Origin of the sequence: Agrobacterium sp. SOY23 (assembly GCF_027212525.1) — a bacterium.
GTDB classification, from domain to species: Bacteria; Pseudomonadota; Alphaproteobacteria; order Rhizobiales; family Rhizobiaceae; genus Agrobacterium; species Agrobacterium tumefaciens_I.
Genome location: NZ_JAPWDT010000003.1, coordinates 1 through 57,538, shown reverse-complemented (window position 1 = coordinate 57,538; position 57,538 = coordinate 1). Strand labels below are relative to the sequence as shown.

The 57,538-nt window shown below is 60.0% G+C and carries 52 protein-coding genes and 1 riboswitch (1 of these 53 cut by a window edge); of the genes, 26 read left to right on the top strand and 26 right to left on the bottom strand.

What is annotated here, in order from left to right:
• Positions 1-462 carry the 5' portion of an HNH endonuclease gene (locus O3S81_RS09160; RefSeq protein ID WP_003585610.1) on the bottom strand. Its footprint begins 96 nt before the window's first position, so only the first 462 of its 558 coding nucleotides appear in the window; the start codon lies at positions 460-462; its stop codon lies off the left edge, out of view.
• A 346-nt stretch (positions 463-808) separates the two neighbouring features.
• On the opposite strand from O3S81_RS09160, the gene O3S81_RS09155 reads away from it, so the two are divergent.
• From O3S81_RS09155 to O3S81_RS09145, 3 genes are all read left to right on the top strand, one after another.
• Entirely contained in the window at positions 809-1,111 is a 303-nt protein-coding gene (locus O3S81_RS09155; protein ID WP_269342540.1) for a hypothetical protein, read from the top strand.
• Between the two features lie 147 nt (positions 1,112-1,258).
• Positions 1,259-1,864, top strand: coding sequence for a transglutaminase-like cysteine peptidase (locus tag O3S81_RS09150; RefSeq protein ID WP_269342538.1), 606 nt, complete (start codon positions 1,259-1,261; stop codon positions 1,862-1,864).
• Between the two features lie 264 nt (positions 1,865-2,128).
• Positions 2,129-2,920, top strand: coding sequence for a metallophosphoesterase family protein (locus tag O3S81_RS09145; protein ID WP_269342537.1), 792 nt, complete (start codon positions 2,129-2,131; stop codon positions 2,918-2,920).
• 74 nt (positions 2,921-2,994) lie between these two features.
• On the opposite strand, the gene O3S81_RS09140 is transcribed toward O3S81_RS09145, so the two are convergent.
• From O3S81_RS09140 to O3S81_RS09130, 3 genes are all read right to left on the bottom strand, one after another.
• A complete protein-coding gene (locus O3S81_RS09140; protein ID WP_269342535.1) occupies positions 2,995-3,942 on the bottom strand; it encodes a polysaccharide pyruvyl transferase family protein in 948 nt (315 codons plus the stop codon).
• A gap of 36 nt (positions 3,943-3,978) precedes the next feature.
• Complete coding sequence (locus O3S81_RS09135) at positions 3,979-5,451, bottom strand: lipopolysaccharide biosynthesis protein (RefSeq protein WP_269342534.1); 1,473 nt, start codon at positions 5,449-5,451, stop codon at positions 3,979-3,981.
• A 73-nt stretch (positions 5,452-5,524) separates the two neighbouring features.
• Positions 5,525-6,748, bottom strand: coding sequence for a glycosyltransferase family 4 protein (locus tag O3S81_RS09130; protein ID WP_269342532.1), 1,224 nt, complete (start codon positions 6,746-6,748; stop codon positions 5,525-5,527).
• Between the two features lie 489 nt (positions 6,749-7,237).
• Here O3S81_RS09130 and O3S81_RS09125 point away from each other — a divergent pair, with 489 nt between their 5' ends.
• The 6 genes from O3S81_RS09125 (at position 7,238) to O3S81_RS09100 (ending at position 15,536) form a co-directional block, all read left to right on the top strand.
• Positions 7,238-8,563 (top strand): hypothetical protein, encoded by a 1,326-nt coding sequence (locus O3S81_RS09125; protein WP_269342531.1) that lies wholly within the window; start codon positions 7,238-7,240, stop codon positions 8,561-8,563.
• Between the two features lie 170 nt (positions 8,564-8,733).
• Positions 8,734-9,591, top strand: coding sequence for a hypothetical protein (locus O3S81_RS09120; protein WP_269342530.1), 858 nt, complete (start codon positions 8,734-8,736; stop codon positions 9,589-9,591).
• A 103-nt stretch (positions 9,592-9,694) separates the two neighbouring features.
• A complete protein-coding gene (locus O3S81_RS09115; RefSeq protein ID WP_269342529.1) occupies positions 9,695-11,980 on the top strand; it encodes a polysaccharide biosynthesis tyrosine autokinase in 2,286 nt (761 codons plus the stop codon).
• Positions 11,973-12,650, top strand: coding sequence for a hypothetical protein (locus O3S81_RS09110; protein ID WP_269342528.1), 678 nt, complete (start codon positions 11,973-11,975; stop codon positions 12,648-12,650). Before O3S81_RS09115 ends, O3S81_RS09110 begins: the two co-directional genes overlap by 8 nt.
• 76 nt (positions 12,651-12,726) lie before the next feature.
• A complete protein-coding gene (locus O3S81_RS09105; RefSeq protein WP_269342526.1) occupies positions 12,727-14,289 on the top strand; it encodes an O-antigen ligase family protein in 1,563 nt (520 codons plus the stop codon).
• Between the two features lie 50 nt (positions 14,290-14,339).
• The gene (locus tag O3S81_RS09100; protein WP_269342523.1) at positions 14,340-15,536 is read left to right on the top strand and encodes a glycosyltransferase family 4 protein; all 1,197 of its coding nucleotides are present in this window, start codon (positions 14,340-14,342) and stop codon (positions 15,534-15,536) included.
• 90 nt (positions 15,537-15,626) lie between these two features.
• Here the strand turns inward: O3S81_RS09100 and O3S81_RS09095 are convergent, their stop codons facing one another.
• Entirely contained in the window at positions 15,627-16,742 is a 1,116-nt protein-coding gene (locus O3S81_RS09095) for a glycosyltransferase family 4 protein (RefSeq protein WP_269342521.1), read from the bottom strand.
• A gap of 55 nt (positions 16,743-16,797) precedes the next feature.
• A complete protein-coding gene (locus O3S81_RS09090) occupies positions 16,798-17,946 on the bottom strand; it encodes a glycosyltransferase family 4 protein (protein ID WP_269342519.1) in 1,149 nt (382 codons plus the stop codon).
• Positions 17,947-18,367: 421 nt separating this feature from the next.
• Between O3S81_RS09090 and O3S81_RS09085 the strand changes: the two genes are divergently transcribed.
• Entirely contained in the window at positions 18,368-19,705 is a 1,338-nt protein-coding gene (locus O3S81_RS09085; protein WP_269342518.1) for an SGNH/GDSL hydrolase family protein, read from the top strand.
• A 72-nt stretch (positions 19,706-19,777) separates the two neighbouring features.
• On the opposite strand, the gene greA is transcribed toward O3S81_RS09085, so the two are convergent.
• Positions 19,778-20,260, bottom strand: a complete 483-nt coding sequence (greA, locus tag O3S81_RS09080; RefSeq protein ID WP_269342517.1) for a transcription elongation factor GreA — start codon at positions 20,258-20,260, stop codon at positions 19,778-19,780.
• A 277-nt stretch (positions 20,261-20,537) separates the two neighbouring features.
• On the opposite strand from greA, the gene O3S81_RS09075 reads away from it, so the two are divergent.
• A complete protein-coding gene (locus O3S81_RS09075; RefSeq protein ID WP_269342515.1) occupies positions 20,538-21,935 on the top strand; it encodes a family 16 glycosylhydrolase in 1,398 nt (465 codons plus the stop codon).
• 75 nt (positions 21,936-22,010) lie between these two features.
• On the opposite strand, the gene O3S81_RS09070 is transcribed toward O3S81_RS09075, so the two are convergent.
• The 3 genes from O3S81_RS09070 to O3S81_RS09060 form a co-directional block, all read right to left on the bottom strand.
• Complete coding sequence (locus O3S81_RS09070) at positions 22,011-22,925, bottom strand: TIM barrel protein (RefSeq protein ID WP_269342514.1); 915 nt, start codon at positions 22,923-22,925, stop codon at positions 22,011-22,013.
• 409 nt (positions 22,926-23,334) lie between these two features.
• Positions 23,335-23,676 carry a hypothetical protein gene (locus tag O3S81_RS09065; protein WP_269342512.1) on the bottom strand — a complete coding sequence of 114 codons (342 nt, stop codon included), beginning with the start codon at positions 23,674-23,676 and terminating at the stop codon, positions 23,335-23,337.
• A 150-nt stretch (positions 23,677-23,826) separates the two neighbouring features.
• A complete protein-coding gene (locus tag O3S81_RS09060) occupies positions 23,827-24,318 on the bottom strand; it encodes a hypothetical protein (protein WP_269342510.1) in 492 nt (163 codons plus the stop codon).
• 173 nt (positions 24,319-24,491) lie between these two features.
• Here O3S81_RS09060 and O3S81_RS09055 point away from each other — a divergent pair, with 173 nt between their 5' ends.
• The 7 genes from O3S81_RS09055 (at position 24,492) to O3S81_RS09025 (ending at position 30,860) form a co-directional block, all read left to right on the top strand.
• Positions 24,492-26,444 carry a BTAD domain-containing putative transcriptional regulator gene (locus tag O3S81_RS09055; RefSeq protein ID WP_269342508.1) on the top strand — a complete coding sequence of 651 codons (1,953 nt, stop codon included), beginning with the start codon at positions 24,492-24,494 and terminating at the stop codon, positions 26,442-26,444.
• Positions 26,445-26,452: 8 nt separating this feature from the next.
• Positions 26,453-26,881: a hypothetical protein gene (locus tag O3S81_RS09050; protein WP_269342506.1), complete on the top strand. Its 429-nt coding sequence runs from the start codon at positions 26,453-26,455 to the stop codon at positions 26,879-26,881.
• 37 nt (positions 26,882-26,918) lie between these two features.
• Positions 26,919-28,118 (top strand): YcaO-like family protein, encoded by a 1,200-nt coding sequence (locus O3S81_RS09045; RefSeq protein ID WP_269342505.1) that lies wholly within the window; start codon positions 26,919-26,921, stop codon positions 28,116-28,118.
• The gene (locus O3S81_RS09040; protein WP_269342503.1) at positions 28,115-28,819 is read left to right on the top strand and encodes a TfuA-like protein; all 705 of its coding nucleotides are present in this window, start codon (positions 28,115-28,117) and stop codon (positions 28,817-28,819) included. Before O3S81_RS09045 ends, O3S81_RS09040 begins: the two co-directional genes overlap by 4 nt.
• A complete protein-coding gene (locus tag O3S81_RS09035; protein ID WP_269343492.1) occupies positions 28,816-29,973 on the top strand; it encodes a hypothetical protein in 1,158 nt (385 codons plus the stop codon). The genes O3S81_RS09040 and O3S81_RS09035 overlap by 4 nt, the downstream gene beginning before the upstream one ends.
• A 127-nt stretch (positions 29,974-30,100) precedes the next feature.
• The gene (locus tag O3S81_RS09030; RefSeq protein WP_269342501.1) at positions 30,101-30,538 is read left to right on the top strand and encodes a helix-turn-helix domain-containing protein; all 438 of its coding nucleotides are present in this window, start codon (positions 30,101-30,103) and stop codon (positions 30,536-30,538) included.
• Between the two features lie 94 nt (positions 30,539-30,632).
• A complete protein-coding gene (locus tag O3S81_RS09025) occupies positions 30,633-30,860 on the top strand; it encodes a hypothetical protein (RefSeq protein ID WP_269342500.1) in 228 nt (75 codons plus the stop codon).
• A 154-nt stretch (positions 30,861-31,014) separates the two neighbouring features.
• Here O3S81_RS09025 and metE read toward each other — a convergent pair whose 3' ends face one another.
• The 4 genes from metE to xylF all read right to left on the bottom strand — a co-directional run bounded on the left by metE (position 31,015) and on the right by xylF (position 37,077).
• Positions 31,015-33,363 carry a 5-methyltetrahydropteroyltriglutamate--homocysteine S-methyltransferase gene (gene metE / locus O3S81_RS09020; RefSeq protein ID WP_269342499.1) on the bottom strand — a complete coding sequence of 783 codons (2,349 nt, stop codon included), beginning with the start codon at positions 33,361-33,363 and terminating at the stop codon, positions 31,015-31,017.
• Positions 33,364-33,460: 97 nt separating this feature from the next.
• Positions 33,461-33,673: riboswitch (cobalamin riboswitch) on the bottom strand.
• A gap of 70 nt (positions 33,674-33,743) precedes the next feature.
• Positions 33,744-34,526 carry an ATP-binding cassette domain-containing protein gene (locus tag O3S81_RS09015; protein WP_269342498.1) on the bottom strand — a complete coding sequence of 261 codons (783 nt, stop codon included), beginning with the start codon at positions 34,524-34,526 and terminating at the stop codon, positions 33,744-33,746.
• Between the two features lie 18 nt (positions 34,527-34,544).
• On the bottom strand, positions 34,545-35,858 hold the full coding sequence (locus O3S81_RS09010; protein WP_269342497.1) for a sugar ABC transporter permease: 1,314 nt from the start codon (positions 35,856-35,858) through the stop codon (positions 34,545-34,547).
• A gap of 178 nt (positions 35,859-36,036) precedes the next feature.
• On the bottom strand, positions 36,037-37,077 hold the full coding sequence (gene xylF, locus O3S81_RS09005; protein ID WP_269342495.1) for a D-xylose ABC transporter substrate-binding protein: 1,041 nt from the start codon (positions 37,075-37,077) through the stop codon (positions 36,037-36,039).
• Between the two features lie 241 nt (positions 37,078-37,318).
• On the opposite strand from xylF, the gene O3S81_RS09000 reads away from it, so the two are divergent.
• Positions 37,319-38,551: an ROK family transcriptional regulator gene (locus tag O3S81_RS09000; RefSeq protein WP_269342493.1), complete on the top strand. Its 1,233-nt coding sequence runs from the start codon at positions 37,319-37,321 to the stop codon at positions 38,549-38,551.
• 48 nt (positions 38,552-38,599) lie between these two features.
• Here O3S81_RS09000 and O3S81_RS08995 read toward each other — a convergent pair whose 3' ends face one another.
• On the bottom strand, positions 38,600-39,496 hold the full coding sequence (locus O3S81_RS08995) for an acyl-CoA desaturase (RefSeq protein WP_269342491.1): 897 nt from the start codon (positions 39,494-39,496) through the stop codon (positions 38,600-38,602).
• Between the two features lie 230 nt (positions 39,497-39,726).
• On the opposite strand from O3S81_RS08995, the gene O3S81_RS08990 reads away from it, so the two are divergent.
• Complete coding sequence (locus O3S81_RS08990) at positions 39,727-40,047, top strand: metalloregulator ArsR/SmtB family transcription factor (protein ID WP_269343490.1); 321 nt, start codon at positions 39,727-39,729, stop codon at positions 40,045-40,047.
• A gap of 155 nt (positions 40,048-40,202) precedes the next feature.
• Here O3S81_RS08990 and O3S81_RS08985 read toward each other — a convergent pair whose 3' ends face one another.
• The 9 genes from O3S81_RS08985 to O3S81_RS08945 form a co-directional block, all read right to left on the bottom strand.
• Entirely contained in the window at positions 40,203-41,747 is a 1,545-nt protein-coding gene (locus tag O3S81_RS08985; protein WP_269342490.1) for a glycerol-3-phosphate dehydrogenase, read from the bottom strand.
• Positions 41,748-41,919: 172 nt separating this feature from the next.
• Complete coding sequence (mce, locus tag O3S81_RS08980) at positions 41,920-42,336, bottom strand: methylmalonyl-CoA epimerase (RefSeq protein WP_269342488.1); 417 nt, start codon at positions 42,334-42,336, stop codon at positions 41,920-41,922.
• Between the two features lie 13 nt (positions 42,337-42,349).
• Positions 42,350-44,491 carry a methylmalonyl-CoA mutase gene (gene scpA / locus O3S81_RS08975; protein WP_269342486.1) on the bottom strand — a complete coding sequence of 714 codons (2,142 nt, stop codon included), beginning with the start codon at positions 44,489-44,491 and terminating at the stop codon, positions 42,350-42,352.
• A 124-nt stretch (positions 44,492-44,615) separates the two neighbouring features.
• A complete protein-coding gene (locus O3S81_RS08970; RefSeq protein ID WP_269342485.1) occupies positions 44,616-46,619 on the bottom strand; it encodes an acetyl-CoA carboxylase biotin carboxylase subunit in 2,004 nt (667 codons plus the stop codon).
• A gap of 4 nt (positions 46,620-46,623) precedes the next feature.
• Complete coding sequence (locus O3S81_RS08965) at positions 46,624-47,025, bottom strand: hypothetical protein (protein WP_269342484.1); 402 nt, start codon at positions 47,023-47,025, stop codon at positions 46,624-46,626.
• Positions 47,026-47,060: 35 nt separating this feature from the next.
• On the bottom strand, positions 47,061-47,621 hold the full coding sequence (locus O3S81_RS08960; protein ID WP_269342483.1) for an RNA 2'-phosphotransferase: 561 nt from the start codon (positions 47,619-47,621) through the stop codon (positions 47,061-47,063).
• Positions 47,622-47,656: 35 nt separating this feature from the next.
• On the bottom strand, positions 47,657-48,034 hold the full coding sequence (locus tag O3S81_RS08955; RefSeq protein ID WP_269342481.1) for a hypothetical protein: 378 nt from the start codon (positions 48,032-48,034) through the stop codon (positions 47,657-47,659).
• Positions 48,035-48,138: 104 nt separating this feature from the next.
• Entirely contained in the window at positions 48,139-49,035 is an 897-nt protein-coding gene (yghU, locus tag O3S81_RS08950; protein WP_269342479.1) for a glutathione-dependent disulfide-bond oxidoreductase, read from the bottom strand.
• A 102-nt stretch (positions 49,036-49,137) separates the two neighbouring features.
• Positions 49,138-50,670 carry an acyl-CoA carboxylase subunit beta gene (locus O3S81_RS08945; RefSeq protein ID WP_269342477.1) on the bottom strand — a complete coding sequence of 511 codons (1,533 nt, stop codon included), beginning with the start codon at positions 50,668-50,670 and terminating at the stop codon, positions 49,138-49,140.
• A gap of 118 nt (positions 50,671-50,788) precedes the next feature.
• Here O3S81_RS08945 and O3S81_RS08940 point away from each other — a divergent pair, with 118 nt between their 5' ends.
• A complete protein-coding gene (locus O3S81_RS08940) occupies positions 50,789-52,207 on the top strand; it encodes a helix-turn-helix domain-containing protein (protein ID WP_269342475.1) in 1,419 nt (472 codons plus the stop codon).
• A gap of 16 nt (positions 52,208-52,223) precedes the next feature.
• Here the strand turns inward: O3S81_RS08940 and O3S81_RS08935 are convergent, their stop codons facing one another.
• Positions 52,224-52,880, bottom strand: a complete 657-nt coding sequence (locus O3S81_RS08935) for a DNA-3-methyladenine glycosylase family protein (protein ID WP_269342473.1) — start codon at positions 52,878-52,880, stop codon at positions 52,224-52,226.
• Positions 52,881-52,919: 39 nt separating this feature from the next.
• Between O3S81_RS08935 and gluQRS the strand changes: the two genes are divergently transcribed.
• Positions 52,920-53,819: a tRNA glutamyl-Q(34) synthetase GluQRS gene (gluQRS, locus tag O3S81_RS08930; RefSeq protein WP_269342471.1), complete on the top strand. Its 900-nt coding sequence runs from the start codon at positions 52,920-52,922 to the stop codon at positions 53,817-53,819.
• Here the strand turns inward: gluQRS and O3S81_RS08925 are convergent.
• Positions 53,787-54,704 carry a YihY/virulence factor BrkB family protein gene (locus O3S81_RS08925; RefSeq protein WP_269342469.1) on the bottom strand — a complete coding sequence of 306 codons (918 nt, stop codon included), beginning with the start codon at positions 54,702-54,704 and terminating at the stop codon, positions 53,787-53,789. The genes gluQRS and O3S81_RS08925 overlap by 33 nt on opposite strands.
• A 180-nt stretch (positions 54,705-54,884) precedes the next feature.
• Here O3S81_RS08925 and O3S81_RS08920 point away from each other — a divergent pair, with 180 nt between their 5' ends.
• From O3S81_RS08920 to O3S81_RS08905, 4 genes are read left to right on the top strand one after another with little or no spacing between them, the layout of a single operon-like run.
• Complete coding sequence (locus O3S81_RS08920) at positions 54,885-55,718, top strand: SDR family oxidoreductase (protein ID WP_269342468.1); 834 nt, start codon at positions 54,885-54,887, stop codon at positions 55,716-55,718.
• Positions 55,719-55,735: 17 nt separating this feature from the next.
• Positions 55,736-55,933 (top strand): twin transmembrane helix small protein, encoded by a 198-nt coding sequence (locus O3S81_RS08915; protein ID WP_003497428.1) that lies wholly within the window; start codon positions 55,736-55,738, stop codon positions 55,931-55,933.
• Between the two features lies 1 nt (position 55,934).
• Positions 55,935-56,513 (top strand): cob(I)yrinic acid a,c-diamide adenosyltransferase, encoded by a 579-nt coding sequence (locus tag O3S81_RS08910; protein WP_269342459.1) that lies wholly within the window; start codon positions 55,935-55,937, stop codon positions 56,511-56,513.
• 32 nt (positions 56,514-56,545) lie between these two features.
• Positions 56,546-57,319, top strand: a complete 774-nt coding sequence (locus O3S81_RS08905) for a rhomboid family intramembrane serine protease (RefSeq protein WP_269342457.1) — start codon at positions 56,546-56,548, stop codon at positions 57,317-57,319.
• The last annotated feature ends 219 nt before the right edge of the window (positions 57,320-57,538 follow it).

The following is a 57,538-nucleotide window of genomic DNA, read 5'->3' as shown; positions in this document are numbered from 1 at the left end:
AACCGTCGGCTGGAAGGGCTTCTGGGCCGGGAACATGCCCGCCTGTTTGGGAAGCTTGCTGCCTTTTTTGAGGTTGCAGGGAGAGCACGCCGCGACGACGTTGTGCCAGGTGGTTTCACCGCCATGCGCGCGGGGAATCACGTGGTCGAAGGTCAATTCGTCCCGCGTGCCGCAATACTGGCATTCGAACTTGTCCCGAAGGAAAACGTTGAAGCGCGTGAAAGCGGGGTTGCGGGTTGGCTGCACGTAAGTCTTGAGGCTGACGACACTCGGCAGCCGCATGGAAAAGCTGGGGGACGACACCGCGTGATCATATTCTGCAATGATGTTCACACGGTCTAGAAAGACAGCCTTGATCGCGTCCTGCCAGGACCATAACGACAAGGGGTAATAACTCAGTGGCCTGTAGTCTGCGTTCAGAACGAGCGCCGGCAGGGCCTGTGGTGAAACTGCAATCGTCAAGGGCTTCTCCTGAGCGATTCGGCATCTGCACTTGTATATTAGGTCCGTTGTTACAGGATTGTGAAGCCTATAAATGCAGCGACGAAGAGCTTAATTTTTGAGCCGCAGAAAGGTCATTTTTGCATTGCTGGCGATCGTGCCGCCCGGCCGCACCCGGTAGCCACACGACATCTTCGGCCGAAGCAGCAGGCAGGTGATTCGCCCGCCGGCCGGCACAAATCCTTCTCACGCCGGACGCAATATCGGTGATATGATGATCCCGACCAGCGATTGGAAATGAATGCGCGCCGGCCGTGGCAAATATGCGGCGGAGGCATCCATCGTTGCATCAATGGAGGAAACGGCCATGATCTTGCGCAGACGGCAAGCGACGAGGTTGCGGCACAGCCTGGCGGCCGGGGCCTTCACCCTCATGATCGGCCTTGCCACGAGCGCCCATGCCCAGCAATACCAGAATTTCGAAGTGACGCCGGATCGCCGGGGCGGCGCGCAGGGAACGATCGGCGGGCATAATTTCGAAATCTACCGAAATTACGACCGGCCACCGGCAGGCCGCAGCGCCTCGCCCGATACGCGGCGGGAGCTCAGACGGGCCGTTCCGCAACAGAGCTGCATTGTCGACGCCGAGGGCCGCACCCGCTGCAAGTGAGGGCCGCTGCCGGTTTCCTGCCTGTTCCCGTCACGCGGCAGCAAAATTAGATTTCATTAAAATGCAATCTATCGACTTAAACGGCCCGCAACAAAGGGCCGCTATGGTGCCAGGCACAAGGAAAAGCAACTGTGCAGGGGCAAGGACATGGCGAATAAGGCAATCCGTCTGGCAAGGGTTTTTGCCATCGCTGCCAGCGTGACGGCAGGCATGGCAACAACGGCATCGGCGGTCCAGCTTGGCGGCCTGACCCACAAGCCTGCCACACCGCGGCCCGGCCAGTTCATGACGACGACCCGCTCCACCATCGCACCCATCGCCTTTGCGAAATTTTGCGAGGATGCCGCCGACCAGTGCATCCGCATCGGCGATCGCGACACGGTGGAACTGACCAAAGAGAACCGCGCGGAACTCCAGCGCATCAATTACGAGATCAATACGTCGATCAGCTATGCCGGTGAACGGGACGGTGAAGACGACTGGAAGCTGAACCCGGCAAGCGGCGACTGCGAGGATTTCGCGGTGACCAAGAGACAGCGCCTCCTGCGCGCCGGCTGGCCTTCCGGCGCCCTGCGCATCGCCACCGCCCGCACCACGGAAGGTATAGGTCACGCCGTTCTGATCGTCAGCACCAGCCAGGGCGATATGGTGCTGGATAACCGCACCAATGTCGTCAAACCGTGGAAAGCGGTCGATCTGAAATGGATCAAGATCCAGTCGCACGAAAACCCGCGTGTCTGGCTGAAACTCTAGGGCATTTGTCTTCCGAAGCCGCTGCGCGGTTTCGGGCGGCGGGCACGGATCACGGGTTAAAAACCACCTGTCTTTCGAACACCGGAGAGGGTATTTTATCCCCCGAAAACCTTTGCATCCTGCCTTCCTGAGCCGCTTTTGGTTGCTTCATTCGGCAGGGCTTCGGTGGATGGTCGCGCATTGCCTCAGCTGCGCTTCGGCGGGTGATGCGGCGGCGGCCTTCAACGCTCTTGACCTTGTGCGGGAGAGACAGTATCGCCAATTATGCCCAAGGTGCTCAACTGGATTCGCGGTCGTAAACAACCACCCCCCCGCGACGACCGGAGGCGGCGCAGATTGGACCTTGGCGACAAACCGGCCTCATTCCCGATCTACGCCATTGGTGACGTGCATGGCACTCTCGACCTGTTGTTGCAGGCGGAGCGGAAAATCCTTGCGGACCTGGCTCCCGACCCCTCTCCTGCACTGGTCGTTCTCCTTGGTGACTACGTTGATCGCGGCCGCGATTCCTGCGGGGTTCTGGAACATTTGCTGCAGGCGCCGCCGGCACCGCTGCGCCGTATCGCGCTTTGCGGCAACCATGAGCAACTCTTCAACGATTTTCTTGAAAACCCGCAGGACAACATGCATTGGCTGGATTTTGGCGGCCGCCAGACGCTTTTGTCCTACGGCGTCGATATCGATTATTTCCTGCACAGGGGACGCCTGAGACTGCAGCCATTCAAGGACGCCCTGCTGGGCGCTATTCCGCAAGCCCACCGCCAGCTTTTATCCAGCCTGCCCATCAGCGCCCGTATAGGGCCTTATATCTTCGTGCATGCCGGTTTGAGGCCAGGCGTGCCGCTGGAAGCGCAGACCGATGAGGACATGTTGTGGATCAGGGAGCCATTCCTCTCGCAAGGCGCAGGCCTGGATCTCCTCGTCGTCCATGGCCACACGCCGGTCGCCGAACCCGAAACCGGCCCGCAGCGGATCGGCATCGACACCGGCGCCTTTACAACGGGCAGGCTCACCGTCCTCAAACTTTCGGATGCGGGCTTGCAGCTGCTGAGCTGAGGTGAGCAATCGGCTCATTATCCCGAAAGACGGCCGTCATGCGTGTGCGAGAGGCCGTAACGAATTGCGGGTTCTCACGCGCTCTTGAATTGCCGTTTCCAGGTTTCGATTGCGTCCACCGGCAACTTTATCGGTGGCACGTCGCTCCCGGAAATCCAGTTCGACATTCTGTCGAAATCCTTGCGATCCATTGTCGGCAAACCGGTATCCTTGGAAATTTCCGTGGCCCGGTTATCGACTTTGACGATCAGGGCGCGGCGAAATTTCTGCATCGCGCGAATGCCGCCATGCAGGCGCGTGCCCACAAAATCCACATCCTCATTATCAAGAAAGTGATTATAGGCCGCGAGAGTCGGATCGATGAACTTCAACCCGGAAATATTCATCGAAGCGAGATAGGCCGTATCCTCGCGTTGCTGCGGCCAGAAATAGACGGTGTCGTAACGATCCTTCAGAATTTCGATCATCTTTTTGTCCTCCTCCTGCCGATTGAGGTAGAAGGTCAGCGTGGTGACGACGGAAGAAGCCTTGCCTGTGGGAATGGATTTGCAATGGTCCGGGCCAAGACCCCACATGGTCGGGCATGAGGTGTTCAGAACCTGTTTCCCCATGGATCGGAGTTTTTCGGCGGTGTAGTTGTCACGCACCGCATGTATGAATTTATCCGACAGGATTTTCTTCAAAATCCAGCGCGAATAGGCATTTGGCTGTTTCATGTAGTTCATCCAGCCGCAGCCAAGAAGAACGGTGTCGCGGAAGGCGAATGCATCCCATGGCAGCAGCTTCCACAACACGCGGGCTTCCATGTTCGACGCGAGAATATTCGTGCCGGCCACGAAGGCGGCTTCGCTCTGGCGCAGCAGCGACTTCGAGACATTCGTCATATATTCATGGGTCGCCACATGATAGGGATAGGCTTGCGGAACGACCTCAAGCAACACGCCCTTGACGGCATCAAGAATGATCTGATCGCCAAGATTGTCCGAGGCTACGGTTGTATCGAGAATGGTAATCGTCTTCATTAGAACCTCGTCCTGAAATTAAGCCGTTCTGCAATTTCATTTTCGTGAAAGAAGCGCTCTGGCCTCCCTGAGCACACCCCTTATGTCCCGGGGCATGGTGACAAAAAGCAGAGCCGGATAGATCACCGCCCCTGCCGAAACCAGCAGGCACAGCGTTACCGGCTTGGAGAAACGTTCGCCCATTATCCAGGAGAGGCCGCTCACCAGAACAGCCATGGCGACGGCCGCGATGAGCGGCGGCATGCAGGTGCGAAACGTACCGCCTATCGATATGCCTGCACTGTTCCTGACACTGACCAAGGCGACCGGCCACGTCAGATAGGCCCTTACCACATGGGCCAGAGTAACCGGCAGCAAGCCGAAAGGTGCGGCGGCAAGACCAAGACCGCAACCGATCACGACCTGCAGAAACGACAGAAAGAGGGTTTTGCCACCCTGCCTGATGGCGGTCAGAAGCGGCCAGACGAATGAATTGGCGACAAACGGCAGAGCCGTCAGACATAATAATTGCGTGACCGGCGCGGCGGCTGCCCAGTTTTCGCCGAAGGCGACGGGAACAAGAACCGGCGCCGTGGCTGCAAGGCCCAGGAAACACGGGAAAGCGATGACACCCGACAGCCGGATGAAACCGAAATAGGCATTTTCGAGCGATTTGTTCTCGGCATTGATGCGGGCATAACTCGTCAACGCCACCGATGTCAGGGGAATGACAGCCAGCTGACTGACGAGGTCGATGCACCGCCATGACAACCGGATGTAGCCCACGGCCGCAGTCGAGAGAAAAGTCGCGGCGATCAGCTCCTGCAGGCGGACATTGAGACCCATCAGAAAATTTGCGGCGAAGATGCGCGACCCGAAACTCCACTGATCGGCCACATAGGCGCGCACGAAACGCAGGCGTGGCACCCATCCGCTGGCAATCCAGTTCATAACCGTCGTCACGAGACTGGCGATCAACCGTTGAACGACCATTGCCCATACGCCCCAACCATTCAGGGCAAGGGCGATTGCGATCACACCGGCAAGAAAATTGGACAGGAGCGCGCGTATGGCTAGCTTGCGAAAGGCGAACTCGCGCTGCAGCCTGGCCTCATGGATGGTGCCGGCGCCCATGATGAAGAGAACGGTGGAAAGCGCCATCAAGACCGGGCTGAGTTCGGCAATCCCGAACAGGCCCGCAAGGAAAGGCGCCGCCAGCGAAAGCAGGGCACACAACACCGCTCCCCACAGGAGTGAAAACCAGAAGGCGGTGTCGGCATAGTCTTCGTCCAGCTTGGGCCGCTGCAACACTGCCTCCGGCAAGCCGCCGCGGGCAATGACGAGGATAATATCCACGAAAACCGTCGCTATGGCGACAAGCCCAAACTCGTCCGGCGCCAAGAGGCGCGCCAGAATAAGAAAGACAATGAAGGACAAAAACACATTGCCATAGCTGCCAACCGCACTCCACAAGGCGCTTGTGATCGAGCGCTTTTCCAGACGGGGAGAGCTGTCGTCCAACCTCACCATTTGCAAAGCCCCGGCCCACTGGATCGCGCCTCGCCAGAGGCTGCGGGATCAGGGTTTGGCCACAGCAGGCTCATCATGCAGCCGCAGCCTTGCTTTTCGCCAGCACGTCCTCATAGAGTTTCACATAATTTTCACCGACCCGGCGCGAGGTGGATTCCTCGACGATGTTTCCGAAATCTGCCTCCGTCGGCAGTTCCTCGCGCGAAAGCGTCAGCACCCGGCGGATGCGCGCGGCAAGGTCGGTGGCGTTGCCCGGCTCGAACAGCCAGTCATGGTTTGTCTCGCCGATCAGCTCCGGAATGCCGCCCGAGGCCGCGCCAATGACCGGCACGCCCATGGCATAAGCCTCGTAGATCGTGCGCGGCGAAGGCTCGGCCCAGAAGGAGGGAACGATGAGCACGTCGATCTCCTCGAAAAACTCCTTCGGTTTTGCCCAGCCGATAAATTCGATCGGCAGATCGCCCGCCTGTGCCGTGAACCGTTCGATGGAATCATCCATCGCCTGGCCGGCCACCAGACAGCGCCAGTTGCCGTGACCGATTTGCCTGAAGGCATCGACCATGTTGCCGACGCCCTTTTCGGTATTGATACGGCCGATGTAACCGAAGGTCAGCGGCCGGCCCGTGCGGTCGATCTTGCGGCGTGCGACAGGATCGCCTTCCGGAACCGTGCAGGAATAGAAGATGACGCGGCGCAGACTTTCCGGAATATGATGGAAAAGCCCGTGATTGACATGCGTCTTGAGGATTTCCGTGCCGACGCTTGCCACCGCGCCAATATAACGCTGCGTGAATTTCTTTGTGAAGTTCACCACCTGACAGCCGAGATGGATGTGTTCGCAGGGCTTGCCGCCCTTGAACATGGCGGCGTTGCCGCACAGAAGATCATATTCACAGATCGTGTGGACAATCGGAATGCCGCGCTTATGCGCCGCCCGCCACACCAGCGTCGTCACATCCAGCAGCGAATGGGTGTTGAGGACATCCGGCCGGAAATCGTCGAGAACGGCCTCGAACTGCTTTTCGACATCGAAATTCCACTGCTGCTTGAGCTTCTGCACACGCCGCTGCTGCGGCGTATATTGCGGCCAGTCCTCAAGCCAGAAATCGTTGTTGTGGAACATGCGGTAAACGGTGACGCCGTTGCGCACCGTTTTCGGTTCGGCCTGCCGCTCTATGCAGGCGGCGCCGACCGTATGTCCCATGGAGACGAGTTCCTCGGCAAGATGTTCGACCGAGCGTTCGCATCCCCCGACAATATGCGGCGGATAAAGGCTGCTGAGATGGAGAATACGCATGCGGATACGCTCTGTTTTCCTTCATCGAAAATTTATGGCATCCGCCCCGGCCCCGCCTGAAATTCCCAAATATTACGGGAGCGACAGGGCATCAGAAAATACAAAACCGGGACAGATTTAACGTTAGAAAATATGAATACAAAAAATCCGCTCTCAAAAAGCACGGGATTTACCGGCATTTCAAGTGATTTTTTCGCGACGCGACAAAAACCATCCCGTGTTGCGAAAAGAACTGGTCTCGGTTATCCTGATATCCGCAGGCAAATCGTCCGGGACCAACATTTGAAACTCCGCTGCCTCCCGGAATTATATTAATGATTTATAACATTATTTCGTTTCGAACTTGTGAATTTGGATGACGGTCTCATTGCCGGAAGTTTTCAGGACAATCTGATCTCGACGTTCAAGAGGCATCTTCGCCGTTTTACACGGTGATGTCCGCATGATGGCGGGCATCCATCATTTTTGCCATGTTGCCGGGAGGCGCAGATGAATGGAAACCAGCCGATCGCGATGGGCCGACTGACACGCCGCGGCCTGCTTTCAGTGCCCTTCGCACTGGCGGTCGCTTCAGGCGCACGCCCCGTCACCGCACAGGCCCAGACCGTTGTTTCCGCCGATACGGAAACCTTTCTGGACAGTATTGGCGTCTGCAGTCACTTCGCCCGCACGAAAGGCGTCTATCCAGAATATTTCGACCGCATCCTGCCGGAAATGGAGGCACTCGGTATTCGCCATCTGCGCGATGAAGGCATCATCACCGCGAAGGACAACCGCGACAGCGCCGTCTTCCAGCGTCTGCGCCGGATTGTTGCGGCCGGCATGCGCCTCACCATCATCTGTTATGACGATCTCAACCCCTATTTCGCGACACCGCTCGATAAGATCGCGGATTTTTACGACTGGTGCGATGGCGGTATCGATCTTTTCGAGGGCAGCAATGAGCCGGTGCTGATCAAGGACCCGCAAAACGCGCCACGCATCTCTGCGCAGCATCAGTTTGCGCTGCACCAGACGATCCGCTCCCAGCCGCGCCTGAACGCTGTCGGCATAGTCGCACCTAGCTATATTCAGGGGAACGTACCGCTGGCGCAGAGCCTCGGAGAGGTGTGCGACTACGGCAATATTCATGCCTATGTGGGAATGGAGAACCCAGAAACGACCGGGCCGGAAGAACTGTCAAAATTTGTCGCCGCATCGGCGCATGTAGTGACGGGCCGACCCGTTCTCGCCACCGAAATCGGCTATCATACCGCGCTGAAGACCAAGACCTTTCATCTGCCTGTCACGGAAGGCATCAAGGCGCGTTATATGCCGCGCACGCTGTTATGGTCTTTCATCACCGGCATCCGCAGGACCTATATTTATGAAATGGTGTCGAGTTTCGCCCTGGACGAAACGAACCCGGAATCGTCCTTTGGCCTGCTGCGTCACGATCTGAGCCGCACACCCGCTTATGATGCCGTTCGTGGCCTTCTTTCGCTCTGCACGGCAAGGCAGGAGACGGCGCCGGCGGAACGCAGGCTCGATTTCCTCGAAAACGCTTCCGACTGCGTTTCCCTGCGGCTGACAAGGCCCGATGGCGCGCTGCTGGTGCCCGTGTGGCTGGCGATCCGAGCCTGGCGATGGCCGGCGCAGATCGAAAACCCGCCGGCCGAACGGCCCATGGCCTTTACCGTGGCCGGCTCCCATAGCGAGGTCATCGCGCACCGCTTCCTCGATGACGGTTCGGTGAGCCGACAGAGGCTTTCGCAGGAAGGGGGGCAATACCAGCTTTCCGCCAGCGATCAGCTCACGGTTCTGGAAGTTTTTTGAAGGGCGGTGTCCCGGCGTTAAGGATAGGAGGAAGTCCCTGCCCGAAGCCTATTTTAGCACTTGATCCTACGCTTGGTCTGTGCGATTTAAGAGCAGATTTTTAGATGTTGAGTAACCATACTCGATATTTTCGTACTTAAATTTGTATTTTAATAATTTGGAGAGATGTGATGTCTCGGCTTCGTAACGGCTCAATGCTTGCTGGCGCGATGTTGGTTGCCAGCATCGGTTTTATTTCCACGGTCGCCAACGCACAGGACGCAACAACCGCGGCTGCGAGTGCAGTAACCGGTGCGCCCGTTAAGGCCGCTGATGAAAGCACCGCCGCGTTTCTGGCCCGTGTCAATGGCGTAAGCCCGGACACGGTTTCGATGACCGCCGCGGAACTGTTCAAACAGTCTCCCACACAGGGCACGATCAGGGATTTGATCTCCATCGCTTCCAGCACGGATGCGGCAGCTGCCGACGTGACCGGCAAAGTGACGAGCGGGTTTCCGATCATCGCCGTTTCCACCAGCGCGGCACAGTTCTCCGAACAGCTTTCGGCACTTATCCTGAGCGATTCGAGTGAATTGCCCGCCATCGTCGCGCTGGCTCAGAAAGTCGGCAACAAGGACTTTTCGGAAGTCGTCGGTGAAGGCCTCGCCCTCACCCACGCCGCCGCGATGCGGAGCGGCAATACGATACTTGCAGCCGCCATCCAGTTGCAGACAAAGGCTACCAGCGTACCTTCCGATCTTCTCATAGCCTTTAGCGAGAATATAGCGGGAACGGCGGCTGCGCCTGCGGCAGCTGCTGCCGCAGCAGCGCCCGCATCGCCGATCGGTGGCGCCGGCTCCACCCCCGCCAGCGCCAACAGCATTGGCGGCTCGGGAACCGATGCCGGCAGCACCGGTACCGCACAGGCTGGCGGCGGAAGCGCCCCGGTCGGCGGCGGCGGTATTGGCGGAACGGCCGGCAGCACAGGCACATCGTCCGCGCTTTCAACCGGCAGCACCAGCACCCCTACCAGTACAAGTCCCGTTTGAGTTTGGCTTTGCGGCCTTTCCCAGGGAAAGGCTGCCGCCGGTTCTGTGACATAACCGCGATTCGGCAGGCGCCACGCCCGCCGAAAAACAGCGAGGCTGACAGTTGTTGCAAAGGCACGATCCCCTGACGACGGCCGACTACGATAAAAGCGGCTTTTCGAGCGACTTTATCGACATCGACGCCGTTCTTGCGATAACCCGCCGGCAGTGGCGCGTCGTATTCGCCGCAATCGCGGTTGCCGGGGCCATCGGTCTCGCCTTCGCCGCAACGACCGTTCCGATCTATTCAGCCACGGCAACCCTGCTGATCGACCGCAACAACAGCCAGGTCGTCGAGCAGCTTTCCACGATCGGCGGTGTTGTCGAGGACGAGGTTTCCATTCTCAGCCAGGTCGAGGTCCTGCAATCGGAAACCATCGGGCTTGCCGTCGTCAACAGTCTCAATCTTACGGAAAATCAGGAATTCAATGCCACAAGGGCATCGTTTCTGAGTTCAGTGCTGGGCACCGTCCGCTCGCTCGTGAACGTATCGCAATGGTTCTCGTCAAAGAAAAAAGCGACTGTTGTCGATGATGAAACGCTGAAGAGGGAGCTGTCGGATCGGCTGCTCGGCGACCTCAGCGTCAAGCGCATCGGCCGGACCTATGCGCTGGAACTCACCTACAATTCGACATCACCGGTTCTCGCTGCCCAGATCGTCAACGCCGTGGCTTCAGCCTATCTGGTGGACAAGCTGAATTCCAAATATGAAGCGACGAGGCGCGCCAGCGACTGGTTGTCCGACCGTATTTCGGAACTGCGCCAGCGGGCACTCGACACCGATCTGGCCGTGCAGAAATTTCGCGCCGAACATAATCTGATTTCGACCGGCAATAATGGCCTGCTTTCCGATCAGCAACTGGCCGAATCCAACAGCGCGCTGATTTTGGCACAATCGGAAACGGCCAAGGCGCGGGCGCGGGTGCAGCGCATCGAGCACATTCTCGCCACCGGAGATGACGATGCCGTCGTTACCGATATTCTCGACAGTTCCGTCGCAAACGAGCTGCGTAAAAAATACCTCGAAGCCTCGAAGATCGAGTCGGAGATAGCAAGCCGGCTTGGTCGCAACCACGTTCAGGCGGTGCGTCTGCGCAACGAAATGCAGGAATACCGGCGGCTGATGTTCCAGGAAATCAATCGCGTCGCGCAAAGTTACAAAAGCGATCTGGAGGTTTCGGAGGCAAAGGAAAAATCGCTGGCGGAAAGCGTCGTCAGAGCCACGGATATCAGCAACTCGGCCGGCGAGACACAGGTTCAGCTGCGTGAATTGCAGCGTGAGGCTGAAACCTACAAGAACATGTACCAGACTTTCCTGCAGCGCCATCAGGAGGCGATGCAGCAACAATCCTTCCCCGTGACGGAAGCGCGCGTGATTTCCAAGGCGATGCCGCCCAAGGTTCCGAGCAAGCCGAACAAGGCTTTGATTCTGGCGATGTTCATGATCATGGGTGGCGCAGCCGGCGGCGGCATCGCCGCGTTCCGCGAGTTCCGTGACCGCTTTTTCCGGACGGGAGAACAGGTCCGCGACGTTCTCGGACTGGAATTCCTCGGCAATACCCCGCTCATCCCGAACAAGCAGGCCCTGGATTCCCCGCCGACGGGACAGGAAAACGCTGCCGGCATCACGCGCCCTTCCGGCGTCGCGCGTTATGCGGTCGACCACCCGCTCTCCTCCTTCTCCGAAACGCTGCGCAGCACCAGACTGGCCATCGATCTTGGCATTCCCGCCAAAAGCGGGGCACGGATCGTGGGCGTCGTGTCGACCCTGCCCAGCGAAGGTAAATCCACCATCTCCATCAACCTCGCGCAGCTCCTTGCGGAGCAGGGCGCGCGGGTGCTGTTGCTGGATGCCGATATTCGCAACCCCGGCGCCACGCGCGCCATGGCGCGTCATGCCGGCGAGGGCCTGCTCGAAGTCCTGCTGGAGGGCCGCAGCCTGCGGGAGGTGCTGCTTCGCGACGAAAAGACCGGGCTTGCATTCCTGCCCACAGTGATCAAGCAGCGCGTGCCCCATTCCTCCGAACTGCTGACTTCGATGCAAATGCACAAGCTGCTGGCCGAAGCGAGCAACGCTTTCGACTACATCATCGTCGACCTGCCACCACTTGGGCCGGTGGTCGATGCGCGGGCGATGGCCGGGCGGATAGACGGTTTCATCTTCGTCACGGAATGGGGCAAAACGGCCCGCAGGGCGGTGCGAAACACCGTGGAGAATGAGGTCCATGTCCGCAAGAAGTGCCTTGGCGTCATCCTCAACAAGGTGGATACCGAAAAGCTGAAGCTTTACCGGGCCTATGGTTCCAGCGAATATTATCATTCACGTTACACGCGATATTACCATGACTAGGCGTGACGGCGTGATGCGCCTGCGGACAATCCTCGCGGTCGTGCCGGTCCTCGTCATTTCCATCTTCGTCCTGTCCGTCGCGGCACAGGCATTTTCGCAAAGCCGGCGGTTTTCCGATGTTGTCGCCATGGCGAGGATCGCTGACGATGGCAACGGCCTTGCGCCGGATCTGCTTGCGAAAACGGTCGAGGATCTTCGCCCCGTCGTTACCGAAAAAATCTGTCGTTCGGATATCGTCAAAGCCGGGCTGAGGCTTGTTCTGGCCGATCTCGATGCAAATGGCAGTGATTTGGCATCCGTTTCCGGCCTGGAGCGTCTCGGTTTTGCCGAAACCTATATTCGCCACGCGCTGTTTTGTTTTCCCGCCAATGGCGATGTATGGCTGCGTCTTGCCATGGTTCGTTCGCTGCGCAACGCCTCACCCATGGAAATCGCGGTATTGATGAATTTTTCCCAGCTCTACGGGCCGGCCGATGCCAATCTGATCCGTGGGCGTTTCGTGATGTGGCGGCAATTTCCAAAGGAAACCTTGCCACAGGCCGAGACAGCCCGTGAGGCGGATACAGCCGTGGTCTGCGGCAGGCAAGGAGAAATCCTGCGCTGGACGCTTGCCGATATCTGCCCAAAACCGCCGCTGTCAGGCGCGAAACGCGCGACGCCGCTGTCATGATCCAACATGGCGAAAGGGCCATGCCATACCCCCGTTCGCACATAACCACCACAAATAGCACCGATAAAGCCAAAAAATGTCGCTTACCGAAGCCCGATCAGAACCGCTCTCTTCACCGCAGCCTCGGCCGGTGGCATTTCTGAGCTATCTCCGGCAGGTCGCAATAATCGTGCTCTGGGCCATTTTTCTGCTCGCACTTCTCAATCGAGGTGCGACGGAAATCGAAAGCCGCATCGTTGTCACGGCCGCCATCTATCTGCTGCTGGTGCCGGCGATCCTTCTGTTCGGCCCGCCCAGGGCGGGTGCCGGCAAGGTGCTTGTCGCTGCCTGCTTTTTATTGGCGGCACTCATCGTGCAGATGTTGCTGCAGGCCTCGTCCATGCCGGCAATTGCAGCCCCCAACCCGGCCTGGTCCGTCGCCACCATGTTCACGCAGATTGCGCCGGTCGCCACGATCTCACTGACGCCCGCAGATGACCGGCTCGGGCTGATGAGCGCCGCCCTGCCCTTCGGCGCTTTTATGGCCGGTCTCGTGATTTTCGATACCGATGAGCTGGCGGCGAAAACATTGCGATGGTTCGCAATCGCCGGCGGCTGGCTCGCGCTGTTTTCGATCCTGCAATTTGTGCTTTTTCCCGAAGCACTCGGCGTGGTTCAAAAGCGCGCCTATCTCGGCAGCCTGACCGGCCTTTTCGTCAACCGCAATACTGCCGCGACATTTTTCGGCCTCATCCTTCTTACGCTCCTTGTTTTATTACACAAAAGGCTTCTGGCCCCGGACTGGGGAAGGGTGAAGGCGCTGGTGGCAAATCGTCTGACCGTGCCGGACGACCAGAAACGCCTTGTCCTCCAGGCCGCCTTCATCGGCGCGCTCACCGCCTTCTGCTTCATCGCATTGATGCTGACCGGATCGCGGGCAGGGATCATGTCAAGCTTCGCGGCACTGGTCGTCCTGATCCTGCTGACCATCTTCAACTCTCCTGCCAGGATCGGGCGAAATACGGCTTCCCCCCGGCGCAGGCGGCGCGGGTCGAGACGTTGGGCCGCGCTGATGATCGCGGTCGCCATCGCCCTCTTCTCGCTTTTCGCCAACCGGGTGGCGCTGCGCATGGAAACGCGTATGGAAGACGATATGCGCTTCTGCTACATGCCGGGCATCACCCGTGCCATCGCCGACAATTGGCCGCTCGGGTCGGGCCTTGCAAGCTTTGCGGAAATTTATGCACCCTATCACCTGGCGCGATGCGGCGTGGACGCAGTCGTCACCCATGCCCACAATGTCTATGCCGAGGGCTTGTTGACGGTCGGCGCCGCCTTCCCCTTCTACGCGGCTTTTTTTATTGTCGCCCAATTGCTGATTTTCATTCGCGGGGCGCGCAAACGCAAAAACTATCGTTATGCGTCTCATCTCGGCCTTGCCGGGCTGCTGCTTGTCCTGTTGCATTCGACGCTTGATTTTTCGCTGCAGATTCCCGGCTTCGCCATGACCTACGCCGTTTTCCTCGCACCCGTCGTCACGCTCTGCCTCAATCCGCCAGGAGTGGAACGGGGCGGGCGCAGAAGGCGGATGCAATTTCCCGGGAGTGAAGGGCCTGCGAAAGATGCGGCGCATCTGCCCGGAGGGCTAGGTTCGGCATAGATTTCGCAAATGTTTTATTGATTGGAAAATTTGGACGCAGGAATTTGGGTATGCGGATATTGCAGGTAACCTCGCTATTTTCTCCCGACCGCGTGGGCGGGGCCGAAATATTCGTGGAAGACCTCGCCCGTGGGCTGGCCGACAAGGGACACAAGGTTGCCGTGGCCGCCATTTCCCGCGAACGGCAGGCGGCAGAGCAGCGCGACGGTTTCGCCATTCACCGCCTCGGGCATACCACGCCGTTTTTTATCGGCGACTGGGCGCGACAACCGGAGTGGAAGCGAAAATATTATAAAGTCGCCGTGCAGCTGGATCCGCGCCTCGTTCGCCGGCTCGCGCACATCATCGATAATTTCCAGCCCGACGTGGTCAACACCCATTCGCTCTCGGAACTGACGCCGCTGATCTGGCCGATGATCCGCAAGCGCGGCATTCCGCTTGTCCATTCGCTGCATGATTTCACCAGCATGTGCACCAACGGTTCCCTGTTCCACGACGGGCATATCTGCGATGGCAGCAGCAAAAAATGCCGCGCCTTTTCCTATCTGCACCGGCGTTGCCAATGTGCGGTCGATGCCGTAGCCGGTGTCGGTCGCGATATCGTCGAACGCCATGTGCGGGCAGGCTTTTTTACCCATGTGCCCGAAAGCCGCCGCGCGGTGATCTGGAACGCCATCTCACCGCCGGGTGAGCCAGAGCCGCGCATTGCCCGCGCGCCGGGAGAACCGCTCGTTTTCGGTTATCTCGGCCGCATCGAGGCACCCAAGGGGGCGGATCTGCTGATCGAAGCATTGCGGCTTCTGCCATCGCAGGGCTGGCGATTGGTCATGGCGGGCCGGGCGCCGGAAGGCATCGAGGCCTATCAGCAAAAGACAGCCGGTCTCCCGGTCGAATTTCCGGGCTATGTGGAGGCCGATCGTTTCTTTGCCGGCATAGATTGCCTCATCGTGCCGCCCTTGTGGCCGGAAGCTTTTGGACGCACCGTCGCGGAAGCCATCCTGCGCGGTATACCCGTCATCGGCGCCAATCTTGCCGGCGTTGCCGAACAGATCGGCCCGGACAGGCCGGAACGCCTGTTTGCACCGGGCAACGCCGCCGAACTCGCAGCACGCATGGCGGACGCCATGCGCAATCCCACCCTGCTTGCGGAGACGCCGGAAACCAGAGAGAGAATTTCGCAGAGCGTCGCACCCGAACGGGTGGTTGCGGCCTATGAAAAGCTCTATTCGGATGTGCGCAAGGCGTGAGCCCCCAGTTTCGGGACAGGACGGGCCTCCATACTCCCCGGCCCAAGCCGTCCATTCCGGGAATGAGGAAGTGACGGGTATCGGCCGCGCTTACGGCGTTCCCTTCCGGGTGTCGGGCCTTTGCCGGAAAAGCTGGGCATAGCTCTCCGCCGCCTTCTGCCATGAATAGAGCTTGCGGTTTTCATATCCCGCCTGGCGAAGATCGCCTGCCAGTTCGGGATCCGCCAAAAGCCGCTCAAGCGCGGAAACAAGGCTTTCAGCATCAGCCGGATCGAAGGTGAGCGCACCCTTGCCCGCGATCTCAGGCGTTGCCGAACGATTGGAACAGACAACCGGGCATCCCAGTTGCTGCGCCTCCAGCACCGGCAGGCAGAACCCCTCATAGGTGGAAGGCACGCACAGGCAGGCGGCGTGGCGGTAAAGCTCGATGAGTTGCCGGTCTTCTATGCCGGAAAGCCGGATCAGCCGGGTCTTCAACTCCGGATCATCCAGCATACCGGCGATTTCCTCGGCCTCATCACGGCCCACATGCACGAGATGCAGATCCGGCCGGTTTTTACCGACTGTGGCAAAGGCTTTGCCCAGCAGGCCGAAATTTTTATTGGAGGTCGCGTTTCCGACCGCCAGTATATAGGGCCCGGCAACGGGCGGCACGGCTTCAAAGGCCTCAGGATCAACATTCAGCGTGCTGTCGGAGTGGATGGTGAGGCTTTTGCCGGCAGCGGCGGGGAAAAATCGCGCCAGATCCTTCTGCGTCGCTTCGGACACGCAGGCGACCCGGTCCGATCCGGCCAGCATCAGGCGGAAGATGAAATCGGTCGTCAGGGCCGCCCGCCAGCCGATCTGTTCGGGAATGGTTTTGAAATAAAGATCGTGAACAAGGGTGACCCGACGTTTGCCGCCAAAAGGGCTCCCGAAGGGATCGGCATTAAACAGCACGTCGATGCCGTGCCGACGGCAAAGCGCAGGCAGCACCGCAGCCTGGCGCAACACGTCGAAAACCATAATGCGCGGCCGGGGCGTTTCGATGAGCTGAAGCCGGCTGTCGCGCAGGTTTTCGGGCAGTTGCGTCCGCGTCCAGGGAGAGCGCAGGATGTAGTCGTCATCCGTCTGCTCCAGCAGCCGCTCCAGCAGGCTGAAGGCCACACGAGCAACACCGGAGGCCTTGCCGCCATATTGGCTCGGCATGTTTACGAGAATGCGCATCCTTACCCTTCCGCCTGCCGACACTGCCTGCCACACTGGATCACCCGGCGGAACATCACGCCGCTTCCTTCAACAGCGCGGAAACGGACCGGCAGGTCTCCTCCAGCGAGAAACGCCGGCTCACATCCTCACGCCCCTTCTGCGCCAACCTTGCCGCCAAGGCCGGTTGCGACAGGATGCAGCCGAGTGCTGCGGCCAGCGCCGATGCATCCCCCGGCGGCACGAGCAGGCCCGTTTCGCCATCGCGAATGATTTCGGTAACCCCACCGCCACGCGTGGCGACAACCGGCCGCCCGCACATCATCGCCTCGACCACCACCCGGCCGAAGGGTTCGGCGACAATCGAGGTGTGGGCAACCACATCCATGGCCGCCATCAGTTCCGGCACGTCCGAGCGGAAACCGAGGAAGCGGACGCGATCATCAAGACCAAGACGGCTCGCCTGTTCGCGGATACGCGCCTCATAGGCCTCCTGTCCGAAAAGCGCGCCGCCGACGATGACCGCCTGCACGCCCTCCATCGCGGCAATCGCCTCCAGGAACACATGCTGCCCCTTCCATTCGCTCAGCCTGCCGAACAGGCCGACAAGCGGCTGCGGACCAAGGCCCAGTTCCGCGCGCAGCCGCGCGGCCGTGCCGGGTTCGTGAACACTTGCCCTGGCAGGATCGAAACCGTTGTAAACGATGCGCACTTTACCGGCCTCACCGCCGGCCTCGATGAAAGCCCGGCCCGTTTCCTCGGAATTGACGGCCACCAGCCTGGCGAAAAGGCGCGCAAATGCCAGCGAAGCCCGGCGGTTGACGGCACTGAAGGCGGGATCGGTGACGATATCGTGCAGAACCCAGACGAGCGGACGGCCGCTGAGTTTCGCCGCCAGCGCACAGACGAAAAGCGCCTTTTGCGAATTGGCGCAGATCACATCGTAATGTTTCGCCTCCCGGCTCAATTGCCAGGCAACCGCCATCACATCGGCCGCGCCGCGAAGCAATGCGCCGAATGACGAATCGCGACGGATTGACAGCATTTTTTCTCCGGCGGACAACATCACCGCAGGCCGCCCGGCATCCGCCAGATCAGCGGCGGCAGCACCGCCGCTGAGAAAACAGGCACGCCAGGAATGCGGCCCGGCCTTGACGAGGTCCGTCAGGAAAAGTTCGGCACCGCCCTTCTCGCCGGTATGGCTGACAAAAAGCGCGGATGTCATGGCATCACCCCTGCCGGATGAAAGCAATCAACGCATCCTTGTCCGCAATTGCGGGCATGAACGGACGTCCCATGAAAAAAAGGAGCCTGTTCGTCACCGACAGCGGTATCTTCAACGGGATAGGACGCCGCAGAGCGACACCGGGTGCTTAAGACTAAAAAAGATGTCATTCAAACCTGTGCGTGAATTAAAAATCCAATAGAGCAAATACAAAAGAAAATTATTCTGTTTTTATACTTTAGAAAATATCGAAGAAAAATTCGCGACGTTCAGCTTTTTGAGTCAATCGCCGTTTCGTTCCCGGCATGTTTTCCCCGTGCCCCATGGCGGAGTTATCCTGAGGCCAGACAGGAGAACGAACGATGACACCGCTCGAACACAACATATGCATATATATGGCGCGAACGGAAGAGGTGGCGGCATGATCGGCGTAGCGCTCGGCCTTCTTCCCCGCACCCTGGGCAGCATGAGACCCTCCTTAAACGCGTTCTCCCCCTTACGCGCCCGGCTGACGGCGGGTCGGAATGCCACGATCTTCGTGAACGGCGACAGCACCGCTTATCCCGAAGCCGGGCCATTTCAGCAATTCGCGACGCTGCTCGGCGATCTGCACGATGCGAAAGTGGTGCTGTATCGATGGGCGGAATGGCAGACAAGCGCCCCCACCGGGCCAAAGGCCTATGCGGATCCGGTCACGCTGCACGCCGGCACGGGTGCGACGCTGACCATCTATCTCGCAACGCTGCCGGGTGCCGTGGCCGGCAATATGTTCGCCGAACAGCGCGCGGCGGCGCTGAAGATTCCCCGTCCCGATCTGTGCATCCTGCATCAGGGCCACAATATGCAAAGCTTCGAGACCCCCGGTGGCATATTGAGCGCCGGGCGAGCCACGCTGCTCGGTCCGCTGGGCATGACCGAATGGCAATGGCCGGGCGTTCCGCAACTCATCACCACCCAGAACCCCTGGCGTGATGGGACGGATTACGACAAGGTCCACCAGGCAATTCTCGATCTGGCGCGAACGCACCCGAACCTCACACTGGTGGATACGCATGCCGCCTTTCTGGCCAAGGGCAAGGATGCCGGCCTTTACCGGGACAATATTCACCCAAACGAAGCTGGCTTCCGGCTCGTCGCCCGGGCCCTGTTCGATTCCTATCTGGCTTCCGCGTCCGATAGTGGTTTCCAGACGCCTTGCTGGCCGAAACTCCCCGCCGATAATCTCATCGGCAATGGCGATTTCACCGATTGGTCCGGCTCACTTCCCAGCGGCTGGACTTCGTCCTCCTCGGGTTCCGCCGCCAAAAGCGGGGATGTCGTCTTTTCCCCATCCTTCACCCACAGCCTCGCCGTCTATGCGAATGGAAACCAGACAGCCGGGCTTCTTCGGCACTTTCGCAATGCCGAAGCCGCGGCAATGATCGGCCGGACCGTTTCTTTCGCCCTGTTATATAAAAACAGCGAAAAGCAACGTTTTCCCTATATTACACTGAATGTGAAAAGCGGCGGGACAATCCGGACGATCACCTGCTCTTCCCTGCAATTCAGCAACGCCAACACCACCGGTAGTAGCGGCTGGATGTGGGCCACGGCCAACGGGATCGCCATAGATTCCGATATCAGCCCGGCCGGATATAATTTCTATCTCAGAATCCTCCCGGCATTCGGCAGCAGCGCCCCCGCCTCGAACGAGCCTGTTTACGTTCAACGGATCATTGCAGTCGAAGGGGACCTGCCGAAAGGCAACCTGGTCGGTTGAAAAATGGAGAATATCTTGCACGGCAATGCCATCGCGCAGGACTTGCCCTCGCCAGCGCCCCAGCGGAACGCTTCAGGCGACCTCGATGATTTCAATCTCCCCGCCGCCCAGGCTGGCCAGATCGCCAACCGTTTTTCCCATCAGTACCCGCGCAACCGGAGAGACATAGGAAATCGTTCCCGCGGCAGGGTCGGCCTCATCCTCACCGACGATCCGGAAACGCTGCGTTCGCCCGTCATCACGGCTGAATGTCACCAGACTGCCGAAGGCAACGACACCCTTCGCCTGTGGATCGAGCATCAGCTGTGCCGTGCGGACCCGCTCCGCGAAATATCGCATGTCCCGCAACGGGCCGGCGGCGATGCGCCGTCTTTCATTGATATCTTCGATAACATTGGCGGCCTCGCAGGCTTCGCGCGCCTGTTGCAATTGTCGTTCCAGCGCCTTTAGCCCGGCCTGCGTCACCAGATTGGGATGCGGAGAGATCACCCGGTCCGGCAATACGGTTTCGGCTGCGGTTTCCGCACTGTCTTCCTTGGTAAAGGCTACGCTCAATCCTGATACTCCACTCCCGAGACGCCGCGTTAGACGTCTGCAATTCGACCCAATCTTGCCATCGCCCACAGGCGCTGGGCAAGAGCGCGCTCCGCCGGTTCAAAAACGGACATGTAACAGGCGGACGCGGCCGATGACAACGCGCCCGTTTAACAGCGCGATACAACCACAAGGGAAGATACCCCTCATATTTCGGCCTAACGGGAGGCTTTTTGCCCTGTTAGGGTGTACCGCAGGAGGAGTGAGGGAGCCAACGCCAACGGACAGGAGACGGTTCATGGCCCGGACAGTAGTGAATGCGCTTGGAGACACACTCTATTACAGCGGCAGTTCCACCGGATTTTTTTCCGCCACGGGCTCCGGCCCGCTGCTCACCGGCACCGCCGGCAATGATTCCATGTGGGGCGACAGCTCCGTGAACGTGACGATGGCGGGCGGCACGGGCGACGATATTTATTATCTTTATTCCAGCATCAACCGCGCCGCCGAAAACGCCGGTGAGGGCATCGATACCATCGATACCTGGATGAGTTATACCCTGCCGGACAATTTCGAGAACCTGCGGGTAACGGGTGACGGGCGTTACGCCTTCGGCAATTCGCTCGACAATATCATCACCGGCGGATCGGGCCGCCAGACAATCGATGGCGGGGCCGGCAACGACGTGTTGATCGGTGGTGGCGGGGCCGACACCTTCGTCTTCACCAGCGGCAACGGCACCGATCTGATCACGGATTTCAGCGCCAATGACACGATCCGGCTCAATGGTTACGGCATCACATCCTTCGACCAGCTTGTCGGCAATGCCACGCAGCAGGGCAGCGATCTGTGGCTGAATTTTTCGAATGGTGAAGCCATCGTTCTCGCCGGAACGACCGTAGACGATCTTCAGGCGGGTCAGTTCGAACTCAGCCTCGACCGGTCGTCCCTCACCCAGACCTTCGCCGACGACTTCAACACGCTGTCGCTACGCAGCGGCGATCAGGGAACCTGGGATGCCAAATATTGGTGGGCGCCGGAAAAGGGAAGCTCGCTGACAACGAATGGTGAGGCGCAATGGTATATCAACCCCGCTTATGCCGGCACCTCGCAGGTCAATCCGTTCAGCATCGACAACGGCGTGCTGACCATCACCGCCGAAGAGACCGCGCCGTCGATCGCCGATGAAGTCGAGGGTTACGACTATACGTCGGGCATGCTGAATACCTATTCCTCTTTCAGCCAGACCTATGGTTATTTCGAAATACGCGCGGACATGCCGACCGATCGGGGCGCCTGGCCCGCCTTCTGGCTTTTGCCGGAAAACGGCTCCTGGCCGCCGGAACTCGACGTCATCGAAATGCGCGGCCAGAATCCCAATACGCTCATCATGTCCGCCCATTCCAACGCGACCGGCACGCAGACCTCGGTCATCAACAATGTCAGCGTACCGAGCACGGACGGGTTCCACACCTATGGCGTATTGTGGGATGCGGAACATATCACCTGGTATTTCGACGATGTCGCCGTCGCCCAGACGGATACGCCGGACGACATGCACGACCCCATGTATATGGTCGTCAATCTGGCCGTCGGCGGAACGGCGGGAACGCCATCGGCCAGTGATTTCAGCGACGGTTCGCAGATGATGATCGATTACATCAGGGCCTATTCGCTCTCCGACTGGGCCGCCTGAAAAAACGCCGGCAGCCTTCAGGGCTGCCGGCATTCTAAATATCAGCCTATCTGAGCTGTAACCCGTCCAGGCCCGTCATTCTGCCGCAAGCTGCGTGCGTGCGGCGTTAAGCGACATCAGATGCCTTGCGGTTTGAAGGCTTGCGGGCTGCTCGGCGCGGTAACGGCGGCCGATTTCCATCATCAGCACGGTATCCGGCAGAAAGCTGAGTTCCGAGAAGATGTCCTGCCAGTCGATATCGCCCCAACCGAGCGGCATATGCAGGTCGCCGATGCCGAGTGCTGTGCTTTCCTGCGGGAAATAGGCCTCATAAAAGCCCTGCGGGCGACCGAAGGAATCGTGCACGTGCAGATGGCCGGCAACCGACGCCATGGCGCGAAGCTCGGCGCGGAAATCGAGGCCACGATAGGTGGATTCGAGATAGGCATGGCTGAAATCGATCAGCGCCACGACATTGTCGTGACCGACGGCCTTCACGGTCGCCGCAACCTCGGCCGGTGTCTGGCGATACTGGCCAGGTTCGGTGGAGAAGATGTTCTCAAGGGCGATACGCACGCCATAGGGCTTGCAGAATTCCGCGAGTTCGAAAAGGGCTTCCCGCTCACGGGCATCGGCATCGGCCCGTTCGGCGATCTGGTCTGCACGCAGCGCGCCGCTGTGCTGAACCAGAATGCCGGCGCCGATCCGATCGCAGAGAACGGCAAGCGCCTTGGCCGCGTCGATCTGGTAACGGCACGTCACCGGATCCATGAAATTGGACGACACCAGACCGTGCACGGTGTAACGGAAGTCGAACTGCTTGGCGAGCGCCACGAAACGCTCCGCGCGTTCCTCGATGATACGGCCGCCGGCGATCAGATCGAGGCTCGTCACGGCGATTTCCACGGTGTCGCAGCCAATATCGGCAAGCGCCGCCAGATCGCTTTCCAGCGTGGCCAGTTCGCCGTCATCCGAACTGGCGTTGAATCCGGTACCTATAAGATTGCTCACTTCGTCATCTCCAGGGCTAAAAAAGATCATGCGAATTCGTGCGGCAGCGCAGCGCGCCATGCCGCATCGAAGAGGTCCGGGCGGTCGACGTAGATGTGCTCTACCCCGGCCGATACGACGTCATAAGGAAAGTCCACGGTCGTCGCCCGTAAAGAAGCTGGACCATGGTGATGCGTTTCCGTTGAAACCGATCACTCAATTAAGTTTCTTCATTTACAGCTTTATGACATTTCCGCGGGGCGAGGCTCGGAGGAGCGGCATCGTGAACGAATGCGCGGGAGGCCGGCGGTGGCTGGATTATGGACGCTGGGGTCCATTCAAGGGCGCATTATGGCCGCAAATTCTGTCGCCCGAAATGGCTGCGAACCCTGCCGGAACGCTCAAAAACGGGGTCTTCCGGCGAGAGGCGCTAACCGAGATTATGCACCATGAAGTAGATCAGCCAGCAATGTGCGATCGCCAGTATCGCCCAGGCCCATTTCGCGACCCTGATATCGGCATCGACAACCCCGTTGCGAATATCGGCCCTGCCGGGGTTATCTTCCCCGACGCGTTGGTCCGGGGCGGGAGACGCGGGCGATGCACTGGAAGCCGGCTCGCTGACAACATACAGCCTGTCGTTGCGCACGGGCGGATGCAGCTCATCGACAACGCTCTCCACCTCGGAAAGCGCATCCTCGCCGGAAGCGCAGTTCACCGCCATAAGCCGCGATGACACCCCCCTGTTACGCATGTTACCTTGATTGGGCATCATAATTTTCCAAACAATAAAAATAAAAAATTCCCCAGTCTCTCCCGATAAAGCAGTGCTTTGCCGGCCATGCCGCAACAGGCGCGGTTCCGCCGCGCTCATCGCTCATTCCCCATGCCTTCGCGCGTCCTGACGCAAAGGGCCCCGCTCTCAGGGCGTCAGAACACCCGGCAAATCACGCTTGCCCGCGTAAGGTTTCGCCTCCCGCTGGATCAGGAAGACGGATTTTTCCACCGGCAGCGGCTCGATTGTCCGGTAACGCTGAAACCTTCTGGAATATTCGAAGCGGATGAGCCTGTCGTCGAACTTCCCTGCCAGAACGCGATAGCCGTTGACGAACTCGTTGAGGATTTCCAGCTCTTCTCCCCATACCCAGCCGCCATAAGACGTCCCTTCATTCGAACGCAGCACGATCTCGAAAAAATGCCCGCCCGCCACCAGCGGCATGCGAAAGAGAATATCGAGATTGTCCTCGTCTTCCTCGTCACCTTTCTCCACCGACAGCCTGGCATGGGCGACCTTCGCGTGGACCAGCGCCGAAACCGGATAAAAGGGCCGGCCCTTGAACCACATGAATTCGCTGACCGCGTATCCGACATCATCGGCACGCTGGTAAGGTTCGATACGCGGCTCGAACGCCATGTAGCTTCCGTTAAACGCTATCACTGTCGAAAATTCCCGATGCCTGCCCACCGCATGTCCGCTGTTTTCCGCCCGTCATTCATGCTTCTGTTTCCGACAATAGGCAGGACCGCGTCACACCAGCGTCAAATGGAACGCTATGATGACTTTCAATTTTCCGGGCACGTTGTTAGATGATGATTCATGAGGGGATGAACGTGGCTGGGAACGCTGAACTGATACCGATCCGGCTTTTTGGCACCCCGCGCTGTGATGCGGTGCGGGAAGCGTTTTTCCCGTCCAAGGGCTTTGCCCTCACCGCCGCCCTGATCCTTGCCCCGAACCAGTCGCTTTCCCGCCAGCACGCCGCATCGCTGCTGTGGGAAAATGTCGAGCAGAAGCGGGCTCTCGGCAATTTGCGGCAGCTCATCCTGCGCCTGCAGAAACTTCCCAATGAGGACGAGGCTATCCTTCTGACCGAAGGAAACGATCTGAAGGCCGGAAAGCTGGCACAGCGCACCGATCTTGCCATCTTCCTTGCCGGCGCACGAGCCGAAGACCCGATGCAGCGGCTCAACGCGCTACTCGAATTCGGCGGCGATCTGCTGGAGGGGCTGGAGGCCGGGCAGGATCACCTTTACCTGTGGCTGCTTTCGGAACGCCGCCGTCTGAAAGACCTGTTCTTTTCAAGCTATACCCAGCTTCTGGAGGAATTGACGCGGTTCGGCCGCGCGAGTTCCAACGACATAGCCAGACTGGCCGAATGCGCCTGCAAGATCGAGCCGGAGCGCGAGGAAACCTACCGCGCGGCCATGGCCGCCTATGCGCGAATAGGCAACATCAGCGCCTGCGAAGGCATGTACCAGCTTCTGATGGAACAGCTTCGCCAGGAGGCCCGCGCACCCGAGCCGGAAACCGTGGCCCTGAGGCGACGCATACAAAGCCTGGCCGCAACGATAGCAACCCCCGCCGAGCCGGAGGAAGGCAGCCGCCGAAAAACCCTGACAAAACCGCGCGTCGCATTCGTGCGCCCGGCCAGGGTCGATGGGCAGCCGGTCTCGCCGGTGATGCATGCCTTCGTCGAGGATGTCGCCAACAGCCTCGTCCGATACCGCACCTTCACCGTGCTTTCGCCGCACAGCACCTTTGCCCTGGCGCATGACCGGGCCGACGACAGCTACGCCATGCTGCGGGCCGATTACCGCATCATGTCAGCCGTGTTTGATGACACCCGCATGTCGGTTGCGCTGATCGAGGAGGCGAGCGGTGAAATCGTCTGGTCGCTGGAGGCGGTCCTGACCGAGCGGCAGATTCACGCCGCCTTCCGACTGCTGTCCAAACAGGTGGCGGCAGCACTTGCCCGCGAAATCGAGCGGCTTCAGGTGGAGCCCGACCGTAACCATAGCGGCGAGGCCTACCGGCAATTGCTGGAGGGCCAGCAGCTTCTGCGCGGCAAATGCGACCTGCCGCTTCTCAGAAGAGCCCGTTCGATGTTCCGCAAGGCCGTCGACCTCGACCACAGCATGGCGGTCGCCCGCGCCCGGGTGGCGCAGAGCCTGCAGCTGGAATGGCTGATGCTGGGGGGCAATGATCCTCACCTGTTGCACCGCGCCAAGGCGGAGGCCGATGCCTCCGTCGAGATCGATCCGGCGCTTGGCGTCGGCCACTGGATGTGCGCGGTGGTGGCGCTCTACCAGCGGGATTTTGACATATCCGCCGAAAAATTCTTCGAGGCGGAGGCGCTGGCGCCCAACTCCGCCGATCTGCTGCTTCAGCATGCCGATGCGCTTGCCCATTTCGGCGAGGCGGAAATCGCCTGGGAGAAGTTTCAGCAGGCCATCGACCTCAACCCGCTGGCCCCGGATATCTATTGGTGGGCCGGCGCCAGCATCGCGTTCAAGCGTCAGGATTACGGCACGGCGGTGGAACTGTGCGGGCGAATGGAAAATGACGAGCCTGCGCTGCGTGTCCTGACCGCAAGCCACGCCCTGCATGGAGATTTGGCCGCCGCCCGGGAAAGTGGCAGCAGGCTTCAGGAAAACTATCCGGGCATGACGGCGAGGGAGATCAGCAGCCTGTCTCCGGACCGCGACCCGATAGCGAATGAAAAATTTTATCACGCACTTCGATTAGCTGGGATCAAATAGGAGACACTATGTCCTCGCATTTCTTTATCGTCGGAAAAAAGGGTTTTGGCGTTCTTTTCATTCGTACGGCGCCGCTTCGGGTCGCGTCGGTATCGCATGAGACGATTGCCGCCTATGAAGCCAACCATCCGGGCGTGGATGGCTATGCCCGTGTGGCCGCAGCCGCAAAATCCATGCTCGTTCGCCAGGACGGCCAGCCCGAGGCGGAACTGGATCAGGTGCAGATCCAGGGCATCGAGGCTCTCGTCGCCGGTGGCGCCGTGGTTTCCGAAGCCGATTTTGCCTTCATCGGCGAAGTGGTCGACGCCGGCTGGGATTTCAACCGCATGGTGCAGGCGCCGATCGAAGCGGCCCTGAAGGCTGTCGGTCCGGCGGGTTCCGTCACCGGCGAGCTGTTCGACGCCATCCTTGCCGACGACAGCAACACGGCACGCTGATCGCGGTCCCGCTGCCTTGACCGGCGCCGATGCTCCCATGTCAGCGCCGCCGGCAAGGCGTGCAGACGCTTCATTCTTCGATCCCGGACTGCTTCGGCGGTTCGGGATTACCCGCGTCGGCGATGTGACCGGTCTCGATATTATCGGCATCCCCGTCTGGTTCGCGGTCCGGCCCAATTCGCGCGGTTTGTCGGTATCGCAGGGCAAGGGCCTTTTTGCGGAACAGGCCAGGCTATCGGCGATCATGGAGGCGATCGAAGGTGCCGTCGCCGAAGACACCCGCAGGCATATCGCCGCTTTCGGCTCCATCGACGAGATGCGCAACAAGGGCGCTCCCCTCATTCCCTTCGAAACCGTCGGTCGGATCGATCCCGATGCTCTGGATCAACTGAAGGAGCGCGCCTGGGTGAAGGGAACTTCCGTTCGCCGCCAGCAGGAGGTCCTTGCCCCTTACGAACTCGTCGGCATGGATTTCCGCGCGGATTTCCCGTGGGATCGGCAGGCTTTCCGCATGAGCTCCCAGGGCCTCGCGGCCGGGTTCGACCATGACCATGCGGTTTTCCATGCGCTGCTCGAACTCATCGAAAACGATGCCTGCTTTCTCGTCGATACCTTCGAGACCCGCGCCCTCGCACCACAACCGCTTGTCCTTGCGGCGGGCGTCGACCCATCCTTCGACGACCTCATTCAGCGCCTTTCGGATATCGGCCTGCCGCCCTCCTTTTTCGACCTGACGAATGCACTCGGCGTGCCGGTGGTGATGGCGAGCCTGCCACGGTCGCTTCAGGCTGAAGACGGGCCGGCCACCCGCAGCGCCGCGGGCGCCGCCTGCCGTCCAAGCACCCATGCCGCCGCTATGGCTGCGCTGCTGGAGGCGATCCAGTCGCGGCTGACCGATATCAGCGGCGCAAGGGACGATCTCTCCCCGCTCCGTTACCGGCGGGATATGTTTGCGGCACGGCCTGCCGCCGCCGGCTTGCGGCCGGCGGAACCACCCCCGCTCGGCCTCGACTTTACGGCGCCCGGCAATATGTCCCTGCCGTCCTGGCACCGGCTTGCGGAGCACCTCTTCGCCTGCGGTATCGAGGATGTCTATGTCTTTCCGCTGGAAACGGAGGTCTCTGGCCTGCATGTCGTGCGGGTTCTGGCAAGCGGCCTCGCCCCGGCGGGTGGCGGCCTGCAACACATCTCGCCGCGCACGCTCGATCATCTGCTGAACCTTGGGGGTACTCGATGAAACCGGTGGTTTTTGCAGGCCCCTCCATCCACGGTGAACATATATCCGGTCTCGATCTTCGCGGACCGGCTGCCTGCGGCGATATTTTCGATGCGGTCCGGCAAGGCGTCCCGGCAATCGGGCTGATCGACGGTCTTTATGGCGATTGCGCCGCCGTCTGGCATAAAGAAATCCTGTTTGCGCTGTCGAGCGGCGTCACCGTTTTCGGTGCCGCCAGCATGGGTGCGCTGAGGGCGGCGGAATGCGCCGCCTTCGGCATGATCGGCATCGGCGATATCTTCGAGGCCTATCGCGACGGGCGCCGGTTTTCCGATGCCGATGTGGCGGTGAGCCACGCACCCGGCGAGCTCGGCTACCGCCCGCTGACAATCGCACTGGTCGATGCCGAGGCGACGCTCGCCGCCTGCCGTGGCTTGGTCACGCCCGAAGAATTCGACGCGCTCTCGCTTGCCGCCGGCACCCTGCATTTTACCCGCAGGACATGGCGCGCCATCGCCGTCGAAGCGGGTCTCGGCCCTGCGACGGCCAATCTGCTCGCCGCGCATGCCGTGTCCGCCAAACGAAAGGATGCGGCCAGACTTCTGGCGGCGCTGTCAGGCGAGACAGCACCATCCACGCCGCCGCAATCATGGAAGCTGCAGAACACCATGTTTTTCCAGCAACTGGCCACGCGGCGGATGGCCGGGGAAAAAACCTCTTGAGCGTCGCCGGTCCCCTGCCGCTGGTGCCCGATTGCGGCGGGCCGATCCGCACGATCGCACTCGCATTGCCAGCCGCTTTTTTTGCGGAAAGCCGAACGGATGACACTGTTTCACCGCTCATTCCAATCGGAAACCTGCTCTCGGCCCTGCCATCAGATGTCACCGCCGCCATTGTGATCGATCACGCCAGTTTTGCCACGGCGCAAGACTGGCTCGACAGCATGCAGGTTCCCTGCACGACCACGCTGGTTCCCTTGGCTGAAGGTGACAGTGTCCCGCATCCGTGGATACAGGACATGTTCCATGTGCGGACCGGCGATCAGGAGGAGGGCACCGCGGCAGAATTTGTCTCAGTCGCGCAAAGCGCCCTCAGCGTGACCCTGGCCGAACACCTCGGAGCGACAGTTACGCATCTGGATGTGGCCCTGGCGGGCGGCAACCAGCTCGTCGGGCCGGATTTTCGGCTGGTGGGCCATTCCAGCCTGGTGGATGACAGGGGCTTCGGAAAAGCTGCGGCCGCCCCCTCGCAGCGGTGGCGAAAAGTGCAGGCTCTCGATGGCAGACGCGTGCACAGTTTCGGATATCGGCCGGAAGACCTCGGCAAGGTCCCGGTCGCCTTCGATCTTTCCACAACGCGAATTTGCAAACCGGTAATAGCTGGCGGGAAAATGCACCAATGCGGCTTCCATGTTGACCAGTTCGTTTCCGTCACCGGTCTCAAACGAGGGGACCGGCCGTTGCTACTCGTTGCCGATCCGGTCGCCCATGGCGAATGCGATGCCCGCGCAGCAATCGATTTGAAACGAAAACTGGACGCCTCCGCCCTCTCGCTTGCTCGGCAAGGTTTTGCGATCGAGCGAAATCCCATTCCGGTCTCGCCCGCCATCGATACCAACAAATGCCTGCCCAGGCTTTACAACAATGTCCTTCTTGAAAATGTCACACGGCCCGGTCAAAAACGACCATCCGTCTGGCTTCCGCATTTCGGCGACAGGGAGGCACTTGAGGCATTCGACGTGGTCAATCGGCAAATTTGGGACGGACTTGGTTTTCAGGCTATCGGCGTGGCTGGCTGGAGCCATCTTTCCAGCCGCAACGGGGCGTTGCGATGCGCAATAAAAGTGATAAATCGCGAGAGGAACACAAAGTTATGAACAGAAAACTGTATTACTTTGTCAAAAAAGCATCATAATACCCGTGGAAATTGTGTTGAATACATACCTTCAACAATATTAATTGATAATGATCGAATTTAATAACCTCACACAGGAGGAATTTGTAATGCAGGCCAAACTACCCAGCCCGATCGACGTACATGTCGGCGCACAAATCAGAATGCGCCGCAAGTCGCTCGGCATGAGTCAGAGTGCGCTGGCCGGGCGATTGGGCATCACCTTCCAGCAGGTCCAGAAATATGAAAAGGGCGCCAACCGCGTCGGCGCTTCGCGTCTGCAGGCCATTGCGTCGATTCTCGGCGTTGAGGTCAGCTCCCTTTTCGCCAATGCCACACCCGATGGCGGCGCCGCCAACCCGGCGCTGGGCACGATCAATGCCATGCAGACCTTCGTGGCCTCGAATGAAGGTTTTTCGCTGAACCAGGCCTTTTCGCGCATCAAGAGTGCAGCCGTGCGTCGGAGCATCGTGGCTCTCGTCACATCGCTCGCAGCAACCGAAGCGGCGGAAAATGCCGGCGCAGCAACGGACAAGAGCGACGATTGACGCAGGTGTGACGCTCGCGTGACGCTCGATGTGGTCAAAAATGAACAACGCGGGATCAACGCGTTTTCATACTGTCGACTGTCGAGAGGGAATCATGGTGGCGTCTACCTCAGCAATACTTGAACAGGATAATGCAGACGAGATTTTGGCACTCGGGCGGATGGTCTCCTATCTTTGCCAGCGTTCGAAATCCCTGGAACTGGGCATGTCGACCTATTTCCTGGAAATGGCGTTGTTGTCGCTGGCCCAGGATATCAATCAGCAGGGTCTGCCGCCCGCGGAGCTGAATGCCAGCGCCTTCGCATCGACAGATCTGCACTGAGCACTTCTGCAACGGCATAGACAGGCAGGATTGAGCGTTTCCATTCCGACCTCCAGTCGTGAAAACCGGGGACGTTTTTCTTCTCCCTATGCCCTCCCCGTTTTTCTCGGCGAAAGCCATGACAGAGGCCCGGTTTTACCGGGCCTCTGTCATATCAGGGCGCTGCGCGGCGAAGTTCGGCCGCCGCGGCGACCATATTGACCAGCGCCGGCCTCACCTCTTCCCATTTGCGGGTTTTCAGGCCGCAATCCGGGTTGATCCAGAGCTGCCGGTCATCGAGCCTTTCCCGCGCCAAAGCCAGAAGATCGACCATTTCCGCGACTGCCGGCACGCGCGGCGAATGGATATCGTAAACGCCGGGGCCGATCTGGTTCGGATATTTGTAGGTCCGGAAGGCATCCAGCAGTTCCATCTTCGAACGCGAGGTCTCGATGGAGATCACGTCGGCATCCATCGCCGCAATCGCGTCGATGATCTGGTTGAATTCGGAATAGCACATGTGAGTGTGCACCTGCGTCCGGTCGCCCACGCCGCTGGAGCAAATGCGGAAGCAATCCACCGCCCAGCCGAGATAATCCTGCCAGTCCCGGTGCCGAAGCGGCAGGCCTTCACGCAATGCCGCCTCATCGATCTGGATCATCTGCGCGCCGGCTGCCTCGAGATCATTGACCTCATCGCGGATGGCGAGCGCGATCTGCCGGCAGGTCAGGCTTCTGGCGATATCGTCACGGACGAAGGACCAGTTGAGGATCGTCACCGGCCCGGTCAGCATGCCTTTAACGGGCTTTTCGGTGAGCGACTGGGAATAGTCCCACCAGCGAACCGTCATCGGCTTCGGACGCGACACATCGCCGAAGATGATCGGTGGGCGCACGTAACGCGAACCGTAGCTCTGCACCCATGCATGTTGGGTGAAGGCGAAGCCGGAAAGCTGCTCGCCGAAATATTGCACCATGTCGTTACGCTCGAACTCGCCGTGGACGAGAACGTCGAGGCCGATTTCCTCCTGCCAGCGGATCGTCGCTTCGGTTTCCTTCCGCAGGAAGTTTTCATATTGCGCGTCGGTCAGGGCGCCCTTGGAATGCGCGGAGCGAGCTTTCCTCACCTCCGGCGTCTGCGGGAAAGAGCCGATGGTCGTCGTCGGGAAAAGCGGCAGGGCGATGGCCTGCGATTGCAGCTTCTGCCGCTCGGCAAAGGCGCTTGCCCGTTGCCTGTCGGCGGCGCCGATCGTCGCGATGCGTTTTTGAACGGTGGTATCCGTTACCTTTGGCGAGGATGCGCGTGCGGCGACCGCCCGCGAGGCCGCTTCCAGTTCCGGCGCAACAGTGGCCCTGCCCTCACCCAAAGCCCGGCCGAGCGTGGCAAGCTCGCCGAGCTTCTGGGTGGCAAAAGACAGCCAGCTCTTCAGATCGGCATCGAGGCCGGTTTCCAGTTCGAGGTCAACCGGAACATGCAGCAGCGAGCAGGACGGCGCGATTTGAAAGGTCGCCGCACCCCGTTCGGCAATCGCGGTTTCCAGCTTGCCGATGATCGCGGCGAGATCGGCACGCCAGATATTGCGGCCATCAATGACGCCGAGCGACAGGACGCGGTTTGCGGGCAAGACCTTCAATGCCGCCTCCAACGCTTCGGGCGCGCGCACCAGATCGAGATGAAGACCCGCGACCGGAAGCGCCGCGACGGCCTGCAAATTATCCTCAAGACCGCCGAAATAGGTGGCGATGAGGATTTTGAGATCAGGCGCGGCCTTTGACAGAGCCTGATAAGCGACGGCGAGCGCATGGCGTTCGCCCTCTGAAAGATCCAGCACGGCCACCGGCTCGTCGATCTGCACCCAGTCCGCCCCGGCGGCGCGGAGACGACGCAGCAGTTCTTCATAAACGGGCAGTAGCTTCGCCAGAAGATCGAGCGGCTTGAAGGCCGCCTCTCGCGCCTTGGCAAGCTTCAGAAACGTGACCGGGCCGAGGATGACGGGTCGTGTGTGAATGCCGAGCGCTTTCGCCTCGAGGAAATGGTCGACCGGTTTTTGCGAGGTGAGCACGAAATGCTGCTCCTCGGAAACCTCCGGCACCATGTAATGATAATTGGTGTCGAACCACTTGGTCATTTCCAGTGCCGGAACGCCCTGGCCGTGATGCGCATGTCCTTCATGAACGTGGTCGCAGCCGGCATGGGCCTCACTCTGACTTCCGCGCGCCATGGCGAAATAGGTCGACAGGGAGACATCCCCGCCCGTCCATCCGTAGATCGACGGAATGGCCCCCACCATCACGGCCGTGTCGAGCACGTGATCATAGAGAGAGAAATCATTGGAGGGGATAAGGCTGATCCCCTTTTCCCACTGAAGCGCCCAGTTTTCGGCGCGCAGCCTGCCGGCGGTTTCGAGAAGGTCCGTTTCGGAGATCTTTCCGGACCAGAAGCCTTCAAGCGCGAACTTCAATTCACGATGACGGCCGATCCTCGGAAAACCGAGCGATGCGACTGGAATGGTCTTGTCTGGCATTGTCATACCCCATTTGGTTGGGGGGCATGGGTAAAGCGGACGCGTGCAGGCCCGGCCTTGCCGAACCATTGCGCAACCACCGGGACACCCCGCCCGTGGACGTTATTTTGTCCTGGCAGGTCTCCTGGCTCGCGGGTCGTCGCCTTTGCCCGTCTTCCCGGGGCTTTCACCCCAGTGACGTTGTGGACAAAGACTCGCCGCTTACAGTTGCGGGGGCAGCTCCGGTCTTGCCGATCTTCGGCGCACCGGATTCCCTCTTAGCTCCGGGCTGAAACAATCACCCCGGAGAACCATGACACCCGCCATTCTCAACAGGGGCGTCACAATGTCAATAGACATAAAGAAATCTTTATATCTTTATTTGATTGAGGCCAACGATCTCAGAATGTGACCGCGCCCGGTCCCGGCACCGCGCCCGATGGGACCTTGCCCAGAATGATCATGCCGAGAACCTCGTCCTTGGTCACATCCTGCGTGCGGGCATGGCCGACCACCTTGCCATTCTTCATCACGAAAACCCGGTCGGCCAGATCGAAGACATCGTGAATATCGTGGCTGATGAGGAAGATGCCGATGCCCTGCCGTTTCAGCTCCTTGACGAGATCGCCCACCTGCGCCGTTTCCTGCGGCCCGAGCGCTGCCGTCGGCTCGTCCATGATGAGGATGCGGGCATCGAACAGAATGGCACGGGCGATCGCGACGGATTGCCGCTGGCCGCCCGAAAGCGCTTTCACCGGCTCCTTGAACCGCCGGAAATTGGGGTTGAGGCGGCCCATGACCTCACGCGCCGAGGCTTCCATGGCAACATCGTCCAACGTGCCCCATTTCGTCTTCAGCTCGCGGCCAAGATAAAGATTGGCCGCCGCATCGACATTATCCGCCACGGCCAGCGTCTGGTAGATGGTCTCGATGCCGTATTTCTTGGCATCGCGGGGATTGCGGATATCGGCATCCTCGCCATTGATGAGGATATCGCCGCCATCGCGCCGGTAAGCGCCGGAAAGTATCTTGATGAGCGTCGATTTGCCGGCGCCATTATGGCCGAGAAGGGCAACCACCTCACCGGGGAAAAGATCGACAGAGGCGTTTTCCACCGCGTGGATGCCGCCGAAGGAAATGGAAATATTGCGCATTTCCACGAGGGGCGTGACTTGGTCCGTCATAGGAGTTCTCCTCGGTTCTTACTTGGCGCGGGCGCGGTAGATGGTGTCGAGCCAGACGGCGACGACCAGGACCACACCGACGACGATGCGCTGGAAGGGCGTATCGATACCCACCAGCACCATGCCGGATTGCAGCGACTGCATCACCAGCGCACCGAGCATTGCGCCCGCTACGGTTCCGACACCGCCGGCGAGCGAGGTGCCGCCGATGACAGCCGCCGCGATGGTGTAAAGTTCGTCCAACTCACCCTGGGCATTGGTGGCGGCGTTGAGGCGGGCGGTCGAAATCGCCGCGGCGATGGCGCACAGAACGCCCATCAGCGTGAAGATCTTCACCGTGACCCAGCGGGTCTTGATACCGGCCAGTTCCGCCGCTTCCGGATTGCCACCGATGGCGAAGACATAACGTCCGAAGCGCAGCCTTGTCGCGATGAAGGTCATGACCGCGCCGACCGCGAGCGCCATGAGCACCGGAATGGCGATGCCATGCGCGATGAACAATCCGCCTTCCGGCCAGGCAATGCCATTGGCGTCGGCATAGTTGCGGGCAATGTTCACCGGCCAGGGATAGCTGTTGACCACGGCCACGAAACCGACGACGACGAGGCAGCCGAGCGCCACCAGAAAATATTCCGCCCAGACGGGCCGCAGCGGAAAGCCGAAACGGCGGCGCTGGCGGCGGGAATTCAGGATTGCCGCAACGATGGCGACGCAGGCAATGGCGGCCGCGATCCAGCTCCATGTCGCGCCAATCGAGCCGCTGGTACCGCCGCCCATCAGGCGGAAGGTGGAATCCATCGGCGCCACGGTGCGACCGCTGGTGATGAACCAGGTGCCACCGCGCCAGACCAGAAGCCCGCCGAGCGTGACGATGAAGGAAGGCACATTCAGGAAGGCGACGATCGAGCCCTGCAGCATACCGATCGCGCCACCGACGAGAATACCGACCAGAAGCGTGACGATCCATGTGGCCCAATGTTCGAATCCCAGGATCTGCGGCAGGATTTCCGCCTGCATGACGCCCATGATCATGCCGGAAAAACCGAGGATCGACCCGACCGACAGATCGATATTGCGGGTGACGATGACAAGCACCATGCCCGTCGCCATGACTGCCACGGAAGCAGTCTGCACGGAAAGGTTCCAGAGATTTCGCGGCGTCAGGAAGAGGCCGCCGGACAGGATATGAAATCCGATCCAGATCAGAAGAAGCGCGCCGACCATGCCGAGAAGGCGGGTATCCAGCTCAGTAGCGCTGATGAAACGCGTAATCGAGCCTGTCTTTTCCGTCTTGGCGGGCGCTGTGGAATTGGATTGGGTCATGTCGGCCATGAACTGCCGGTGCTCCTCACATCTTGGATCGTTTTGGCTTTTCTTCGAATCGCCAGAACGATCCAAGTTTTTGTTCTTACGCATTGTCCGGATGAAAGCCGTTCCGCTTCCCCTGAAAATGCTCTAAAGGGCGCCCCGCCATGAACCATGGCGCGGCGCCCAACCGGGACCTATTCGATCAATTGCAGGCCTTGACGGATCCGGCCTTCACACCCTGGCAGGCCGTTTCCTTCTTGATCCAGCCGGCATCGATGACAGTGCCGAGATTGTCCTTGGTGATGGCGATCGGCTTGAGGAAGACCGACTGCATCTTCACCTTCTTCGGGCCGCCATCAAAGGTGGTGACGCCCTTGATCTCGGTCATCTTCTTGCCGCCGGCGAGTGCAAGCGCAATGCCGGCCGCTTCCTTGCCGAGTTCACGGCTGTCCTTCCAGACCGACACCGTCTGCGTGCCGAGCGCAACGCGGTTCAGCGCGGCGAAATCGGCATCCTGACCGGAGACGGGAACCGAACCGGCCATGCCCTGCGCCGCGAGAGCGGCAATCGCGCCACCGGCGGTACCGTCATTCGAAGCGACGACCGCGTCGACCTTGTTGTTATTCTTGGTCAGGAACTGTTCCATGTTCTTCTGGGCGTTTTCCGGCTTCCAGCCATCGGTATAGGCTTCGCCGACATTCTTGATCTTGCCGCCATCAATGGCAGCCTTCAGCACTTCCTGCTGGCCGGCGAACAGGAAGTCCGCATTCGGATCGGAAGAGGAGCCCTTGATGAAGACGTAATTGCCTTCCGGCTTGACCTTGAAGACTTCAGCAGCCTGAAGACGGCCCACTTCCTTGTTGTCGAAGGTGATGTAGAAGGCGCTCTGGTTTTCGATCAGGCGGTCATAACCAACAACCGGAATACCTTCGGCAACGGCCTTTTCAACAGCCGGGCCAATCGCATCGCTGTCCTGCGCCAGGATGATCAGCGCATTGGCGCCCTGGGAGATCAGCGATTCCACGTCGGTCAGCTGTTTTGCGGCAGACGATTGCGCATCGGCGGAAATGTATTTCGCACCGGCCTTGTCGAGCGCAGCCTTGATTGCCGCCTCATCCGTCTTCCAGCGTTCTTCCTGGAAATTCGACCAGGAAACGCCAACGACGAGATCGGCCGCAATGGCGGCGGTATGCAGGGAAACGAGTACGGCCGTACCCGCCAAAAGCTTGGCAAAAGAATTCATGATGTCCTCCCGGTAAGGGCGCAGCCTGCACCTCCATGCAGGGAAAACGCCCGGAAAAAGCTGCCGGTCTCTGTGATTTCACAATTTTCTCGACAGTCGAGAAAATTAATGTCAGAGATTCCCCATGCTGTCAACAACGGCTGCGGGCAGCATCCGGGTGCCTTGATCTTCTCTGTGGCATGGGCCATCAGACAGGGTCAGCACGACAGGAAAAAGCCGTTCAGGGAGCAGGCCCCAGCCCATGTCCGCCATTGCAAGTACGGAACTGGTGCGCCAGAAAAACAGCCTGTCGGTGATGGCGGCGCTGCGCCTTCACGGCAGCCTTTCCCATACCGAAGTGTCGTCTTTCACCGGGCTTGCCTCCGCCACCGTCTCCGCCATCACCACGGAACTGGAGCGGGCCGGCCTCATCTTGCGAAAAGAGCAGCTTGCCACCGCCGGCCGCGGCCGGCCGCGCATTCTCTTTGGGCCGCGCGGTGCTTTCTGCCACGTCGCCATCGTCATCATTTCCTCCGACAGCGTGCAATATTCGCTGGTCGATTATTCCGGCAAGCTGGTGGACCGTTTCACGGAACAGCGGGTCACAGCCGAAAAAGGCGCGTTCGGCGGCGTCATCCTTGCCGGCCTCGCAAGGCTTGCCGATCGCTCACGCCTCGATCGGAACGATATTCTTCAGGTCTCGATCAGCAGCAAGGGGCTGGTGGACGCGCCGGCGGCAACGCTGCTCTGGTCGCCGGTTCTCGGCGATGAAAGGATTGATTTCCAGCGACTGGTTTCCGAAGACGGCCGCATCCGCGTGACGCTGAACAATGAAACCCTGCTTGCCGCCAAGGCCATCTGGATGCGGGAGCAGGCAAAAGAAGGTCCCGCGCCGGAAGCGCTCGTCACCCTGTCGCTCGGCCACAGCATCGGTCTTGGCATTGCCCGCTCCACCGGCGGCGCAATCGAGGTCAGCGCCCCCAACTTCGGCCATATGCTGCATCTGGCCGATGGCGCCCTGTGCCGTTGCGGCACCAGAGGCTGTATCGAGGCCTATTCCGGCTTCTACGCCATCCTGCGCTCGGCCTTCGAAGCGCCGCCGCAGGCGGAACCGGCAAAATTCGTGCCGATTGCGGAGGTGGACAAGATCGCCGCTTCGGCCCGCGCCGGCGCCCGCATGGCACGGTTCGCCTTCCGCACCGCCGGTCTGGCGCTCGGCAACGGCCTTTCGCGCCTCTTCAGCCTGCACGGCCACATGCCGGTTTTCGTTACCGGCCCCGGCACGCGCTATTTCGATCTTCTGGAAAGCGGCCTGCGCGACGGGCTTGCACAATCGCAGGCAGTGCGTTTCGGCGGCATGCCGAAAATCGCCATAGCACCCAACGAACCGGAACTGGTGTTCGAAGGACACATGGAACACGCGCTGTCCGCCGCCGACGACTATATATTAAGCGCCGACAGCCCTGAGAGACCTGTGAGGAATTCGTGGGGCTAGCTGCTACCAAACGCACGCGCGCAATGCGACGAGCCATTCGCCGCACTCCTAAAGGCGGCGCAGGCCTTCGCGAGGCATCATATTTTCCGGTAGTTTAACCGCACTGGCAATCCCAAGCCACATCAGCAATTGGATGAAATTCCAACCTAAATCGATTTGTCCCCTCTCGAGTCCAAGCCGGGCCGAGCCCGGAAAAGCGTGATGATTCCCATGAAAGGATTCGCCGAAAGTAACCACTGCTGCTTTGGGAATATTGTAGCCCTGTACAGCGACATTATCGACTGCCCATCCCTGATGCCCCCCACGATGAGCAAAGTGGCCGATAAGCCAATGCCCGGTTAGAGAAACCGAAATACGCACCGCAGTACCCCATACCACCCAACCCCAGCCACCCAAAAGATAGAACAACAGCATCCAGGGTAGTTGCTGCGCCATCCAGGTTCGCTCCAGGAAGCGGTAAAATCCATCGTTCGCAACCTCCGGCTCGATGACGAACGCTGGGGGATGTTTAAGTGCAACAGCGCAATGCATCTGCCACCAAGCATCCACGAAGAAAGAGCGCCGATGCGCATACAAGTCATGACATATCGTCTGTCTTTGGGCCCAATCGCGAATGTCATATGCGTAAATCATACCAAAAGGCCCGGCCATGCCGACCAGCGTGCCAAGATAAACCAACACGCGCTCGACCAACTTGCTGGTACGGAACGAGCGGTGGATCAGCAGCCGGTGCATTCCCACCGAATGTCCGGCACAAATGGTGATCGCGGTCGTGATGACGAACAAAGTGAAACCACTCCAGGAAAATGTCAGCGGGCCGAACACCAAAGCGACCGCCATCATCACTCCTGCCCAGATCGATTTTGCCGGCCTCCAGCACACTTGGCCTTCGTTTGCATTGCCAAAGGGATGCGAGATCATACGTCCTGTGGAAATTGTCGTCATTCATCACGCCCTTTCCATACCCTACCCGGACGCAATCTTGCGCCAGCAACCAACAGATGATATTCATTTAGGCAATAAGCTAATTACCTTTGTAACCCATTTCCAAAATTAGGCAATTAGTTAATTAACTTAATATCTGATATTTTTTGCTTCATCGGCGAAAGAAGGGCAATGTGATAGATAAAGAGAACGATTCCGAGAGGCTGGCGGAGCAAGTGACGACTCCGCTTATGCAGTTGGTTTTTGAGGCATTGGCCTCTGCCCCACGCCGTAAAATCCTGGCCTATCTCGCCCACACTGACCTTACGGCCGGCGAAATCGCAGCCCGCTTCGAAATGTCGAAACCCTCCATCTCGCAGCATCTGAATGTGTTGGAAACCGCCGGCTTGATCTCAGGCAAGCGCGAGGGTCAATTCATTCGCTACTCGCTGGCGCCGAATAAATTGGTAAATACGCTCAACAATTTTGTTCAAGACGTCTGCCCCGTCGGCCGGCCGCTTAAGAAAGAAAGCAAGGCATTAGCCGAGTTCAAGTCCAGCACAAAGAAGTGAGAGTGATGCGTTAGGCACCATGCTTTTGATCGGGAAGCACTGTCTGCGAGGGGCGCATGGAACAAGCATTCGGCCGACAGCTACACGTTGAGCGCCGACAGCGCACGGAAATCCCGTGAAGAATTCGGGAAGCGGAGAGGGCAGTCGACCGTTCTTCAGGCCCGCTGCGCCATGGCCTCGGGCTTTTCCCCGGCACCGGTCAGCAGCGTCACGAATTCGTCGAGAGCGACGGCCTCATCCTTGCTCAAACGCAGGCCCTGTTTCGTGCGCCGCCACAGAATATCCTCGGCAGAAAACGCCCATTCGCGCTCCACCAGCCAGCGCACCTCGCATTCGTAAAGCGTGCCGCCGAAATGACGGCCGAGGCCCGATGCATCGGTGGCGCTACCCAGCAGTTGCGCAGCCTTCGTGCCATAGTTTCTGACGAGCCGCCCGGCATGGCCTTGATCGAGGAAGCCATAACGCGAGACGAGCGCCCTCACCTGAGCCTCGTATCTCTCTGCGCCGAAATCGCCGCCCGGCAGGTGGGATCCCGCCGTCCATGGCTTGCCCTTCTCACCAATCGCCGCGCCGATCTTTTCCAGCGCATGTTCCGCCAGCCGCCTGTAGGTGGTGAGCTTGCCGCCGAAAATATTGAGGAGCGGCGCTTCGCCTTCGGTTTGTTCGATCTTCAGCACGTAATCGCGGGTGGCTTCCTGGGCTTTCGATGCACCGTCATCAAAAAGCGGCCGCACGCCGGCATAGGTCCAGACGATATCTTCGGGTCGAACCGGCTCGCTGAAATATTCGCTGGCCGCGTTGCAGAGATAGGAAATTTCATCCTCGGAGATACGCACCTTGGCCGGATCGCCCTGATAGTCGCGATCCGTGGTGCCGATCAGCGTAAAATCGCGCTCATAGGGAATGGCGAAGATGATGCGGTTATCCGGGTTCTGGAAGAAATAAGCGCGCGGATCGGAAAACTTCCTGCGCACGATGATGTGGCTGCCCTGCACGAGGCGGACATTGCGGACATCGTTGCGGCCGAAGACACCCGAAAGCACCTTGTCGACCCAGGGACCGGCGGCATTCACCAGCATGCGCGCCCTGTGCGTGGCCGGCCGTCCGGTTTTTTCGTCCAGCGTCTCGATGAGCCAGATTCCGGCCTCACGCCGCGCGGAGACGACCCGCGTGCGGTTCATGATCATTGCGCCGCGGTCCGCCGCGTCCCGCGCATTGAGAACCACGAAGCGGGCATCATCCACCCAGCCATCGGAATATTCGAAAGCCCTGGCGAAGACGGGCTTCAGCGGTTTGCCGGCCGGGTCTTGCCTGAGATCGAGCGTGCGGGTCGGCGGCAGGAGCTTGCGGCCACCAAGATTGTCATAAAGAAACAGGCCGAGCCGGACCATCCATGACGGACGCACGCCGCCCTTCTGCATGGGCAGAACAAAACGCATGGGCCAGATGACATGCGGCGCCATGGCCCACAGGATTTCCCGCTCCATCAGGGCTTCGCGCACCAGGCGAAATTCGTAATGCTCAAGATAACGCAAGCCGCCGTGAATGAGCTTGGTGGCTGCCGAAGAGGTGCCGGAAGCGAAATCGCCCTTTTCCGCAAGCGCCACGGAATAACCCCTGCCCACCGCATCACGGGCGATGCCGCAGCCATTGACGCCACCACCGATGACAAAAAGATCGAAAATATTCTCGCCGGACATAGGGGCTCCACGACAGCGCCGGGGGATCGCCTCCCCCATTATTGAAAGACAATTGCTATAAAAGCGAAAATAAAACGAATGTCAAAAGAAAACAAACGAAACACGTTCCCGCGAGGCGAGCGATCGCCGCTCACCGTCCGCCGCATGGCCAGCGTCTTGCGGGGTCTGTGTTTCAGCCGTGTGTCGGGAGAACCTGCTCAAGCTCGTAAAGCACGCCGCCCATGTCCTTCGGATGCAGGAAGAGAACGGGGTTGCCGTGCGCGCCGATCTTCGGTTCGCCATCGCCCAGGATACGGATACCTTTTCTGACGAGATCGTCGCGGGCCAAGATAATATCCGGCACCTCGAAGCAGAGATGATGCGTGCCGCCACCCGGATTTCTTTCGAGAAAAGCAGCAATCGGTGACTTTTCCCCGAGCGGATGGAGAAGTTCGATCTTGGTGTTTTCCGCCTGAATGAAAACGACCGTCACCCCGTGTTCAGGCAGCGATTGCGGTTCGGAAACCTGCGCGCCGAGCGCCCGGTAACGGGCGACGGCGGCGTCGAGATCGGGCACCGCAATGGCGACGTGGTTCAATCGTCCGAACATGGTCGTCTTTCCCTCAAGCGTTTCGCCGGATGCCTTCCAGCAGGTCCAGCACCTTGTTGGCCGCATCCATGACATTGGTGCCTGGTCCGAAGATGGCCGAAACGCCATGGTCGAGCAGGAACTGGTAATCCTGACGCGGAATGACGCCACCGACAACGACGATGATGTCGTCCGCGCCCTTCTGTTTCAGTGCCTCGACCAGCTGTGGCGCAAGCGTCTTGTGTCCTGCCGCAAGCGACGACATGCCGACCACATGCACCCTGTTTTGAACCGCAAGATCGGCGGCCTCGGCCGGCGTCTGGAACAGGGGACCGGCCAGCACATCAAAACCGATATCGCCAAAGGCCGAGGCAATGACCTTCGCGCCGCGATCATGCCCATCCTGCCCGAGCTTGGCGACCATGATGCGCGGTTTGGTGCCGATCCTTTCCGCGACGCCGGAAAGGCGGGCGGCGAGCGTGGCAAGCTCCGGCTCATCCTTATAGGCCTCGCCGTAAATATCGCTCACCACCTCCGGCACGGCGGCATGGTCGCCGAAGGCCGCACGCAGCGCATCAGAAATCTCTCCCACCGTGGCGCGGGCGCGGGCGGCAACAACCGCGGCTTCGAGAATATTGCCCTTGCCGCTGCGGGCCACTTCCGAAAGCGCCTCCAGAGCCAGGGTCACTTCCCTGCTATCACGGCGGCGGCGTGTCTCTTCGATGCGGCGGATTTGCGCGGCGCGCACGGCGGCATTGTCGATATCGAGAACATCGATATCCTCTTCATTTTCGAGGCGGTAACGGTTGACGCCGACGATGACCTCCTCGCCCTTGTCCACCGCCGCCTGCCGGCGCGTCGCCGCTTCCTCGATCAGCCGTTTCGGCAGGCCTTCGGCCACCGCTTTGGTCATGCCGCCAAGCGTCTCGACTTCCTCGATCAGCGCCCAGGCCTTCTCGGCCAACTCGTCCGTCAGGCTCTCGACATAATAGGAGCCCGCAAGTGGATCGACGACTTTCGTCACACCGGTTTCGTGTTGCAGGATAAGCTGGGTGTTGCGGGCAATGCGGGCGGAAAATTCCGTCGGCAGCGCAATCGCCTCATCGAAGGAATTGGTGTGCAGCGATTGCGTGCCGCCAAGCACGGCGGACATGGCCTCGAAGGCGGTGCGGACGATATTGTTGTAGGGGTCCTGTTCCTGCAACGAGACACCGGACGTCTGGCAATGGGTGCGCAGCATCAGCGACGAGGCGTTTTGCGGCTTGAATTCCTGCATGATGCGCGACCAGAGCAGGCGCGCGGCGCGCAGCTTTGCCGCTTCCATGAAAAAATTCATGCCGATGGCGAAGAAGAACGACAGGCGGCCGGCAAAATCATCGACATTCAGCCCCTTGGCCAGCGCCGCCCGCACATATTCCCGGCCATCCGCCAGGGTGAAGGCCAATTCCTGCACCAGCGTCGCGCCGGCTTCCTGCATGTGATAGCCGGAAATGGAAATGGAGTTGAATTTCGGCATCTCCTTCGCCGTATATTCGATGATGTCGGCGATGATCCGCATCGAGGGTTCGGGCGGATAGATATAGGTGTTGCGGACCATGAACTCCTTGAGGATATCGTTCTGGATGGTTCCGGAAAGCGCCGCGCGGGGCACACCCTGCTCTTCCCCCGCAACGATGAAACTGGCGAGCACCGGAATAACGGCACCGTTCATGGTCATCGAGACCGAGACTTTTTCGAGCGGAATGCCATCGAACAGGATTTTCATGTCCTCGACGCTGTCGATCGCCACACCCGCCTTGCCGACATCGCCCTCCACGCGCGGATGATCGCTGTCATAACCGCGATGGGTGGCGAGATCGAAGGCCACGGAAACGCCCTGCTGACCGGCGGCGAGCGCCTTGCGATAAAAGGCATTCGAGGCTTCGGCCGTGGAAAAACCGGCATATTGGCGGATGGTCCAGGGCCGCCCGGCATACATGGTGGCGCGCGGGCCGCGCGTGAAAGGCGCAAAGCCCGGCAGGCTGTTCAGGTGAGACATGTCTTGCAGGTCGTCGGCCGTGTAGAGCGGCTTAACCTCGATACCCTCGGGCGTGTGCCAGACAAGCGTTTCCGGTGAACGCTTCAGCTCTTTTTCGGCAAGCTGCAGCCAATCCCGCACCGTTTTTTCACCCGACATGCATCTCTCCCCTTCTGCATTTCATTTTAGCACTGTGACGGGCAATCGTGACGAAAATCGAATGGCTCACCAGTGCCCGTAAATCGCTCCGGCCCACATGCGTTCCGAAGAAACGGCAGCGGCGTCACTCGAATTCGAGGATGACTTCGTCCACCGCGAGGCTGTCGCCCGGTTTTGCCGCCACTCTGGCGACGCGGCCGCGTTTTTCCGCGCGCAGGATGTTTTCCATCTTCATGGCCTCCACCGTCGCCAGTGCCTGACCTGCCTCCACCTCGTCACCCTCACCCACCGAGATGCCGGTAATGACGCCCGGCATGGGGCAGAGCAGCAGTTTCGACATATCCGGCGGCAATTTTTCCGGCATCAGCAGCGCCAGCTCCGCAACGCGCGGGCTGCGCACGCGGGCAAGAATATCCATGCCGCACCAGCGCAGGCGAACCGCCGACCCGGCAAGATCGACCTTGGCGGCAATGACCTCACCCGCCACCGTGAACAGGCCAAGGCTCTGGCCCGGACGCCAACCGGTATCGACGGTCAAGGCCGTCCCGTCCTCAAAACGGACCGCCGTGCCATCCGCACCGGTTTCAACACTGACCCCGTGGCGGACTGCGCCAAACGAAACCACCCAGTCTTGACCGACGATGCGGCGGTGATTGCCGATGGTGCCGGAAATTTCGACGGCGCGGTTCTGCAAGCGCTGATTGACGATGGCGGCGATGGCGGAAAGCCTGCGTGCGGCGGCCTCATCCGGCTCGACCCCGGAAAACCCTTCCGGAAACTCTTCCGCGATAAAGCCCGTCGTCAGCCTGCCAGAGCGAAAACGCTCATGCTGCATGACGGCCGACAGGAACGGCAGATTGTGGCCGATGCCCTCCACCTCGAAACGGTCCAACGCCTGTCCCATGGCATTGATGGCGGTTTCGCGATCCTTGCCCCAGCTGCACAGCTTGGCGATCATCGGATCGTAATACATCGAGATTTCACCGCCTTCGAACACGCCGGTATCGTTGCGGATGACGGTGCCACCTTCCTGTGCGCCTTCTGATGGCGGGCGATAGCGCGTGAGCCGGCCGATGGAGGGCAGGAAGTTGCGATAGGGGTCTTCAGCATAAAGCCGGCTTTCGATCGCCCAGCCGTTCAACTTCACATCCGCCTGTCCGAAGGAAAGTTTCTCACCGGCGGCAACGCGGATCATCTGCTCGACCAGATCGATACCGGTGACGAGTTCCGTCACCGGGTGCTCCACCTGCAGACGGGTGTTCATTTCAAGGAAATAGAAGTTGCGGTCGCCATCGACGATGAATTCCACGGTGCCGGCCGAATGATAGCCGACTGCCCTTGCGAGCGCCACAGCCTGCTCGCCCATGGCATGCCGCGTCGCCTCGTCCAGAAAGGGCGATGGCGCTTCCTCGATGACTTTCTGGTTGCGGCGCTGGATCGAGCATTCACGCTCGCCGAGATAAAGAATCGTGCCGTGCTTGTCACCCAGCACCTGAATTTCGATATGGCGCGGCTGCGTGACGAATTTCTCGATGAAGATGCGGTCATCACCAAAGGAGGATTTCGCCTCATTTTTCGACGACTGGAAGCCTTCCCGCGCCTCGGCATCGTTGAAGGCGATGCGCATTCCCTTGCCGCCGCCACCGGCAGACGCCTTGATCATGACGGGATAACCGATCTGCGACGCGATCTTCACCGCCTCATCCGCATCCTCGATCAGCCCCATATGGCCGGGCACGGTGGAAACACCCGCTTTGGCCGCCAGTTTCTTCGAGGTGATCTTGTCACCCATGGCCTGAATGGCACCAACAGGCGGGCCGATGAAGACGACGCCCGCTTTTTCCAGCGCCTCGGCGAAGGCGGCATTTTCAGAGAGGAAACCATAACCGGGATGCACCGCATCCGCCCCGGTCTTCCTGATCGCATCGAGGATTTTATCGATGACGATATAGGACTGCGACGAAGGCGCCGGACCGATATGGACGGCCTCATCCGCCATTTTCACATGCAGCGCATTGGCATCCGCATCCGAATAGACCGCGACGGTGGCAATGCCCATCTTCTTCGCGGTCTTGATGACCCGGCAGGCGATCTCGCCACGATTGGCGATGAGGATTTTCTTGATCATGCGGTTATTCTCCCCTCGCATCGTCATCGTCGTCGCGGAATTTCTTTTCATAGGGCATCATCAGGATCGCCGAGGCGGTGGCGGCCGCGCCGAACAGGGATGCGATGGGCATGACCACCAGCAGCACCGGCACGACGGGATTTGCAGCACGGCCGATACGCGCGCCGATGCCGCCGATATCAAGAAGGATCAGTCCCGCACCAACGCAGATGCCAATCAAGACGCCGACGGCCGCATTGACCGCCATGAAGCGCAGCATCTGGCGGTGATCGTGCCGCGCGGCTTCCGGCGTCATCCTGGGTTTGAGGCTGCGGTTGCCGGGCGATTTACGGGCACCGCCACTACGCCGCGAGTTCAACCAGCGATGCAGCCAATCCATGTCGATCTGAAATATACCGGCATCCATTTCGCCTCCCTCCTCCATTCTCAACCCTCAGCCCGTCATCCGCCGCTTTCCGCGGAGGGGTCCTCGAACAGGGTCAGATAGGAAAAAGGCACCGCGTCGGTCAGCCAAACGCCATTATCGGCTCTGTAGAAACTGTAACCGTCCGTAAACATCAGACGGGCATCGACAATCAGGACCACAGGCTTTCCATGCCGTTGTCCGACGGCAGTCGCGGTCGCCCGGTCAGCGGAAAGATGAACCTGTTGCCTTTCCCCCGGGCGCAAGCCTTCCCGCAGGATGGGTTCGAGGAAACGGGTCGCCGTACCGTGAAACAATTGCAGCGGCGGCTCGACTGGCGGCTGGCCAAGATCGACCTTCACGGAGTGTCCCTGAGCCGCCCGGATGCGGCGGCCATCATCCGACAGCGTGAAGCGTTTCTTGTCGCTTTCTGCAACGACGGCAAAGAGGCCTGCCTCATCGAGCGACGTGCCGCTCGCATTCGCTTTTGCCAACAGATCTGCGACATCCGCCCAACCCTGAGCATCCAGGGTCAGGCCGATACTCTCGGGTGCATGGCGCAGAACATAACTCAGGAATTTGCTGGTCGCTGTCGACATCGAATTTCATTCCCCGTTGGCAGATGACAGCACACTCAAATCTCGAAGAAATTCTCGAAGGATTCCGGGAAATTCTGCCGGGCGACACGCTCGTCGATGACCAGCATCGCCTGATAGGAAAGCGGATCGAAGTTCTTTTCCGCCGCCACGACCTCGCGGCCAAACAGCAGGTTGAGGCGGGCAGCATCGAGATTGCCACGCTCGAACGGTTCCGGACCGAAATGGTGCCAGAGCGAGTGCAGGAAGGCGGCATCGATACGATGCTCCTTGGAATCGTCGCGCGCCCGGCGGGGTATCATCTTGATGGGCGTTACCCCTTTGGGGTTGGCGCGACGGATGGTGAACTGGACGCCCGTGCTCGGCATGCCGGAGGGAAATCCCTTGTGTTTGGTCATTTCGGGCAGGTTCGCCATCTTTTGTCCTTCCAGAACATTTCCAGTAAAAGCAGCCCTGCTTTTACGTCCGGAAATGCCTCAATTCAAATAGTTAGAGCGCTTTTGGCGCTCTAATCCTTTTCTTATGCCTTGCCGATCTTATCCTGCGTCTTCGTGTCGAAGTCGGAGGCATCGTGGCGTTCATGCAATTGTTCGGACGGATCGCCCGAGGTCTTATTGACGATAACGCCGCGCTTGACCGCCGGGCGTTCGCCGATTTCCAGCGTCCAACGCATGACGTTCTTGTAACCGTCGGCTTCAAGGAAAGCACCGGCATCACCATAGGCCTGGCCGAGCGCGATCTTGCCATACCACGGCCAGACGGCCATATCGGCGATCGTATATTCCGAACCTGCCAGATAACGGTTATCGGCCAGATGTCGATCCAGCACGTCCAGCTGGCGTTTGACTTCCATGGCGTAGCGGTCGATCGCATATTTGATCTTGATCGGTGCATAGGCATAAAAATGGCCAAAACCGCCGCCGAGGAAGGGCGCGGAACCCATCTGCCAGAACAGCCAGTTCAGCGCCTGCGTGCGGGCATTGCCCTCTTTCGGCAGGAAAGCGCCGAATTTTTCCGCTAGATAAACGAGGATCGAGCCGCTCTCGAAAACCCGCGTCGGCTCAGGCGTCGAATGATCCATCAGCGCCGGAATCTTGGAATTCGGATTGACGCCGACAAAACCGGAACCGAACTGGTCGCCTTCGCCGATCTTGATCAGCCAGGCATCATAGTCTGCGCCCTTGTGGCCGGCGGCCAGCAATTCTTCCAGCATGATGGTGACCTTCTGGCCGTTCGGTGTCGCCAGCGAATAAAGCTGCAGCGGGTGCTTGCCGACGGGCAGTTCCTTTTCATGGGTGGGACCGGCGATCGGGCGGTTGATATTGGCGAACTGGCCGCCATTGCCCTTGTCCCAGGTCCAGACCCTGGGCACTTCATATCCGGCGGGGAAATTATCTGCGGAGGAATTTTCGGCCATCAAAAATTGTCCTTGTTCGTTTCGGGAGGACATCCGGACATCCGGGCGCCTGAACATCCATATAGTAAGGTGGCCGAAGCATTTTTCCAGCCCCGCAGCGGGTCAGAGCGGAATAGTATCGTGTTTCTTCCAGCGGGTTTCGACGCTCTTGTTGCGCAGTGAGGCAAACGCACGGGCGATGCGGCGGCGCGAGGAATGCGGCATGATGACCTCATCGATGAAACCGCGCTCCGCCGCCACGAAGGGATTGGCAAAACGTTCCTCATATTCCTTCGTGCGCGCAGCGATCTTCTCGGGATCGGCAAGCTCTGAACGATAGAGGATTTCCGCCGCCCCCTTGGCGCCCATGACGGCGATTTCCGCCGTCGGCCAGGCGTAATTCACATCCGCACCTATGTGCTTGGAGGCCATCACGTCATAAGCACCGCCATAGGCCTTGCGGGTAATCAGCGTCACCATCGGCACCGTCGCTTCCGAATAGGCGAAGAGAAGTTTCGCGCCGTGCTTGATGACGCCGCCATATTCCTGCGCCGTTCCGGGCAGGAAACCCGGCACATCCACCAGCGTTAGCAGCGGAATGTTGAAGGCATCGCAGAAGCGAACGAAACGGGCGGCCTTGCGCGAGGCGTCGATATCGAGGCAGCCGGCCAGCACCATAGGCTGGTTGGCGACAACCCCCACCGTCTGGCCTTCGAGACGGATGAAGCCGGTGATGATGTTGCGGGCAAAGGCCTCCTGCAGCTCGAAGAAATCACCCTCATCGGCCAGCGCGTGGATCAGTTCCTTCATGTCGTATGGCTTGTTGGAACTATCAGGGATCAGCGTATCGAGCCGCGCTTCCAGCCGCGCCGGATCGTCGTGGAACGGCCGCACCGGCGGCTTTTCGCGGTTGTTGAGCGGCAGGAAATCGAACAGCAGCCGCACATGCTCCAGCGTCTCGATGTCGTTTTCATAAGCGCCATCGGCGACGGAGGACTTTTTCGTATGGGTGGAGGCCCCGCCCAGCTCTTCCGCCGTGACGATTTCGTTGGTGACGGTCTTCACCACATCCGGCCCGGTCACGAACATGTAGGAGGTATCGCGCACCATGAAGATGAAGTCGGTCATGGCCGGCGAATAGACCGCACCGCCCGCACAAGGGCCCATGATAACCGAGATTTGCGGCACGACGCCGGAAGCGACGACATTGCGCTTGAACACATCGGCATAACCGCCGAGCGAAGCCACGCCTTCCTGAATGCGCGCGCCGCCGCTGTCATTGAGGCCAATTACCGGCGCGCCGTTCCTGACCGCCATATCCATGATCTTGCAGATCTTCTGGGCATGGGTTTCCGACAGCGAACCGCCAAGCACGGTGAAATCCTGGGAAAACACGTAGACCTGCCGGCCGTTGATGGTGCCCCAGCCGGTGACGACACCGTCACCCGCCACCTTCTGCTCCGCCATGCCGAAATCCACCGCCCGGTGGGTGACATACATGTCGTATTCTTCGAAGGAACCTTCATCCAGGAGCACGTCGATGCGCTCGCGCGCCGTCAGCTTGCCCTTGGCATGCTGCGCCTCGATGCGCTTGACGCCGCCGCCGAGCCGCGCCTCTTCCCGCCGCGCTTCCAATTGCTCCAGAATGCCAAGCATGTTTCCTCCATGCGTTTCCTCAAAATCAATAGCTTAGAAAACATTCGCCTAGAAGCCTTGATCGTGCGCGTATGCGTGCCATAAATATTTGCAATGTTTAATTTTGCAAAGTTGCAACATGGCGACGGAAAAACTCTTCATCGGCCGCAAGGTGCGTGGCCTCCGCGAAAATGCCCGCGCCACGCAGGCGCAATTTGCCGAACGGCTGGGCATCTCCGCAAGTTATTTGAACCAGATCGAAAACAATCAGCGCCCGGTTTCGGCCAGCGTTCTCGTGACGCTGGTGGAAAAATTCCAGCTCGATATGGCGGAACTGGCGACAGGCGAAAGCGACCGGCTGGTTTCCGCCGTACGCGAGGCGCTGAAAGACCCGCTCTTCATGAATTACGAGCCGGGGCTTCAGGAACTGAAGCTGATCGCCCAGAATGCGCCGGGTTTTGCCCATGCGTTGCTGCGCGCCCATCAGGCCTATCGCCAGAACAGCGAGCAGCTGGTGCAGCTGGATGACCGGCTGGGGCGCGGAACCGCGCAGGTGGAAAGAACCCCCTATGAGGAGGTGCGCGACTTCTTCCACTTCGTCGATAACTACGTCGCCGAGATCGATCTTCTGGCCGAGGAACTGGCGGAAGAACTGGAGATAGAAGGCGGTGAGACCTACGGCATTCTCGCGACGCATCTCAGGAGCCGTTACGGCATCCATATCACCCGAAGCGAGGCGGCGGGTGGACTGATCCGGCATTTCGACCCTGCCGGAAAAACGCTCGCCCTCAGCTCCTACATGGCGGCTTCGACCCGCTGTTTTCAGCTTGCGTTGCAGATCGCCCAGCTTCACGCCGGCGCGACGGTGGACAAAGTGCTTTCCGGCGCCGGTTTCCGCCATGTGGAAGCGGCGGAAATCTGTCGCATCGGGCTGCATAATTATTTCGCCGCAGCCCTCATCCTGCCCTATGGTCGTTTTCACCGGGCGGCACAGGAACTGCGCCACGATCTCGAACTTCTGGCCGTGCGTTTTGGCGCGAGCCTCGAGCAGGTGGCGCACCGGCTGAGCACCTTGCAGCGGCCGGGCATGAAGGGGGTGCCGATCTTTTTCGCCAAGATCGACCGCGCCGGCAACATCACCAAACGCCACAGCGCCACGCGGCTGCAATTTGCCCGTTTCGGCGCGGCCTGTCCGCTGTGGAATATCCATCAGGCTTTCGAAAGCTCCGACAGGATCGTGCGGCAGCTGGCGGAAACGCCGGATGGCGTGCGCTATCTTTCCATCGCCACCCAGATCGAAAAGGCCGGTGGCGGTTTCAATATGGAGAGACCGCGTTACGCCATCGCGCTCGGCTGCGAAATTTCCCATGCGCAGAATTTCGTTTATGCCGATACGCTCGATCTCGGCAATGCGGCCTCCTTCAAACCGATCGGCATTTCCTGTCGGGTCTGCGAGAGGGTGGATTGCGTGCAGCGCGCCGTGCCGCCGCTGAAACGCAAGCTGCATTTCGATCATCTTTCGCGCGGCGCATTGCCCTACAGGATCGCCGATTTTTAGCCCCGCGCAGCCCGCTTCAAGGCAGGGGCACCATGGCACGCCGCATGATGTTGGCATAATAACCCCAGAAAAGCCGGGCGGCGACGGAGCGCCACGGCGACCAGAGTGTCGCCCGCTCCGCCAGCCATTTCGCATCCGGCCTGACCTCCAGATCAAGCGCATGCGCCACCGCTGATCTCAGCGCCACATCGCCCACCGGAAAAATATCCGGGTGCCCGCCACAAAACATCAGATAGACCTCCGCCGTCCACGGGCCGATACCGCGAAGCGCAACCAGCTCGGAAAGGGCGGCGTCCGCCTCCTTGCGCACCACGCCGTCAAGATCGATCTGCCCTTCCGTGACGGCGCGCGCCAGCCCTTCCAGCGTCGTCGCCTTGGCACGCGAAAGCCCGAAGGTGGCGCGCAATTCTTCCGGAGCGCCGAGATAATTTTCCGCCGTGACCACGCCGCCCGTGCCGGCAAGGATACGCGCCCATATGGCATTGGCGCTGGCGCGGGACACCATCTGCGCGACAACGATATGGGCAAGGCCGGCAAAGCCGGGCTCGTGAATGCGTAACTCCAGCGGACCGGCTTTTTCGATGGTGAGGCTGAGAGCCGGGTCGAGGCGGGCGAGATGTTCCAGCCCTTCGCTGATGTCATCCATCCCGGTAATGATTTTCATATCCGTCATTCCATATGCCGCAAGCCCGCTGGTGGGGCGCTTTAAAACATGGCAGAAGAAACCATGCCTTCGTCTCTCCGTCAAAAGCCGGTTTACCGTTTTGCGCCAAGCCCCAACGGCCCGCTGCATCTCGGCCACGCGCTTTCCGCCTTCCTGAACCACGATATGGCGCGGGACAATGGCGGCCACTTTCTGCTGCGCATCGAGGACATCGACCAGACGCGCTGCACACCGGCGCTGGAGCAGGCGATTTATGATGATCTCGGCTGGCTGGGTCTCGACTGGGAAAGACCGGTCAGGCGGCAATCGGAGCATTTCGATGAGTACCGGGTGGCGCTGGACAGGCTGATCGACGCGGGCCTCGCCTATCCGGCTTTTCTCAGCCGTGGAGAAACCAAGGCCATCGTTCGTATTTTTGAGGCGGGCGGAGGCGTGTGGCCTCGCGATCCGGACGGCGCGCCGCTTTATCCGGCTGTCGACCGGCAGAGACCTGAGGCAGAACGGGCCGCCCTTCTCGCCTCCGGCCGGCAGCATGCCTGGCGGCTCGACATGGAAAAGGCGATCCGCGCCGTCGGCGTTCCCCTGTTCTGGCAGGAGGGCGGCGATGGCGAGAGGGGACGGATCGAGGCCCTTCCCGCACTCTGGGGCGATGTGGTGCTGTCGCGTTCCGATGCGCCTTCGAGCTATCATCTTTCTGTCGTGGTGGATGATGCGCTGCAGGGCATAACCCATGTGGTGCGCGGCCTGGATCTCTTCCATGCAACCGCCATCCACCGGCTGCTGCAACACCTGCTGGACCTGCCGCAGCCCGTCTATCACCACCATCGGCTGATCCTCGGTGCGGACGGGCGCAAGCTTTCGAAAAGCGAAGGCAGCACCGGCCTCTCCGCCCTCCATGCAGAAGGTGCTGCGCCCTCAGATATCCGTCGGCTTGTCGGCCTCCTCTAGCGCCCGTTCCCGCCGCGCGCCGCTGCCGCCGATATTGCGGCGGATGATCTGCCGGACCTTGTATTTCATCAGCGCGGCGTTCACCTCGGCACCGAGCATGAAGATGACGCCAACCATATAAAGGAAGACCAGAACCACCATGACAGAGGCAAGGCCGGCATAGGTGGCGGCATAATTGGCGAAGGTGGAAAGATAATAGGCGAAAATCGCCGCGCCGATCACCCAGAAGATCATCGTCAGAAGAATGCCGGGCCAGACATCCCAGATGCGGCGCTTGCCGGCGGGCAACCAAAGATGCGCTGCCACCAGTCCCGCCGTCAGCACCACGATCGCGCCGTAAAGGCCGAGGCTGGAGACAGTGTTCAGCACATCCGTCAGCCACGGGAACCGTCGCTCGGCAAAGGACATGGCGACGGGCACGGCAACGAGTACGATGCTGATGCCGGCAAGGACCACGACGGCGATCAGCACATAAAGCAGGCTGAGCAGGCGGGTGACATACCACCAGCGCGTCTCGGTGACGCGGTAGGCGCGGTTCAGTGAAATCCTGAGCGCTTCGACACCGTTGGAGGCGAAGTAAGCGGCGGCCAGCACCGAAATCGTCAGCAGCCCGCCGCGCGGAATGGTCAGCACCTGCTGCACCTGCGCCGCCAATGGCCCGGCAATCGCCTCCGGCCAGGTATCGAAAATCAGATGCACCGTCGTTTCGGAAAACTGGTCTGCGCCGAGAAAACCGGCGAGCGCCGTGCCGAAGATCAGGAAGGGAAACAGCGCCAGCAGGATGGAAAGCGCCATATGGCTCGCCATCGCCCAGCCGTCATCCTCGGCGAAATGGGAATAGGCATCGAAGGCAACCTTGCCTGCCAGGCGCACTGCGGCAACCATGTCACCTCCATTCATCGGCATTTCATTTGTAACTTCGCCCCGAATATGGGAAATCAGCTTCGTTTTGTACAGCGCGCAAGCCCGCCTTTCGGTTCCCGTCCGGACACGGATTTCGCGCATTGCGATTTTCAGGGGCCGGACCATCGGGCCAGAGCGATATTCGGTTTCCCGGAGCGGCAGATGTCTGAAAAACCCGTCATCATCATTACCGGATGCTCCTCGGGCATCGGCGCCTATTGCGCCGGCGCGCTGCACCGGGACGGCTGGCGGGTCTTTGCCACCGTGCGCCGCATCACCGACATGGCTGCGCTGGAAAATCAGGGCATAGAAACCCTGATCATGGATTACACCAAACCGGAGACCATCGCCGCGGTGATGGAGACGGTGACGACCAGAACCGGAGGCCGCATTGACGCGCTCTTCAACAACGGCGCCTATGGCCAGCCGGGTGCTGTGGAAGATCTGCCGGTGGAGGCGCTGAGGGCGCAGTTCGAAACCAATGTCTTTGGCTGGCACGATCTCACGCGGCGGGTCATTCCCTTCATGCGTGCCCGGGGCGCGGGCCGCATCGTGCATTGCTCCTCCATTCTCGGCCTCGTTCCCTATCGTTATCGTGGCGCTTACACCGCATCGAAATTCGCGATCGAGGGGCTGGGCGTGACGTTGCGCATGGAGCTTCAGGGCAGCGGCATCCATGTGAGCCTGATCGAGCCGGGGCCGATCACCTCGAAATTCACCGCGACGGCACTCACTTACATCAACAGGCATATCGATCTGGAAAACTCGGCCCATGCGGCGGAATACAAACGCCAGCTGGCGCGCATGGATGGTTCCGGCCCCGTCAACCGCCACAAGCTCGGCCCGGACGCCGTTTATGCCGTGCTGAAACATGCCCTGACCGCCGCAAGGCCAAAGCCGCATTATCCCGTCACCGTTCCAGCCAAACAGGGGCTTATCCTGAAACGGCTCTTGCCTGCCGGACTGTTCTATCGTCTGCTGCGCAGATTCGATTGAGGAGGAGTACCCCCTAAATGTCCGGCTTCACCACCGTTCTGGCCCTTATCGTCATGGGCCTTGTCGTCATCGTGCTGATACGTGGCCTCTTCAACATGCTGAAGGGACAGGACGCCAACCGTTCCAACAAGCTGATGCAGCTTCGCCTTCTCCTGCAGGCCATCGCCATCGTGCTGATCATGCTCACGCTCTGGCTCACCGGCGGCGGCCGCTGACATGGTGAAGCTGAACAAGATCTACACCCGCACCGGCGACAAGGGCACGACGGCGCTGGTTTCCGGCCCGCGCCGGCTGAAGCACGATCTTCGCGTCGAGGCTTATGGCACGGTGGACGAGACCAATTCGGCCATCGGTGTCGCACGGCTTCATACCGGCGGGCTGGAAACGCTGGATGCCATGCTGTTCCGCATCCAGAACGATCTTTTCGATCTCGGTGCCGATCTCGCCACGCCTGATGATGGCAAGCCGCTTTCCTATGAGCCGCTGCGCATTGTCGAAAGCCAGGTCACGCGGCTGGAAAACGAAATCGACGACCTCAATGCCGCCCTCGAACCGCTCACCTCCTTCGTGCTGCCGGGTGGCAGCGCGGCAGCGGCCAATCTGCACATGGCGCGCACCGTCTGCCGGCGGGCGGAGAGGTTGATGGTGGAACTTTCCGTCACTGACAACGAGATCGTCAGCCCGGCGGCCCTGAAATATGCCAATCGCCTGTCCGATTTCCTGTTCGTCGCCGCCCGCTTCGCCAATGAGGCCGGCAGGGCCGACATATTGTGGGTTCCCGGCAAGAACCGCTAAAGCGCATCCATGGCGCAAACGAAGGGTATTCGATGTTCATACCGCTGCACGACGCGAATTCCCTCAAACATATCCGGCTGCAATATGTCACCATCGGCCTGATCGTGGTCAATGTGCTGGTCTGGCTGTTTACCGGCGTGCTGGCCAGCGATGTGGAGGCCAATGCCGCAGCGCTCGGCCTCGGTTTCATTCCCGCCGTCGTATTCGATTACGCCTATCTGGAACCCGCCCTGCAGGTGGTGCCGGATGATCTGACCGTCGTCACCTATGCGTTCCTGCATCTCGATTTCTGGCATCTGGCCGGCAACATGCTGTTTCTCTGGGTCTTCGGCGACAATGTCGAGGATGCGCTCGGCCATTTCCGGTTCCTGATCTTCTACCTCGCCTGCGCGATTGTCGGCGCATTGTTCCACGGTTTGGTCGCCCCCACCTCCGAAGGGCCGCTGATCGGTGCATCGGGGGCGGTTTCCGGTGTGGTTGCGGCCTATTTCCTGCTGCATCCCAGGGTGCGTGTCTGGGTGCTGGTCTTCATGCGCATCCCGCTGCCCCTGCCTGCCTTCATTCCGCTGGCGCTGTGGATCGGCCAGCAGTTCCTGATGCTGGCGCTGGGGCTGGAGGAAAACGTTTCCTGGGGGGCGCATGTGGGCGGCATTCTGGCGGGCGCCATCATGGTGATTTTCATGCGCAGGCCGGGGGTTCCCCTGTTTGACCGCAGCATTGTTGCGCCGAGGGCGGCGCAGTTCAAGAATACGTCGCAAACGGCAGGGTTGTCGCAAATCGAACGGGGCTATGACGGGGGTAGATGAGACCCGTCGTCAGAGATAGAGTATTTACGTTAACGTCAACGTAAGATATGCCTTACGTGCATGTGATAATGAAGATTGCTCCGTTGTATTTGCGGGAAAAATGCTTATCCATGTCGCCAACCTGTTTTTGGAGGTCCGCGCGGTCTACCCGCCCCGCGGACAGGAGTTTGAGGAAAGCCGCCGATGAAAATCCTTGTTCCCGTTAAACGAGTCGTCGAT

Coding starts and splice junctions, on each gene's coding strand:
- O3S81_RS09105 (WP_269342526.1), top strand. CDS start 12,727: ATGTCGCTTACCGAAGCCCGATCAGAACCGCTCTCTTCACCGCAGCCT.
- O3S81_RS08940 (WP_269342475.1), top strand. CDS start 50,789: ATGGCGACGGAAAAACTCTTCATCGGCCGCAAGGTGCGTGGCCTCCGC.
- O3S81_RS09120 (WP_269342530.1), top strand. CDS start 8,734: ATGTCTCGGCTTCGTAACGGCTCAATGCTTGCTGGCGCGATGTTGGTT.
- O3S81_RS08905 (WP_269342457.1), top strand. CDS start 56,546: ATGTTCATACCGCTGCACGACGCGAATTCCCTCAAACATATCCGGCTG.
- O3S81_RS09060 (WP_269342510.1), bottom strand. CDS start 24,318: ATGGCGTTCGAGCCGCGTATCGAACCTTACCAGCGTGCCGATGATGTC.
- O3S81_RS08995 (WP_269342491.1), bottom strand. CDS start 39,496: ATGACGACAATTTCCACAGGACGTATGATCTCGCATCCCTTTGGCAAT.
- O3S81_RS08955 (WP_269342481.1), bottom strand. CDS start 48,034: ATGGCGAACCTGCCCGAAATGACCAAACACAAGGGATTTCCCTCCGGC.
- O3S81_RS09015 (WP_269342498.1), bottom strand. CDS start 34,526: ATGACGGACCAAGTCACGCCCCTCGTGGAAATGCGCAATATTTCCATT.
- O3S81_RS09000 (WP_269342493.1), top strand. CDS start 37,319: ATGTCCGCCATTGCAAGTACGGAACTGGTGCGCCAGAAAAACAGCCTG.
- O3S81_RS09065 (WP_269342512.1), bottom strand. CDS start 23,676: ATGCCCAATCAAGGTAACATGCGTAACAGGGGGGTGTCATCGCGGCTT.
- mce (WP_269342488.1), bottom strand. CDS start 42,336: ATGTTCGGACGATTGAACCACGTCGCCATTGCGGTGCCCGATCTCGAC.
- O3S81_RS09010 (WP_269342497.1), bottom strand. CDS start 35,858: ATGGCCGACATGACCCAATCCAATTCCACAGCGCCCGCCAAGACGGAA.
- O3S81_RS08935 (WP_269342473.1), bottom strand. CDS start 52,880: ATGACGGATATGAAAATCATTACCGGGATGGATGACATCAGCGAAGGG.
- O3S81_RS09090 (WP_269342519.1), bottom strand. CDS start 17,946: ATGACATCCGCGCTTTTTGTCAGCCATACCGGCGAGAAGGGCGGTGCC.
- O3S81_RS09085 (WP_269342518.1), top strand. CDS start 18,368: ATGATCGGCGTAGCGCTCGGCCTTCTTCCCCGCACCCTGGGCAGCATG.
- xylF (WP_269342495.1), bottom strand. CDS start 37,077: ATGAATTCTTTTGCCAAGCTTTTGGCGGGTACGGCCGTACTCGTTTCC.
- gluQRS (WP_269342471.1), top strand. CDS start 52,920: ATGGCAGAAGAAACCATGCCTTCGTCTCTCCGTCAAAAGCCGGTTTAC.
- O3S81_RS09040 (WP_269342503.1), top strand. CDS start 28,115: ATGAAACCGGTGGTTTTTGCAGGCCCCTCCATCCACGGTGAACATATA.
- O3S81_RS08915 (WP_003497428.1), top strand. CDS start 55,736: ATGTCCGGCTTCACCACCGTTCTGGCCCTTATCGTCATGGGCCTTGTC.
- O3S81_RS09135 (WP_269342534.1), bottom strand. CDS start 5,451: ATGGTGAGGTTGGACGACAGCTCTCCCCGTCTGGAAAAGCGCTCGATC.
- O3S81_RS09025 (WP_269342500.1), top strand. CDS start 30,633: ATGGTGGCGTCTACCTCAGCAATACTTGAACAGGATAATGCAGACGAG.
- O3S81_RS09050 (WP_269342506.1), top strand. CDS start 26,453: ATGTCCTCGCATTTCTTTATCGTCGGAAAAAAGGGTTTTGGCGTTCTT.
- O3S81_RS08985 (WP_269342490.1), bottom strand. CDS start 41,747: ATGTCCGGCGAGAATATTTTCGATCTTTTTGTCATCGGTGGTGGCGTC.
- O3S81_RS08965 (WP_269342484.1), bottom strand. CDS start 47,025: ATGGATGCCGGTATATTTCAGATCGACATGGATTGGCTGCATCGCTGG.
- O3S81_RS09110 (WP_269342528.1), top strand. CDS start 11,973: ATGACTAGGCGTGACGGCGTGATGCGCCTGCGGACAATCCTCGCGGTC.
- O3S81_RS08990 (WP_269343490.1), top strand. CDS start 39,727: ATGCAGTTGGTTTTTGAGGCATTGGCCTCTGCCCCACGCCGTAAAATC.
- O3S81_RS08945 (WP_269342477.1), bottom strand. CDS start 50,670: ATGCTTGGCATTCTGGAGCAATTGGAAGCGCGGCGGGAAGAGGCGCGG.
- O3S81_RS08970 (WP_269342485.1), bottom strand. CDS start 46,619: ATGATCAAGAAAATCCTCATCGCCAATCGTGGCGAGATCGCCTGCCGG.
- O3S81_RS09145 (WP_269342537.1), top strand. CDS start 2,129: ATGCCCAAGGTGCTCAACTGGATTCGCGGTCGTAAACAACCACCCCCC.
- O3S81_RS09125 (WP_269342531.1), top strand. CDS start 7,238: ATGAATGGAAACCAGCCGATCGCGATGGGCCGACTGACACGCCGCGGC.
- O3S81_RS09155 (WP_269342540.1), top strand. CDS start 809: ATGATCTTGCGCAGACGGCAAGCGACGAGGTTGCGGCACAGCCTGGCG.
- O3S81_RS09130 (WP_269342532.1), bottom strand. CDS start 6,748: ATGCGTATTCTCCATCTCAGCAGCCTTTATCCGCCGCATATTGTCGGG.
- O3S81_RS09095 (WP_269342521.1), bottom strand. CDS start 16,742: ATGCGCATTCTCGTAAACATGCCGAGCCAATATGGCGGCAAGGCCTCC.
- O3S81_RS08925 (WP_269342469.1), bottom strand. CDS start 54,704: ATGGTTGCCGCAGTGCGCCTGGCAGGCAAGGTTGCCTTCGATGCCTAT.
- O3S81_RS09055 (WP_269342508.1), top strand. CDS start 24,492: ATGATGATTCATGAGGGGATGAACGTGGCTGGGAACGCTGAACTGATA.
- O3S81_RS09150 (WP_269342538.1), top strand. CDS start 1,259: ATGGCGAATAAGGCAATCCGTCTGGCAAGGGTTTTTGCCATCGCTGCC.
- O3S81_RS09140 (WP_269342535.1), bottom strand. CDS start 3,942: ATGAAGACGATTACCATTCTCGATACAACCGTAGCCTCGGACAATCTT.
- O3S81_RS08920 (WP_269342468.1), top strand. CDS start 54,885: ATGTCTGAAAAACCCGTCATCATCATTACCGGATGCTCCTCGGGCATC.
- O3S81_RS08960 (WP_269342483.1), bottom strand. CDS start 47,621: ATGTCGACAGCGACCAGCAAATTCCTGAGTTATGTTCTGCGCCATGCA.
- O3S81_RS08910 (WP_269342459.1), top strand. CDS start 55,935: ATGGTGAAGCTGAACAAGATCTACACCCGCACCGGCGACAAGGGCACG.
- O3S81_RS09075 (WP_269342515.1), top strand. CDS start 20,538: ATGGCCCGGACAGTAGTGAATGCGCTTGGAGACACACTCTATTACAGC.
- scpA (WP_269342486.1), bottom strand. CDS start 44,491: ATGTCGGGTGAAAAAACGGTGCGGGATTGGCTGCAGCTTGCCGAAAAA.
- metE (WP_269342499.1), bottom strand. CDS start 33,363: ATGCCAGACAAGACCATTCCAGTCGCATCGCTCGGTTTTCCGAGGATC.
- O3S81_RS09045 (WP_269342505.1), top strand. CDS start 26,919: ATGTCAGCGCCGCCGGCAAGGCGTGCAGACGCTTCATTCTTCGATCCC.
- O3S81_RS09030 (WP_269342501.1), top strand. CDS start 30,101: ATGCAGGCCAAACTACCCAGCCCGATCGACGTACATGTCGGCGCACAA.
- yghU (WP_269342479.1), bottom strand. CDS start 49,035: ATGGCCGAAAATTCCTCCGCAGATAATTTCCCCGCCGGATATGAAGTG.
- O3S81_RS09100 (WP_269342523.1), top strand. CDS start 14,340: ATGCGGATATTGCAGGTAACCTCGCTATTTTCTCCCGACCGCGTGGGC.